The organism is Brasilonema angustatum (genome assembly GCF_059505445.1).
Window position 1 is genome coordinate 1 of sequence record NZ_JCACKO010000032.1, and the last position, 47,804, is coordinate 47,804.

Genomic DNA, 47,804 nt, shown 5'->3' on the forward strand with positions numbered 1-47,804 from the left:
ATTCACAATGCTTCTAGTACCGTTCCAGCCTCGTAAATTGGCAAAGGTATTGTTACTATAACCACATTCTGTACAATAAATATTCTTTTGCATAGTTGTAATTTGTTTGATTTAGTCAGGCATAGACACAAATTTTTCCTTGAAAGTAGGTAGGCGTAATTAATTCGTAGATAGCAGTAGTGCGAGCGTCTCGCTCGCGGGCTATCCGGTCCCGAAGTCGCTACAACGCGCTTAACCCGATGCCAGATACCTACGGAGGGAAACCCTCCTGCAGTACTGGCTCCGCAACGCGCAACTCTTGGCACTACATCTTATATTTAATTAAACCTACTTACTAACTAATTGATAGTTGCATTTCCACCTACTCTTCCCATGAACTTATTGTTATTACCAGTGACGTTCTGTACCACATTGTCATTACCGGATATAGTCTGATTAAAAGTGTTGACAGCCTTGGAAATAACTTCCTCGTCTGACTGCATCAAACGAGTTATCTGGGCAGCCAAGGTTTTATCTTCATCCAGCAACTTTTTGAGTTGCTTTTGAAATATATCCAAAGCATCCGTATCACTGGGAGAGTTAACTAACTCTTCTGCTGCCCCTTTTGCCATCGGCTTTGTTTCCACCTTTGGTTGCAGTAAAGCCCAGACTGATTTTGCCTTTGTCCATACATCTTCGCCTAACTTTTGAGAAGCTCCTTCCACTGCCTTATTACCCACAGTCATTAAAAATGGTAGGCAGGGTGCTAAAAATTTAACTAGTATTGCTATATCCATTGGTTTATATGGTTTTTCTTTAGTTTTTGTTTGAATAACTGGAATTTGCGCTTCAGAAAGGTCTTCTAGTTGAATTGCAAGCTTACCTTCCTCAAAGGCCCTTTGAAACACATCTTGATTATCTGAAGTTGGGTAGCCCAATCCATCGTAAAAACCAATTGCAAATTTGATCGCAGCCTTATCCCCAATCGGCTGATTCATCCCAATTGCATAATTAATGTATTCGCTAATTGCAATAGCTGGTTTAGCAGAATAACAGGCATTAAGCAGTACGCATTCTACATGATCTGCGTGCAACTTAAACAGTGATACTAGTCCGGATGCTGAGACGGGCTTGTTTTCTCCCCCGTCGTCGTCTTCTAACAGCAAGCTGCCATCTTCCAGCCCGTGTCCACAAAAGTGAACGATTTGGGGTTGTTCTTCTGCAATAGCGCGGCGGATATCAGTCGGGCGCACAGCAGTCCTGAGCGTAATCTTGAATAAATCCCGCTTTACACCACGTCGGATAGCTTCTTCAATTAAGCGAATTTCCTTATCCAAGCGCAATCCCTGGGGAATTGCTGCCAGAATCAGGATTGTTTTGACACACACACCGTTACTTATAGGCATAGAATAGGCATGGAAAAAGGGTTAGTTATGATGCAGAAGATATACTAATGAGTTATGAGCACATGATACTTCTTCAACAGAAATATTATGCATTCCAGAATATTTCTCCCACATTTGGCAGGTTAATTAGCAAAAGAAATAATATTTACGACAAGCAGTACCAAAAAACTGTAGAATTCAACATCGTTCCTCACTAAGGTTGGAAATTGGTTTCAAGGAGGCGATCCATAGCCTCGATGCGTTCTGCAACTGCTTGCAGTGATTTGAGTGCTCTGCCATCTTTGTCGCGTTCTAAAGATGCTCAAACAATGTCTACCGTCGCTTGCGGGAAAACCAATTAGCAGGAACACCAATCAATCCGTTGCAAAGCGCATCAACTTCCTTACATCATCGATTGGCAATCGTAACTCTTTGCTAATTGCTGCTTCCAATGCGCTAAGTTGTGTGACCGGAAATTCAAATTCTAGTTCTTTTAGGGCTTTGGAAGCTGTCTTGACTCTGACTCTAGAAACACCTTGATGCTTTTTGATTTGAACTGTGATTGATAGTACAAGTGTTGGGGACTGCTTTGCTGATAATGTCTCAACCTTCAACGGATTCGTTGATTGACGAGAGCGCAACAATATGCTATCAATCACAAATCCACTCCCCACCCAAAAAGTCAATCCAAGCAGTGGTAGGAGTAGCCAAAACTCTAATCCCAAAGAACGTAAAATTTTAAACCATCGGGATTGGAGCATAAATTAACTAAGTTCACTTTACAGATATTACGCGCACTAGGATAAAGAAAAAACAACAGCAGCGATCACCCTATGTTAATTTTACTGGTGGAAGATGACCCAGCCCAATTAGAACCACTGCGAGCTGCGCTGACTAAAGCAGGACATATTATTGATGCGATAGAAGATGGACAAACAGCCCAATGGCTCTTATCTCAAAAAGATTATGACTTGTTGATTTTAGACTGGATGCTTCCTAAAGTCAGTGGCGTTGACCTTTGTCGGGAATATCGACTAGCGCTTAAAACTGCCCCAGTACTAATACTAACTGCTAAGGATACGACATCAGATAAAGTTTATGGTTTAGATGCTGGAGCAGATGATTATCTGGTAAAACCAGTTGATATTGTCGAACTGCTAGCACGGGTGAGAGCTTTGAGAAGACGCTCCCCACTTTGGCAAGGAGACAAACTTACTTTGGCAGATTTAAATCTGGATTTGAATAACCTGACTATTGAGCGAAATCAATTCACAGCTCAATTATCTGGTCGAGAATTTCAACTGATGGAGTACTTGATGCGCCATCCTCGTCAAATTCTATCTCACAATCAAATAGAACAGGCTCTTTGGGGATGGGGCACAGAACCAGAAAGTAATGCTGTGACAACACTGGTGCGCCGACTGCGACAGCGTCTGCAAACGGTTGGAGCAAAAGATTGGCTAGAAAATGTTTATGCTATGGGTTATCGGCTTGATGCGCCCGAAAGATGAGATGGGGTACCTCTTGTTTGACTCTTGACTAATTATGTTTGTTCGTAGTCGTCGCAATTTGGCATACTTATTTACAATATCGATGGGGAGCATCCTCATTACATTTGCTGGTATAGCATATTACTTCGTTGTTCAACAGCAGCTTCAAGCTTTTGACGACAGACTTTATTCTGATAGCAAAGCTATTGCCAGAACTCCACTGTACAAGCTGTATAACAAACGAGCGCAGTTTGAGCGAAGAGATAATCCAATTTTTGGTGAGACACTACCACCAATTAATAATGACTTGGCGTATATTCGGTTGTACAAATTCAATGGGGAATTAGTTGATTCTACTGGTATGTCTGGTTCAAAAAAATTAACTGTTGCTCCTGGTTTTCAAACTATTCAAATCACTCAGAAGAATCGCAATGGAGTTTTTACTACCAAAGAATGGTTACGTGAACTAACCTTACCTGTTATACAAGAAAATATGTTAATTGGGTATATTCAAGTTGCTGTTTCTCTGACTCCTGTGCGTGAAAACTTGAATCGGGCAAGGTTATTTTTGACAATTGGTTTACCAGTAACTTTAGGCACGATAGGTATTACTGGTTGGTTTTTAGGGGGACTTGCAATGCAACCAACTCGTCGGGCATACGAACAACTACAACGCTTCACTGCTGATGCTTCCCATGAGTTACGCGCTCCCGTGGCTGCTATTTTAAGTAATGCACAAGTGGCTTTGATGCCTCCACAGGATGAATTAGAGCAGCGTTTTCGTCTAGAAAATATTACGGAGATTGCTAAATCAATGAGCAATCTCATTAATAATCTGTTGTTTCTTGCTCGTCAGGATGGACCGTTAGATAATGCAACATTGAAGAGTATAGACCTTGTTGGACTACTACAACCTATAGTCCAAGAGTATCAGCAACTAGCAGTTGCACAAAATCTCAATTTTACTTCTCACTTACCTGAGTCACCTGTTACCCTAAAAGCCGATTCAGATTTGTTAAAACAGGCGATTGTAAATTTACTTAGCAATGCTTTTAAGTACACCCTTGAGGATGGTACAGTAGCACTAAAACTCTTGATACAATCTCACAGAGCTATTATTCAGGTAGAAGATAATGGCATTGGCATTCCCGAAGAAGATTTACCCCATATCTTTGAACGGTTTTATCGCGTAGATACAGCGCGATCGCGTCAAACGGGTGGCTTTGGTTTAGGACTGGCGATCGCCCAACAAATTGTGCAGGCACACCGAGGACAGATTATTGCCAAGAGTCTTTTTGGGCAAGGTTCAACCTTTCAAATTGAACTACCTCAAAAGTAGAGCGGATAAGAAATTCAATTTTTTTTCCTACCTGGCAAGGACTGACATTTTTTTGTCATACTTGTCCATCACACTAAGAGATAACAAGAATATCACGGTTCTGTTATATGATGTCTAGTTTCTCATCCACAATGACTATAAAATCCCACCTCTAATCCTCCACGCTTGCGGTAAAAAGTGCTATAGGCGAAGTGGGGTTATTGAACACACTTAGATTCTTTCACAAAACTTAGCACCGCCAAACGTATGATTGCAAAGCGCTCTCGGTTATTTCCGACACTCATAGTTACCGTAGTTGCGAGTCTTGGTTTTGCTGGAGAGGTAGCAGCACACCACGGCTATGACACAACCTATGATGTCGGACATCCACGGACAATCACAGGGGTGATTAAAGCAGTGAGATATGCGAATCCTCACATTCGTATGCAGCTTCAAACAACTGGAAACTTAAGGCAAGTTTGGAGAATTGATTTGCCATCACCAACCCAAGCACAACGACGAGGATTAACCCGAAGCTTTCTGAAGGTAGGAGCAACTGCAACTGTGGTAGGATGGCCCGCTTATGATGGTTCCAACGAAATGGGCGCGTCGCAAATCACAATTGGTGGAAAGACTGTGCAGGTGAACTGAGCAAAACAGTACGAAACTTAACAAAAGCAGGGGAATCGAATTATGGATGATCAGCAACAGGCAGACAAAGCCATGCTCAAAAAAAGTTTTGTGCAGGCTGCACTGACTGCGGCAACAATTGCAACTTTTTTAGCTTCTGGAACTGAAAGTGCTAGCGCACACCACGGCTGGAGTGAGTACAACAACGAGCAAACACTCAATCTGACTGGAAAAATCCAGAATGTGAAGTACGATAATCCACACACCACAATAGAAGTGAAAACAGATGATAATAAAGTATGGCAAGCAGTCCTAGCACCACCTGCCCGATTGCAAAGACGTGGGTTAGCCCAAGGCTCTTTGCAGGTTGGACAGCGAGTGAGATTAGTAGGATACCCTCATCGCACTGAAACCAGTGAAATGAGAGCAGAGCGAATCACTATAGGTAAACAAACAGTAGAACTACGCTGATGAACCTTGCTGATACAAGCTGGTGGTTGTGGTTGGAAAACAGTGCCTTGTCCTCAACAATTCGCCAGTGGCTATGGCTTTACCCAATGATCGAAACAACACATATTCTTGGTTTAGCCATTGTCTTTGGCTCAATTGCTCTGTTCGATTTCAGGTTACTTGGTTTCTCCCGTCACCTGTTGGTAACAGATATGGCACGATACCTCTTGCCCTGGGCTTACCCAAGTTTTGCGGTTGTCGTGCTATCAGGTTTTCTCCTGTTTGCAGTAGATGCAACCGAAATAGCAGCAAATCCAGCTTTTCGTCTGAAGCTTCTGCTATTGTGTGCCACCGGGATGAATGCGGTTTTTTTTCATGGAGTGGCTTTGAAATCCGTTAAGTTTTGGAACCGGGGTGTGAAACCTCCAGTAGTGGTTAGGGCGATCGCCGTCATTTCCCTTGTGCTTTGGACTGGTGTGATTATTTGTGGTCGCCTCATTGCATACGTTTAACAGTTATCAGTTGTCAATTGTTTACTGTTTACTGATTTAAAAATCTGCGATTTATAGCTGTAAATACAAAGGTGACGAACACGAAATTTCCATCAATTCTTTTATTAAACACAAAAGCAAAATTATGGTTACAAACTGCGCTTGTAGCTGTTTTGGTCGGACTTCCCACGGCTTGCGTTGCACAACAGTCAAATCGTGCCAGAGAACTTACCCAGTCTCAAGCTGTCGTTGATGCTCAGGAGTCCAACCGCACTTTTGCAGATGTGCAAACTTTAGTAAATTTTGGTCCGCGAGTGGCTGGGACACCAGTCATGGAAAAGGCAAGCGCTTATCTGATTGATGAGTATCGCAAAGCTGGCTATGTGACTGAAGTCCAAACTTTTACTTATCCCAAATTTCAAGACTTAGGCTCAAATTTGACTGTTGATGGAGCGACAGTTGAGGGTAAAGCGCTCAATGGTACAGTTCCTGGAAAATTAAATGCGCCACTGGTAGCGGTTCCTAATGTTGGACGCGAAGCTGATTTTGCTGATGTCAATGTCAAGGGGGCTATTGCTATTCTCCGGCGCGGTGAAATTCGTTTTTCTGAAAAAGCGAAAAATGCCTTTGCTGCTGGGGCTGTTGGTTTGGTGATTGTCAACAATCAAGCAGGGGATGTGTACGGGACACTTGGTGAGGAGGTAAAAATTCCTGTCCTGGCGCTTTCTGGTAAGCAAGGAAATCCCTTAATTCAACGTGTGCAAAGCGTACCCCTGAATATCAGTTTGAATGTGAACGCCCAACGACGTGTTGTCACAGGGCGTAATATTATAGCACATCTTAAAGGTGTAACTGCGCCCAAAATTATTCTTGGTGGGCATTACGACTCAGTACCTGGTTCTCCAGGAGCAAACGATAATGCTTCAGGAACAGCAGTTGTCCTGGCTGTTGCCCGTAATCTTTCTAGTACGCCAACTGCTCGTCAAGCCTGGTTCATCGCCTTTGATGGTGAAGAAGACGGGCTGCACGGTTCGCGAGCTTTTGTTAATGGGGCTAACTCACAGTTTCTTTCTGGGCTGAAAGCTATGGTCAATTTCGATATGGTTGGCGTGAACGAGCAGTTAGGGATTGGTGGTACGTCATCTTTAACAAGATTTGCACGAAATGTTGATCCACAAGTGAAAACCTTTGGCTCTTTTGGCGGTAGCGATCACGCATCGTTTGCTAAAAAGGGTGTGCCAGTCATGTTCTTCTACCGGGGTCAGGAGCCGAACTACCACACACAAAATGATAAAAAGGTAGACCCAAAACTATTAAATGAAACAACTCAAGTAGCGCTGAATATTGTTAAGCGAATTGTTAACGCTAACTAGTTTTGTGGTTGAGGAAAACGGCGCTTGTCTCCAATGATTCTGTGTCAAACGATCCTCATTTATAGGAAATCTACAATGTCCTCTGTTTTTTCTTTGAAGAAATCTCTCACTAGTTTGTCTTTGGTATCTTTTGGAGCTGCAACGGCTATGTTGGGGGCACATTTTATGCCTACAAATCCAGTACTGTCTCAGCAACCAATCGCTCAATTGCCTTCTGCACCAATTGGCAACACAGATACTAACTTTGTTACTTCTGCGGTAGAAAGAACCGGAGCTGCTGTGGTGCGGATTGACTCTACGCGCACTTTAAGAAATCCATATACGAATGGTAGACGGGTGGCAAGAGGTACAGGTTCGGGGTTTATTATTAGGTCGAATGGTCTGATTCTGACAAATGCTCACGTTCTTGGTGGAGCAGATAGAGTGAGTGTAACTTTGAAAGACGGTCGTAGCTTCACAGGTCGAGTTTTAGGGCAAGATAGATCAACAGATGTGGCAGTAGTCCAAATACAGGCTAACAATCTTCCTGTGGTCAGTCTTGGTAATTCCGAGCAGTTGAAACCTGGAGAATGGGCGATCGCTATCGGTAACCCTCTAGGTTTAGACAACACTGTGACAGCCGGGATTATTAGTGGAACAGACCGTTCTAGCCGTGCCTTTGGTTCCCGAAATAGGGGAGTTGGATTTATCCAGACGGATGCTGCTATTAACCCTGGTAACTCAGGTGGACCACTGCTGAATCAACGAGGGCAAGTCATTGGTGTTAATACTGCTATTATTCAAGGTGCCCAAGGACTGGGATTTGCAATTCCGATTAACTTAGCGCAGCAAATTGCTAACCAATTGATTGCTCAGGCGGCGGCTTAATTGCTCCAGTTGTACAATGCAACTTGATGGAGTTTCAATCTGCTACATGAATCCTCGCTGATTCATTCTGTGAATAAGGGCGCTGCCTCTCCTTTGCGCCCTACCCTGCACCGAAGCCCTCCGGGGATGACCTATGCCCTGCGGGCACGCTTGATTTTTCTATATTTGTTATTCAATGGGACAATAGTTCTTTGCAATTGTATTTTGTAATTAATTTTAGATGACTACCCCTCTACAAGTTTTCGTCACTGGTGCAACCGGACGTACTGGTTCACTTGTTTGCCAAAAATTGCAACAACATCCCCAGCAGTTTACTCTTCGGGGATTTGCCCGTAAAAGTGAGAAAGTTCAGCAATTGTTTGGTACAAAGGATAACTTTTTCTTTGGCGATATCCGCGACCCAAAAACTCTCATAAAAGCGTTAGAAGGTTGTTCTAGCTTGGTTATTCTCACCAGTGCGACTCCGCAGATGAAAGGAATGCCACAACCGGGGATACGTCCTGAGTTTACCTTTCCTAACGATGAAATACCGCAAGTAATTGACTACCAGGGTCAGGTTAACCAAATTGATGCTGCAAAAGCATCTGGAGTGAATCATATTGTGCTGGTCGGTTCAATGGGTGGCACGAATGAAAATCATCCCCTTAACAGTCTTGGTAATGGCAACATCTTGATTTGGAAACGTAAGGCAGAACAGTATTTAATTGATTCTGGTATTGACTATACAATTATTCGCGCTGGGGGTCTATTAGACCAACCGGGAGGAAAACGAGAACTCCTGGTTGGTAAAAATGACAGCATGCTGATTAATCCACCAAATGGGATTCCCACTTCGATTCCGCGTGCAGATGTGGCAGAAGTGGTCGTGCAAGCTTTGTTGGAACCAAACGCTAGAAACAAGGCGTTTGACTTGATTTCTCAACCAGAAGACGCGCCTGGTACTGTAGTGACGACAGATTTTGTGGCTTTGTTTGCACAAACGACGCCTGGATTGTAGTAAGCACAGTTGTCGTCTTCTGCATCAATCGTAACGCGATTGATGCAGGTTTATGTAATTATTATGTTGTGTGAAAAATTCAATCATCCACTCAACGTATAGTCTGGAGACTTACTGGGGGCAGACTATAATTTGCTGACCGATTTTACCCCGTTCTATGGAACCGCGCTTACCGAATTAAAGCTGGGGCTAATCTTCTATTTTAAAAAGTATTTTTAATACAGCAACTAGCACACTGAGCAGTTACCGCTTCAACATGCAAAAGCCGAAGTCATTTTTTAATTAATTACGCCGCCACAAGCTGTATAATTTTCTCAGTGTTAGAGCAATCAGAAATCATTCAGAAACTATAGATAATTTTGTAGTGGGCATTGCCCACCATTGCCAGATTTGCTAGGCAATACCCACCGACAAATTTCATAAATCGGATAGAGGCGAACCAACTTTACAAATGTTTTATTTAAATATAGTTTGGAATTCAAGTATGTTGAATACTCGGTGTTCTTAGAGCTAAAACATTAAATTATGGAGGAGTAATAGTATCATGTCAAGCTCTAGGGATAGAGATAGTGGTTGGGGAAGGCTTAGTCATGGAGCTCCTTTGGCAGTGTTCGTTGCAGTTGTACTTTATATTATGTACATGCTACTGCCAGTCTTGGAGTTGATAGCCCTTGCCGCACTTGTCGCTCTGATTTTTCGTACTACTCTAAAATGGATTGAGAAAATTGTTCGAGTGCCTTGGATAGCAGTCACGATCCTGGTTGGGGTAGTCGTAGCTTTTGGGGTATTCATTAGTTTGGTGATGATTCCCAGCTTGTTTGAAGAAGCTCAGACTTTGAGTGAGGCGTTGCCTAACTATGTAAACTCTCTCAAACCATTGTCTGCTAGACTTCACACTCAATTCAGTTTTCTCCCCGATCTGTCTGGTGGTTTGGATCAATTAAAAGGTATACTCAACCAAGTCCTTTCTTTCATTCCGCTCCTACTCCGAAATACAGTAGAGGTATCTATTGAAACATTAGCGACAATAATTTTAGCCCTCTACATGGCTTATAACCCTAATTCTTTGATTCAAGGACTGTTGCGGCTAGCACCGCGCAGGGAACACGGTAGGATTAGAACAATACTCCAAGATATAGAGGTTAGGCTTGAGGGTTGGCTATTAGGTACAGGATTGGGAATGCTGATCATTGGCGTTGGAGCCACAATTGGACTTTCGATTCTCAAAATTCCCTTGGCTGTGTCTTTCGGTATTCTAGCTGGAATTATAGAGGTGATTCCTTACTTTGGCTCAATTGTTGGTACACTTCTGCCAGCGCTGGTAGCACTTACCATATCCCCAATTAAGGCGCTACTTGTCGTAATCTTCTTCTTGATTTTGAACCAAGTAGATGTTCACATTATCCAGCCAGTGATCATGGGAAACCGAGTAGGTCTACATCCAGTAGTAGTTATTGTAGCCTTTTTATGTTTTGGTAAACTGTTAGGATTTGTCGGTCTGATTGTAGCGGTTCCTGCTGCCGCAGTTTTGATGACTATTATAGACGATCTAGTTCCGAAAACTGTTGAACAAGAGCAATCAGAAGCTCAACAACCATAGGTGAGAAATTTCACTAGACAGCGACTCGATATGCTGTCTTTTGTGATTGCCTACGGCAGAGCTAAGCGCCAGAGGCGCACGCACTCGCGTTCGCTTAACGCCCAAGCAATTGTTCAAGCGCACCAGGGCAACTTGAATGTGCAAAGTGAATTAGGCAAAGGTAGCACTTTTACAATTCTATTGCCTTTTAATGTCACTCCGTTTGAAGGTGTTCGTTCTATTTATCAATTGAAATGGCTGTCTCGCCGTCCACGCAAATTCCAGTAAAATTTTTAAGTAAAATTTTATATTTTTCTTGTGTATATCATCTACCCACAGCACCAACGATATTTGCTAGTCTAAAACTAGTGGCAAAGCATCAAAAGAAAACTTTATTATTGAAAAGAATAACACGCATTATGACGACTTTTGAGACGAGAGTAACTCGAACCTATACACAAGACGATATACAGCAGATTCTCCATTTGGCGATCGCTCGTCAAGCTGACGATAACAACAAAGAATTTTCCTACGAGCAACTGCTAGAAATAGCTGGAGAATTGGAAATCTCCATAGACACACTTAAACAAGCAGAACAAGACTGGCTAGAACAACACGGAGAAATGCTACAACGACGAGCTTTCAACGCTCATCGTCAAGGTAGATTCAAAAAGCGTGTTGGTAAGTATGCAATTGTTAACGTCTTTTTGTTATCTCTGGATATACTTGGTGGTGGTGGTCTTTCCTGGTCACTATATATCTTACTCTGCTCTGTGTTTGCAGTAGGTCTTGATGCTTGGAATACTTTCCAAATCAAAGGCGAAGAATACGAACTTGCTTTCCAAAGATGGCGTCGCAAGCATCAGGTGACAAAATTCTTTAACACAGCCGTGAGTAAATGGCTCAAGGCGTGGCGCATTTAGTCACCAGTAAAAATTGCAGACATCACCCGTTATTCAAACAGTTATCAGTTATCAGTTATCAAGCAATTGATAACTGATAACTGATAACTGTTCCCTGTTCCCTATTCCCTGTTGCCTCCTTTACGACCGAATGCAAAAAAGCAGGTACCATCATTCCAAATACCTTGCTCTGTCACTAACGCTTCTAATTGAGCATCAAATTCAGCCTTGATTTCTTGTAGTTGCTCTGATGGAAGCTCGAACAGAGTGTTAGAGAATTTGGGGGCTGGATAGGAATTTATAGTCCACCTTTGCTTTGCCTCCTCTAAACTAATATAATTACCATACTGCTCGGTTTTAATATCAATCGCTTCAAAACCAGATCGCTCAAGCAGATTGTGACATTTTTCAGCTGTATCTGCAGTTGTACCTGTTGGCTCGCTCAATTCTCGCAAAACGCCATACTTTTCAAAAATCTTCTGCCAAATAACAACTCCAACTAAAGCTGCATCTGCAAGCGCATGAAAACCAACTAACCCATTAGGTTTGAGAAATTGCATCCATTGACGTAATGTGGCTTCCATATCTGTCATCAACGGAAATGCATTCGCGCACAAAATTCGCTCAAAACTGTTTGCTGGAAAATTTAGTGCTTCAGCATCCGCAAGCTGAAGTTCAACATTGCTTAAGCCTAACGCCTCAACCTTGCGCCTAGCAAGAGTTAGCATCTGGGTTGAAATATCGACACCGACGATTTTACCAGAGGACCCAACTCTTTGAGCAACTTCAATCGCAACATGACCTGTTCCAGTCGCAATATCCAAAACGTCATATCCAGGGCTAATTTGTGCGTATTCAACCAGACGATGAGCAATCCTCAAATGCCATTGACTTTCATCATAGTTGTGACTTCTGCGATTATACACATCCGCTATCTGCTGCTTGTAGTCATTTAACTTAAGTTGTTTAGCCATTAGAGGTTTGAAGTGAGACTGTTTTTTAGAACCTAGACTCATGATAAATGCTGTTTGGCAAGTGCGACACTTGAGTCATGCTGTAATACAATAGACCTGCCTCAAAAATCTACTTTTATTCTTCCTTGTGAGCTTTAGCGGATGAAGTCTCCTACAAAAGTCAATTTATTGGAACATAAAATCACAGATAGACACAAGTAAATTATCTGTATTTTTCTGCGTCTATCTGCGGATAAAAAGATCCAGATAGCTAGTTACATCTACCATACAATAGAACAACATTACTCAAAGTGAATCAAAAGAATCAAAGCTTTCCATTTCATTTACTTCTAGCAGTTTTCATTCTTTTTTTTGTTATCAAATTATTCGTTAATAAGCCTGTAATTCCTATTTTTGGTTTTCATGGCATTCTTCCTGCTAATACTCCTACTTCTCAATTGCAAAATATGCACTACCCGGAAAAAGATTTAGAGAAAATTTTAGAGCATTTCGTGAGTAATAACTACTGGTTTTTAACCACTCAAGAGTTATATGATTATTTTCTCAAAAAACAGAAAAAAGTACCAAAAGAGCATTCCAGTCAAAAACCAATAATGATTTCATTTGATGACGGATATAAAACAGTACACACGAACTTACTACCCATTTTGTCTAAGCTTGAAAATAAATACGGTAAAAAAATAAAAGTAGTCTTGTTTATCAACCCAGGCATTATGGAACGAAAAGAAAGTACCTCTACTCACTTAGACTGCCAGGAATTACGAGAAGGTTTGAAAAAAGGTTTTTATGATATTCAATCTCATGGCTTGAACCATAAAAACTTAATGACATTAACTCGTCGCGAGTTAGTTAAAGAACTTCAGCAAGCCCAGATTAAACTGAGACAATGTACCCAAGATTTAGATCCACAACAGCAAGTAGCATCTCATCTGGCTTATCCTTACGGAGCCTCTAATAAACAGGTGCGACACTATGCATCTAAATATTATTTATCAACGTATCTTTACAATGACAAAATACTTGATTACGACTGCAAGCAAAACTACTATGAAATTCCTCGTATTCCAGTTAATCGACAAATGACATTTCAACAAATGCTGGAAATAGCTGAAGGTTTTCAGCAAGACAAGAGTTTACAAAAATGTGAAGCGAAATAGACGGAATGAAACATTTTCCGTGAGGCTTAGGTATGGGATAAATAATGTATGACAGCTAAAACATAGGAGCTAGGATGAGATTTATATGGAGCAAAAGACTATTACTGTTACCAACCTAAAACGCGCCTACGCCTTAGATGCACTGCGTGGATTTGCAATTTTGGCAATGGTCTTATCAGGCACTATAAGGTATAAGATTTTGCCAGCTTGGATGTATCATGCTCAGGAGCCGCCACCTACCCATACATTTAATCCTAATCTGCCTGGGTTAACTTGGGTAGATACTGTATTTCCAATTTTCCTGTTTTGTCTGGGAACAGCTATTCCTTTGGCGTTGTCGAGTCGTCTTGCTAAAGGATTTACTACAAAACAAGTTGTTTTATATATTCTTAAAAGAGGATTTCTCTTAGGAATCTTTGCAATACTACTTCAACATCTTAGACCATATACAATAAACCCAAATCCAACTGAACAAATATGGTGGATAGCTTTATTGGGTTTTTTAATACTCTTTTTGATATTTGTTAGGTTATCTGTAAACCAACATTTTAGGCACTATATAAAATGGCTTCCCTTGAGTGCTTTAATCGCAGCAATTATCTTTATCTCTTTTCTTCAATATCCAGATGGACGTGGATTATCACTTTCCAGAAGTGATATTATCTTAATCGTTCTGACAAATATGGCGGTTTTTGGTTCGCTTGTTTGGTTAATTACCAGAAATAATTTGTTGCTACGTTTAGGATTATTAGGCTTATTGATTGCTTTACGGCTCTCGGCTACTGTTAAAGAAAGTTGGATTGCTATACTTTGGCACACTTCACCAGTCCCTTGGATTTTTCACTTTGAATATTTACAGTATTTGTTTATTGTTGTTCCTGGAACAATTATAGGAGATTTAATTCTCAACTGGCTGCAAACTCCTACTAAGAATGAGGGAGATGAAGAAGTGAAAATTTCTTGGAATAAGCTACGTTGTTTTGGCATTCTTCTGATGATGTTGAGTCTTTGTTTGGCACTACTCATTGGCTTACAGGCTAGGTGGTTATGGCAAACAACATCACTGAGTTTTGTTCTTTGTTCAATAAGTTGCTTTTTATTTGTCAATCCAGTAACTGACACAGAAAGATTGCTGAAATCATTTTACCAATGGGGAATTTATTGGTTGGCGCTTGGCTTGCTTTTTGAACCGTTTGAGAATGGGATAAAGAAAGACCCTTCAACGTTGAGTTACTACTTTGTCACCACGGCGATCGCACTTTTTCTCCTAATTACCTTCACCATACTCCTAGATATCTTCAAACAGCGAAAACTTCTGCAGTTGCTCATAGATAATGGACAAAATCCAATGATTGCCTATGTAGCATTTGCCAATCTTCTCTTGCCTATTTTGAGATTAACTCACATTGAACCGTTGATTCTAGAGTTTACAAATACCCCCTTGACAGGTTTTTTCAAAGGTGTCATTTATACGTTAGCGATCGCCTGTCTTGTGAGTCTTTTTACTAAGTTGAAGCTTTTTTGGAGAACTTAATAGTTGAATATACTGCTTTACACTCACTTTATTTGTTATTTTTTTTACTTTAAATCGGTTATTATAATTTCGGGTAACTCAAATCTTGCACCTCATCCATAGTAAGCCTTGAACTCAAGTTCGGAAATTTCTTTATTGGCGGACGAAAATTATGGTGCAAGATTTGAAGTAATAAATTAACAAACAACAGAAGCTTCAACGCTTCAAACTGTGCTACTAGGAGATGCATCAATGGCAATTATTTTAAGAGTGACGACAAATACGACTTTCAAGCAGGACTGGCAGCAACAATCATCAAATTTAGCACCACAAGACAAGTATTTCGCTCAAGCAGGTCAGCAACTTCGCGTTACGTCTATTGATCGTGATACTCAAAAATATGGTGGTGACAACTGGCTAGTCACTTTTGAGCAACCACTTCAGCCAAATCAAGGTACAGCTAAAACTACTTGGTACGTTTATGCACCTCATGTACAAGAATTATCAGGTGTTCCATTAAATTTAATCAGTTTAAGAACAAGGACAAGTACAACTTTCAAGCAAGACTGGCAGCAACAATCATCAAATTTAGCACAACAAGACAAGTATTTCGCTCAAGCAGGTCAGCAATTTCGCGTTTCATCTATTGATCGCAATGCTCAAAGATATGGTGGTGACCACTGGAAAGTCACATTCGTCCAACCACTTCAGCCCAATCAGGGACAAGCCAAGAGCACTTGGTACATTTATGCACCTGATGTACAATTATTCAGCAATGTATTAACCTCACCTTTGCTCAGAGTCAGAACAAGTACAACTTTCAAGCAAGACTGGCAGCAACAATCATCAAATTTAGCACCACAAGATAAGTACGCAGCCACAGCAGGTCAGCAATTGCGTATTTCATCTATTGATCGCAATGCTCAAAGATATGGTGGCGACCACTGGAAAGTCACATTCGTGCAGCCACTTCAACCCAATCAGGGACAAGCCAAGAGTACCTGGTACGTTTATGTGCCTGATGTCATATACGAATCGCCTGTCTCTCAGTCTGACACGGGGACAGCGCCTAATCATTTCAACATCATCCAGTATCTGCGGCAGCAAATACAGGGGAACACCTCTATTAAACCTGTAACAGAAATGAGTCTGCTTTCTCCCTCCTGGATTTATCTCATCTGCTTTCTGTGTACCTCTGCGGTTCGTTTGAAAAAATTTTGAAAAAGTCAAAGCCCTACGGGCAGGGTGTAATAGTGTAGGGGTGTAGGGGTGTAAGGGTGTAAGGGTGTCTACATCTGTGTGCATCTGCGGTTTTAAACTTTTGAAACTATAGTTATATGACTTTCACTGATTTCCATAGTAGTCATCATGAACTGCGTACACCCTATGCCTACGGCACGCCAAAGGCGAACGGGTTCGGCAGTTGCTACCCTTCGGGAAGCCGCCCTCCGGGCGTCTACAAGTCGGGAAACTCTAGCCAAGCACTGCCTCACCAGGACGGATGAAAAATTTATTTAATCTCTCCCTGCTCCCTGCTCCCTGCTTTTTCAAGTCAGGGTGGGCATTACAACGCCCACACTACTTGAGAGATTAGATTACCAACCAGCCACAGCTTGCGCTATGGCTTCATGTGCTTTTGCAAAAGACTGCTGGCGAACTTCATCACCTCCACTGAGGTTTTCCACATTGATGTATGTAATGTCTGTAATTCCAATAAACCCAAAAATCGCGCTGAGATAGGGTTCCTGATAATTGTAGGGTGCAGCGAAGCTTCCTGGAGAAAAGTCACCACCACGAGCCGTGATAATCAGGATCTTTTTACCTTCAACCAGCCCTTTAAAGCCACCTTGCTCGGTTACAGCGACGGTGCGACCAATGCGAACAATCTGGTCAATGTAAGCTTTAAACGTGGAGGGGACATTGAAATTATACATTGGCACACCGAAGACGTAGCGGTCAGCCGCAAAAAATTCATCAACTAAGGTGTTTGACAATTCAATTGCTTTAGCTAGCTCAGGTGTGTGAGTATCTGGTGGTGTAAAAGCAGCAGCGATCCACGGCTCGTCTACATGAGGAATTGTATTATGACCAATATCCCGGTAGGTGACTTTATCTCCGGGATGGGCATTTTTCCAAGCTGTGATAAACTCACCAGAAAACTTGCGGGAGAAAGAACGTTCTCCACGAGGACTAGAGTCAATATGTAAGATATGTGCCATTAATCAATTTCCAATAGCAAACAGTAGAATTGGGATTAGTTACTGGGTTGGTTGATTACGCAGAAACGCAACTACGAACCAGTCCTTATTTGTGGTTCAACTTTTTATCCGTACTAACTGTAAACTATGTAAAGTTAAAATGAGAAGTAGGCACTTAAAAGTAACTAGAGTTTGAGCTAATATGAGCGTAGCTAAATTGTTATCGACCTTACGAAATCTGTCTCGCGTAGAAAAATTACAGGTCATGCAGTTTTTAGTTCAAGAACTGGCAGATGAGGAAGAAGCATCGTTGCTGGAACCTGGAGCGACCTATCATGTGTGGTCTCCCTATAACTCTCATGATGCTGCCCAAAAGCTAGCCACCCTGCTGGAAGAAGACAGACAGGCAAGTGATGCTTAACGCTCAAAGGTTTCCCTTCATTGAAGGACGTGATGCGTTCGGTGATATTGACGCAGTGCCGCTATTACCTCTGACACTGACTTACCAAAATTCTGTTGTACAAGTTGCAGGGTTGCTAGACACTGGAGCCAGCATCAATGTCTTGCCATACAGCATAGGTATTCAGCTAGGAGCCGTTTGGGAAGAGCTAAATACCTCCGTACAGCTGGCTGGAAATCTAGCACCCGTTGAACCAAGAGGATTAGTTTTGTCAGCCCAAATCAGCACTTTTGCGCCTGTGCGATTGGTGTTTGCATGGAGCCTCACATGATGATGTGCCATTACTGTTGGGGCGTATGAATTTTTTCTTGGAATTTGATGTCTGCTTCTACCCTTCCCAAATGACATTTGAATTACGTCCAAAGCCGTAAGCTAGTAACGTGGGATAAAGCTCAATATCGTTCAGTGAAGACATTCTTTCGTTCCTATGCTCTGCATGGGAATGCCTTAAAGCGGGCTGCTGCCTCAAGTGATTCATCCCTTGCCAGAGGCAAAGAACAAGAAATCAGTGTAAATTTTCATAAAAATGCATAAGTCTGTGGGGTTGAGCACTAGTAAATAACATAGCTCAAAAAACATGAAGTACCAAGGCTATGCTTAACACTCCAATTGATACCAGCGGTGCATTTTTAGAAAATTCGTCTGGAGTTTTAACAACACCTAGAGCGGATTCATTCGATTCTAATAGTCTTCTCATGAATTTCCGCAACAACTCTAATTTAAAAGCACAATCTATTTCTCCTGACATATACAGTCTTTCTGACTATCTAGACATCACAAATGATGACAGTTCCAGCCTATATGCCTACACAAATGATGATTCGCTGAATTTGATTGCAGGTGATTTTGACTACAATTCTAATTCCTTTCAGTTCGATTCTTCTCGACAAGTCATTGATGACATAACGGGTCAAGTTCTTGCTAATAATAACAGTGGATTTGGTATTGATACTCAAATTCCACTTTCTTTTCTGGCAAATAATGGCGATACAACGCAGGCAAACTATTTTGCAACTACAACAAAGACAGATGAGTTGAGTGGACAAACGCTCTTAACGTCACAGTCTTTAACTGCACAATCAAATACATTTAGTAAAGTGTATGGCTACGGACTTGTGAATGCAGCGGCAGCCGTAGCAGGAGCAATTGGAAAGTCACCTTTTGCTGATGTTTCTAATGTAGGTGGATACAATTGGGGACTGGATAGGATTCAGGCACCAGAAGTGTGGGCAAAAGGTTATACGGGTAAGAATGTTGTTGTGGCTGTAGTTGATAGTGGAGTGGACTATACGCATACAGATTTAGATAACAATATTTGGAGGAATCGAGGCGAAATTCCTGGTAATGGTATTGATGATGATCGCAATGGATACGTTGATGATGTCATTGGATGGAATTTTGTAGGCAACAACAACAATCCGATGGATGATAACAGTCATGGAACTCATGTTGCTGGAATCATTGCTGCTGAAAACAATGGATTTGGGACAACAGGTGTTGCCTACCATTCTCAAATTATGCCAATCAAAGTACTAAATAATGAAGGCCAGGGTACTTCTAAGAGTATTGCACAGGGAATTATCTATGCAGCTAATAATGGGGCAGATGTGATTAATCTCAGCTTGGGTGGAAGTTACTCACCTGAAGATGCACTGGCTATCCAGTATGCAACGCAACGGGGTGCAATTGTTGTCATGGCCGCAGGGAATGATGGTACTGATAAACCCATATATCCAGCGGCATTAGCAACTGATTGGGGAATCGCAGTGGGTGCGATTGATCAATATAATTACGTACCTGATTTCTCAAATAAGGCAGGTTCCGACAATAAAATAGACTATGTGGTTGCTCCTGGTGTTGATATTTACTCGACAATTCCCAATAATAAGTATGGCCTTAAAGACGGCACTTCGATGGCGACACCTTATGTTTCAGGTGTCGCCGCATTGATGCTGAGTGCCAATCCGAATTTGACTCCTAATCAAGTGCGTCAAATTATTGCGCAATCCAGTTTAGCTTGATGAGATTTGGCAATTTTTTCATCTTTTGCCACTACTCCCTTCCTGTTGTGAAATGACCGAAAACCTTAGGGTGGACACTTTCCACGCTAGAGAATAGTACGGTACGTGTAGAGACGTTGCGTGCCACACGTGTAGAGACGTTGCATGCAACGTCTCTACATTGCTAGAGAAATCGGTATTTCCCAGTGCCAAAGGAGTTTTTTGCATGAGTTGACTCAGCCAGAACTAGAGAGAAGTATGAGTAACACGCCTGAAAAAATAGTGACTTTAAATTGAGGAGGTGAAAAAATTGAGAGTGACTGGCTTTGGATAAGTAAAACACTGTGGTATCTGCATCAAAATATTGGCAACTTGTCAAGTTAGATTCGACTGGCTCGCGTCGGGTGGAAACAATGATTGCTGCTAAGAGCTATTTCCAAAACCAATTTCCTGGATGGACGAATAACGTCCCTGATACAACGATTGTGCGCCAACTTTGGCAGCAAATGCGGCAGAATGAAGAAATGGCTGAGAGTTGTTTACGCTGCTATATCTCGCACCAAATCAATCAAGCTTGTCTGGGTTTGGCAGTTAAGTTTGGCAGTCGCCACGGTTTTACTTATCAAGATTTATTGCCTTTTGTTTTAGATGATCAGGGGTTGCTCTCATCAAACTCGCCTGAAAGTGTTCCCTATCGTTCTCTGGCGATGACCATTTTGCAAAGTTTCGACCCAGTAAAGGGAACGCTCAACACATGGGTAACACGTTATGTTCGGCAACATCCAGAACTAAAGCGGTTTTTGTTACAGCATGGTGTTTATATAATCAGCGATTGGGCATTGCTGAACGATACAACCTCGAAGCGATTACAGCAAATTCTGGCAGAGGTGTATCAGTTAACACAAATTGAAATTCAGCAAAATTGTGAACTTTTACAAAGCTTTCATGCAGTCTATCGTGAAGACCGCCTGCAACAGCGCATTACTGGGACGAAACAACCCTGTCAGCCACCAACGCCTCAGCAGTTAATTCGTATCGCTGATGATCTCAAAGTTCGCAGTATTCGCAGACTCACGCCTGAAGCAGTCTTGCGACAGTTAAATGCGATCGCATCCAAAATCCGGCAATCTCGGATTTCGGCACAAGGAGGAATGGTCAATGGCGTTTCTTTCGATCAAACAGAGATTCAACCGTTTGTAGATCGGGCAGAGGTCGTTCAAGATGATCAAGAAATAGTTGAATTTCTTAAATATTATCAAAATCAATTTATTCAATGTTTAGATCAGGCGATTTCTCAAGTGATTGGCGATTGGATTTCTCAGCTGCAACGCAAACGTTCATCGGTAAAGCAATTATTTATCAATGCCCTACATCTTTTCCATTGCCAAGGTCAATCTATGAGTCAAATCGCGCCGCAAATTGGATTAAAAAAACAATATGAAGTGACTCGTTTATTAAAACTTAACGATTTACGTGCTGATATCCGTCAGCGATTGCTCGTGATGTTGCGATCGCGCATTGTTGATTACGCCAAGATGTATACTGAGTCCGAACGTTTACAAAGCTTAGATCAACAGGTAGAAGTGATTCTAGATGAACAAATTACGGGCATCATCCAACAAGCAGAATCCGAGGCAAAAAATCCGGTTCGCAATCAATCCCTACCCAGTCTCTTGGCACGTCGCATTTGTCGTTATCTCGATTCAAGGATTCCTACATCATGATTGATCAACCTGCATCAATGCCAGATTTGACAGATTTACTCGATTGGCGATCGCTCAATGATTCGCAAACCGAGCTATCATCAGACCAATTACAAACAGCTGCGCGTCTGAGTCAATCAATTCATTTGCCAGATCAACGCTGGCAAGTTTATCTAGCTGCGTTGGCTGTGTTGGGATTTGAGCAATGGCTGAGCGATCGCGCCCCAGATTTGAGAATAAATAGCACAGATGCCTCAATTTGGCAACCAGCATATGCAAATTTGATAGCGGCGGTGTGTAACGTTCAAGTTGATTCCTTCAAACTCTGTATCGTAGCTTCTAGCAATCTGGATGAAAACCAAGTCAGCTTCCCAAGTGCAGTTTTTGACATCCCTGATTTTGCGGCTCATTTCTATGTACCAATCCAGGTGGAGGAAGAGGAACAACAGGTTGCAGTCTCTGGTTTTTTAAACTACGAACAGTACTGTCGATATCAAGCAGCCGCATCACTTCAACTTGAACAAGATTGGACGTATACACTACCTCTAACCTGGTTTAATTCTGATCCCAACGCGCTGCTGCTGAATCTGCGTTGCTTAGAACCAGATGCGATCGTTCTACCCACAACTTCATCTGCACAACAGGAGAGTGATACAGTACTGCGGCAAAAACTGACAACACTACAATCTCAACTTGTAACTAAGCCCGTTTGGGAATTGCTGACAGTCGAAGAAGGTAAGACATTGTTGCAAAAGCCTGAACTCGTTAACTGGGTGTACGAAGTTTCCGCTCCCCCGCGTTCTCAACCCCTGATCAACGTTGGTTTGTGGTTACGCAACCAGCTTGATACGGTGGCTGAGGAATTGGGATGGATGCTTATGCCATCGCTAACATTGTCTGGGCTGCGATCATTGGAAGAAGACTTTTATAAGATTCGCACAGCTTTGGAACAGCAAGGCGTTCATATTCCTGCAACAGCGCGAGGCGCTTACCGCGACTTGCGTTGGGAACAGGGAAGTTTGCGACTCTACGCGGTGACGTGGGTAGTATCGCAAGAATTAGATTCTCCGGAATGGATGTTACTGATTGCTTTAAGTCCACAACAGCCGACGCAGCTATCAATGCACCTCAAGCTGGAAATTAAAGATGAAACACAGCTACTCTTTGAACAGTCTCAGGAGAACACAAATCAGGATATACTCTATGCTCAAGTTATTGGTAATTGGGGCGAACGATTTTGGGTGACGGTGAGCGCTGATCATGCTGTTTTTGAAATTCCACCTTTTGGTTTTGAGTTGGAAATAACGCCTTGAATTGCTCAACTACTAACAACTAAGTTCTATATGAAATTTAATTCCCATTTTCTTCACCTGAAAGTTCAAAAAGTTGAGAAAATTTGCTTGTTTGCGTTGTCTTGGGGACAAGGACAAAATCTAAGTGTGCAAATCAATTATCCAACTGTGTTATCTTCGCTTTATGAGGAATGGCGGCGGGCATATCTCAACTTTTATCAGTCGGAACAAATGCGGGGACGCGCGATTAGTGGTGGAATTGCAACTATAAAAGTGGACTGGCACGCGGAACTTGTTAAAGCGGAAACAAAGTTTATGTTTGAGTTTCATCGCTGGTTACGCAGTGCCGAACTGTACGAAATTCGCGCACAGATTGCCAAACTAAGTCAAGAATTTGTCAAGGCGAATCCACAAACAACTGAGACTGTGCAACTTTTTCTCACCTGTGCACCGCTTGAGTTAGATCGTTTTCCTTGGGAAGCTTGGGAATTTGGCACAGAGTTTGCAACCACAGGAACAATTCGGATTATTCGCGCTCCTTTAAATATTGCCACAGAAAGCGGAAGCCAGTACACAAGACCACAACGGCGACGTGCGCGTATTCTGGCGATTTTGGGTGATGATACTGGGTTAAATTTTGAAGCAGATCGGCAGGCAGTGCGATCGCTTTCCCGCATTGCAGATATCCAGTTTGTTGGTTGGCAACCAAAGCAAACACCACAGCAAGCCATCCAACAAATTACTAAGGCAATAACAGACCAGCAAGGGTGGGATATACTATTTTTTGCCGGACACAGCAACGAAACTCAGATGACAGGGGGCGAGTTGGGAATTGCTCCTGGTGTGTCAATTTCTATCAGCGAAATCAAACCACAATTGATAGCTGCAAAAAAACTCGGTCTACAGGTTGCTATTTTCAACTCCTGTAGTGGACTGAGTCTTGCAGATGCGTTGATTGATATTGGTTTTAGTCAAGTTGTAGTGATGCGCGAACCGATCCACAATTGTGTGGCGCAGGAATTTTTGGTACGATTTCTGCAAGGGTTGGCGAAACACTTGGATGTGTACGAGTCGATGATGGCGGCGCGTCAATTTCTGCGGATGGAAAAGAGTCATACTTATCCCTCTGCTTCTTTGGTGCCTTCGTTGTTTTGCTATCCAGGCTCTGCCTTATTCCGTATAAACCGAGCAAAATTGCCAAAAAAATTATATGATTTATTACCAAAACCGATTGAGGCGATCGCACTATGCACCAGTATTGTCCTCAGTTGCATTCCCCCCGTTGCAGGGCAACTATTGAACGGGCGCACATTCGTTCAGTCAATTTACCGCGACGCAACCGTTCAAGTCCCGTCTGAGGAAGATCCCCCAGTTGCACTCGTGGAGATTGATACTGAATCGATTTATCATGGTCGCATTTCTCAACTCAATCCGATTAATCGCAGCTATTTAGCAAAGTTAATCGAACGCCTACAAAAATTAAATGCTTCCGTCGTTGGGTTAGATGTGGTGCTTGATACACCGCAAAAAGACCCCCCATCTGGAGATAAAGATTTAGCAAAAGCCATACAGCAAGCAGTTGACCAAAATACGTGGTTAATAATTGCTGGAATTTTGGAATCGAATCGTGAGTTGAGCATCAGTAAAGCGACTGCTATTGCAAGTCAAAATTGGACAGTGCAAGGATATATTGATGTGGTTGATCCCCACTTTGTTGAAATCCCGCTTCCAGATCAAGATTGTCGCCAAGCTTGCCCAATGGCTTATTTAATGTCACTTGTGCACACATCTCGCTCCTCAATCCTTGACTTACCAAGGCTCGATACAAGTAAGATCAGCTTACGCACCCAATTGCTGAGTGCAATTGAGCAGATAGCTCCCAAAATCCGCGATTTACCTCCTCCTTTAAACTGGTATCCGCCCTTTGGTTTACAACCTATAGTCGATTTCTCCCTTCCCCCTGATCGCGTTTATCAGCGAATTCCCGCTTGGAAATTGCTTGAAGATCCCGACACTAACAAATCTCCACTACTTTCGCAGGTTGTGCTGATTGCGGTGGGAAGCGACGAACGCTTGGGGATCGCACCTGGACAAGCGGATCGCTTTGATGCACCTATGGCGATGAGATATTGGACGCAACAATCTCGGCTGACAGGGGGTGAATCTTTGGCGTACATGACTCACCATTTTCTCCGGCGACACTTTGTGATTCCTATCCCTGATGTCTGGGTGATTGGCGTTGCAGTCATCCTTGGTAAAATCACCGTATTACTCCTCAAACGCCAGCAGTTTTTAATGAGTCCAACCCGTCGCTTACAAATTAGAGCTGCTGCGATAGGAGCAACAGCAGTTTATGGTGTGGTTGGGTTACAGCTTTATATTTGGGCTTCGGTTTTGCTCCCCTGGCTTTTACCATCGTTAGTGTTTTTGGCTTACGTTTTACCTGCTACAAGGAGAGAGAGAGATGTTTAATATTCAACAGGACTTACGCACTCAAAACCCGAAACCTCCTCGGAACCTCACCCTGCCCTGTCGGGCATCCCTCTCCTTAGCAAGGAGAGGGAAAGATTTTAGCGCAGCTAAAAGCGAGGGTGAGGTAAAAAGCGAGATCTGTGTACACGATAGCCTTAAAAACGAGAGAATCTTAAAAGCCCCCTTAAAAAGGGGGTTGGGGGATCTCTTCAGCGTAAGTCCGATTCAATTTAATCTTCAACACCGCAAGTTTTTGTTTATCTATGCAATTATCCCCTTATTCGTCAGTACCACTGCGATCAGCAACGCCCAGACTGCCCCAGCTGCGAAATCTCCTCAACCGGTTGTCCAGCAAGGATTTACAGCTAGGCTTAGCGCATTTTGGCAGCGGCGTCCCCGTCATCGTTTAGGCGCACGCAGTGGTATTTGCGCCATTTCACCTGGTTTGCTGGAAACATACGTTATTTGGCGCGATCGCCCGTTGTTTCTCTGGCAAGGTAGAGCTGCTCAGATTACCGTGCGCGATCGCGAAACTCAAACCGTATTGTGGACACAATCTCTCAACCCCACAGATAAAAAAATCGCCTACAACGGGAAAGAACCTCTGCAACCAGGTAAACTTTATCAATGGCAACTGTTAGGAGCTGAGTCCTCAAGTTCTGATCGTAAGCAATGGACAACATTTCAGATTATGCCTGCAGGCGATCGCGATAAAATTCAAGCAGATTTGCAAACCTTAGAGCAGAAACTACGAGCAACGAAAGCTTCCCAAGAAGATATTGCAGTGATAAAAGCAGATTACTTTACCAACTACAAAATTAAACAGGAGAATGATACAAACGAAGCTCCCAAAGCTTGGTCAGATGCTGTGCAAACCCTCTACGATGTTGAGAATCCGTCTCCGTCTTTTGTTGAGCAACGGCAAACATATGTCGCAAATTTGTGTACTCAGCAAACGACGACAACACAAGCAAATTAACCGGAGTACGCCTAGGACTTACAGTCCTAGGCTATAAGCTAAGTCCGTTAAATTGACTTCTTGCATCACTTTCAATTAGCCCATTTCGATCGCCTCGGAATCAATTCCGAGGCTCACAGCCCAAGTCTACTAAAGTAGACTGAAAAGCTCATGCAGTCATCTTTAGATGACTTTTCCTATGAGCCTGGGATTTAAATCCCAGGTGGACGAGAATGCAAGCTTGAGAATCGTGCAAGATTTCAGTTGCTATGAGGTGATTGTTGAGGCATATTTCTTAAACGCATCCAACAATTCCACTGATGGTAAGATTGCTTTTGTTGCCCAAGCGCTCGAAGCTACGCTCTATAGTCACCCAACGACTGCTGCATATGTGGAGCATAGCCAGAAATAGTCATGAATATAGTTTCCAGCAACACACCTACCATTACTACATATAGTTCCTGATGAATCAGAAACACACTTGGCTTCAATACTCCCTCCTATGCAGCCTTCTCCTGCTTACTAGCAAGGTTGCTCACGCTCAAATTACCCCAGATAACACCCTTGGGGCAGAAAGTTCGCGCCTCACACCCAACGTCCAAATCAAGGGTGCAGCAGCTGACAGCATCTCTGGCGGCGCTCAACGCGGAAGCAATCTTTTTCACAGTTTTAGTCAGTTCAATGTGGGTAATGGACAACGAGTATATTTTGTCAATCCTGTAGGAATACAAAATATTCTGACACGGGTGACAGGTAAGGAAGCCTCAAATATCCTGGGGACGTTGGGCGTTAACGGTAGCGCGAATTTGTTTTTGCTTAATCCTAATGGGATTTTGTTTGGTCCCAATGCGCGATTGGATGTAGGCGGATCGTTTGTGGGGACGAGTGCGAGTGCTTTTCGCTTTGGGGAGCAGGGTGAGTTTAGTGCTACGAATCCGGAAGCGCCGCCGTTGTTGATAGTGAATCCTTCGGCGTTGTTTTTTAATCAACTTAATCCGGGGGCGATCGCCAACGTTTCTAATGCAACTGCAGGAACAACACCCACTGGAGACAAAGCATTTGGGTTACGGGTTGCGGATGGACAAAACTTACTGTTGTTAGGTGGCACTGTAGAAAATGCTGGAGGATTGAATGCCTTTGGAGGACGAGTTGAAATTGGCGCAGTTGCAGGTGTCGGGACAGTTCAGCTGAATCTTGATAGTAGCTTGAGTTTTCCAAGCGATCTTCCACGAGCAGACGTATTTCTTACTAATAGATCTCTGATTGATGTCGCTGCTGGTGATGGTGGAAGTGTAACCATTAACGCACGAAATCTGGCTATTTCACAAGGCAGTGGAGTACAAGCGGGAATTCGCTCTGGGCTGGGAACTCCTGACAGTAAAGCAGGGGACATTGTCTTAAACACTTCAGAAGCGCTCCGAATCGAAGAAAGAAGTGTCGTTCAAAACAGCGTATTTCCAGAATTGTCTGGATTTTCTTCTGGAACAGGTAACAGTGGAGATATTCGTATTACAGCAGGATCGCTATCTATGCTGGATCGTTCTCAACTAAGTGCAAGCACATTCGGGCAAGGCAATGCAGGGAGTATAATCATTCAAGCAAGGGATCGCGTTTCCTTGGATAATAATGCTCGGCTGACAGCCAATACTTCTGCAAAGGGAAATGCTGGAAGCATCATAATTCAAGCAGGTAACCGCGTTTCCTTAGATAATGATGCATTTATTAGTAGTCTGGTTACTGACAAAGGCGTTGGTAACGGTGGTGATATCCGCATCTCTACAGGTTCCCTTACAATCGCTGGTGCTGCTCAACTGGATAGTAGCACCTTCGGTCAAGGCAATGCGGGCGATATAATTATTGATGCTCGCGACACTGTTTTATTTAGCGGGGTTAAAGGTAATTTAGCCAGTGGTATCTTAACCACTGTAGAAAGACAAGGAAATGGTAATGGTGGCGATATTCGTATAAGTGCTGACTCAGTAATAATTACGGATGGAGCAGATTTAAGTACTTACACTACAAAAAAAGGTAACGCAGGAAATATTGATATTGAAGCACGTAATCAAGTAACCTTATCTAATCGTTCTAGCTTGTCAAGCAATACATTTGCACAGGGGAGTGCAGGAAATATCTCAATTGATGTTGGCAACCAAGTGAACCTTGACAATATTTCCTATATATCGAGTGTAGTAGGAGAAAACGCGAGAGGTAATGGTGGGACAATCAGCATTAAAACCGGATCTTTATCTATGACTGCTTCCCAGTTACAAACTAGTACTTTTGGACGGGGAGATGCAGGGGATGTAATAATCAATGCCCTTGGTGATATATCCCTATCAGGATTTGTGCTTCAAGAGGGGTTGCCAGTTAGTAGTGCTATTTTTAGTGCAGTTGAAAATACTGGCATTGGAAATGCCGGAGATATTCGCATCAACTCTAAAACTTTTTCAATGGCAGATAATGCCACACTAAAAGCTAGTACACAAGGGCAAGGTAATTCAGGCAATATTTTTATCAATGCGAGCGATCGCGTTTCGTTGGATAGCAGGGCAATTATCTCGAATATTGTGGGAAATGTCCTTAATCCTGGACAGTTCGGCGATGGTAAAGGTGGAACTATCGGCATTGATACTGGTTCGCTATTGATGATAAATGGTGCCCAACTCCAAGCGAGTACTTTTGGACGAGGGGATGCAGGCGATATTATCATCAATGCTCGCGACAGTTTTCTTGCTTCTGGGTTTGGACAATTTGAAGATTTGACACGTCCCACAGCTGCTTACAGTATTTCTGCTGATAACAGTAACGGTAATGGCGGCAACATTCGCGTTAATACTGGTTCGCTATTTGTTGAAAATGGGGCACGATTCAGTGTTTCCACATCTGGTGAAGGTAGGGCTGGAAATATTGCTATTGATGCCCGTGATGCTGTTGTTGTAGATGGAGTTAGTAAAATTGGATATTTGAGTCAATTGTCTACAGCAACAGATGACGATGCAAAGGGAGTAGGGGGAACGATAACTGTTAATACAAATTCTTTTCGCGTTAGTAATGGCGGGTTGGTAACTGCCCAAACAACTTCTGCTTTTCAAGGTGGGGATGTGACGATTAACGCAAATAATTTTGCAGCTATCCAAGGTGGACGAATTATTACAACAGCGACTAACCAAGGACAAGCTGGTAGCATTACCCTCAACGCTGATAGTATTAACCTCTCAGGCAGAAATCAAAGAAGCGCTAGCGGACTATTTGCCAACACGACCTCAACAGCTTCCGGTCAAGGTGGCAATATCCAAGTGAATGTTAGGCAATTAAATGTGAGCGATTACGCCCAAATCTCTGTCAATAGTCAAGGCAGTGCAATTGCAGGTGATATTAACATTAACGCCAACACGGTACGACTGAGCGATCGCGCTAACATTGTCGCTGAAACAGCATCTCAAAATGGTGGCAACATCAGCATTAAGAACGCAAATCTACTTTTATTACGTCGAAATAGCCTGATTTCTGCCACTGCAGCACAAGGCGGTAACGGTGGTAACATCACAATGAATGCTCAATTCATCGTCGCAGTTCCCAAAGAAAACAGTGACATATTTGCCAACGCCTTTCAAGGACGCGGCGGCAACATCACCATCAACACTCAAGGACTGTTCGGCATCGTTCGGGCTTCCTTCCCCACCCCACAAAGCGACATCACCGCCAGTTCAGAACTCGGTGTCCAAGGACAAATCTTCATTACCCAGCCAGAAGTCGAACGCACCTCTGGACTGATCGAATTACCCACGCAAGTTGTTGACGCCACTACCCAAATTGCCCAAATCTGCCCCAGAAGCCCCAATGCAAAACCTTTAGGCGAATTTATCATCACCGGACGCGGTAGTTTACAACCAAATCCTCTAGAACCTTTGGCAGGTACACCTAACTTGAGTCCGTTGGCAACTTTGGACTCACAAAACTCTGCTAACGTACCGCAAACATCCCCATCAATAGCCGTAACGCCCACTGCGCCTGCAATTGTTGAAGCGCAAGGCTGGGTAAAAGATCGCGATGGCAACATTACATTAGTTGCTTTTGCGCCTCAAGCGACGCCGTCTAGTCGCCCTGCAGCAACGGTATGTCCTGTCTCTAAATAACAGTAAATAAGCTCGGCTCAACATGAAAAAATTCTCCCAGCTTTCGCGCTTGTTCTGGAGTTATCTTTTGTTGTCCATCTAAAATATCAGCAATCAAATTTTCTGCTCCTAAAATCACCTGCAAATCTTCTCTAGTTTTGTCAGATTGTTCTAAAAGGAACAAGAGCATAGAGGGAGGATTCATCTGCTCATCAGGCTGATAATATTCTTGTTCAAATTTTTCAATTAAAGTAATTAATAACTGATATAGTTCATTTTCTTCAGGAGTACGTTCCCGGTGCATTAAATTTTCTACAATGGCTAAAGCTTGTTTATTTTCTGCTTCAGTCCTGATAATTTTAGGAATATAAGTAATTAATAATTCTTTATATTTCTCGGAATTAAAAGTAAGGGTCATTTTTCCATTCTTCCTTATCGTATTCTGCATGAGTGAGGATATATTTAATATAAATTAATTGCCCTTCATAATCTATGCTCACGATCAATCGGTATTTATTCCCTTTTATATTGAAAACCGTAAAATTACCGACAGCTTCAGCTTTAGGAAAAACTTTTTGTACTTCGACTAAATTTGACCATTTAGCTTTACTACAAAGTTTATACCAGTTGCTAAGGGCTTCCTGACAATCTGCATGAATTTCTGCATATTCTCTTAAGGTTTTAAAACTGATGATGTGCATCTTCTCCAAGAAAATCTAATCAATATATAAATCTCTTTTTCTTTATAGCTTCAAAGAGAAATCCAGCAACTGGTTATTAATGGTTGGGTATCAGAAGTGGGCAAGAGCGTGTCCATCCAATGAGACAATAATTAGCGATGAGGAGTGCTTCCTATGAAATCTACTAAACGACGCTATAAGAAATTTATTCGTTTTGTTATCCCAATGGTGATAACTTGCTTATTGTGTATTACATCACCTATACTTGCTCAAACTCCAGTAACTTCCACGTTGATAGCCCAAAGCCAATCTGGATTAACTCTCGAACAGCAGGCGCGATCGCGCTATAGCGCCAATCAATTTACAGAGGCAGCAACGCTTTTTCAACAAGCCGCCCTTGCTTATAAAGCTGCTGGAAACCCCATCCGTCAAGCTCTCAGTCTTAGCAATTTATCGCTTTGCTATCAACAACTGGGACAGTGGAATGATGCTAGTAAAGCGATCGCCGACAGTCTTGCACTTTTAGAAGCAACTATACCAAATACCTCAGAGAAATCACTGGCGCTGGCGCAAGTCCTCGACATCCAAGGCGGGTTACTCCTGGCACGTGGACAAACCGAAGCCGCGCTGAAATCCTGGGAACGCGCCACACTTGTTTACACTCAGCTAGGCAAGCCTGACAAGGCACTGATCAGCCAAGTTAACCAGGCACAAGCTTTACAAAACTTAGGATTATATCGACGGGCGATCGCCTTACTCCAAACTGCCTTAAAGTTACCGCAGCGTTCGACGACGAATACTGAAACAATAACCAACGCTGTTCAACTCAAAACTCTAGAAAGTCAACTGCAAGGAATTTCTGCCTCCCCGGAAACTGCAACCGCGCTTCGTACTTTAGGAGATTCGCTGCGGGTGACTGGTAATTTGACTCAAGCACGCCTCGTTTTAGAGCGTAGTCTGGCGATGCTCCAGCAGGGAGCCGCCCAAAGGGCGATCGCCACCAAGTTGCAACTATCCGACATCATCACATTAACTCAACTCAGCCTCGGTAACACTGCCCGTGCTCAACTCAGCCTGGATAAAACTGACGAAACTCCAATTGATCCCCAAGCTGCCCAAGCTGCCTTGAAGTTCTATCAACAAGCAGCTTCTACGGTTTCTCCTCATTTACGGGTACAAGCACAAGTCAATCAATTCAGTTTACTCGTCGATAGCAATCAACAGTCTGCCGCTCAAACTTTCCTGCCACAGGTTCAACAACAAATCGAGGCATTACCTCCTAGTCGTACGGCAATTGAGGCACGGGTGAATCTTGCCCAGTCGATGATGCGGATGGAAAGTCAAAAAAAAGGAACATCTTCGTTGCTTGAAGCTCTTCTGACAAAGGCGGTACAACAAGCCAAAGATTTAGGAGATTCACACACCCTTGCCTACGCGCTGGGTAGCCTAGGCAATGTTTACGAAAAAATGCAGCAGTGGAGTCAGGCAGAAAAATTAACCTCACAAGCACTCCAGTTAGCGCAACAAAGTAACGCAGATGATAGCACTTATCTTTGGCAGTGGCAGTTGGGACGAGTGCTCAAGGCTCAAGGGAAAAACACAGGTGCGATCGCAGCTTATAAAGAAGCAGTCGCCACAATCAAATCTCTGCGAACAGATTTAGCGGCGGCGAGTCCAGATTTACAGTTTTCTTTCCGCTATGCTGTTGAGCCAATTCACCGTCAACTCGTCGGACTCTTGGTGAACTCGAATAAACCCGATGACTTGAAGGTGGCGCGGGATGTTATTGAAGCATTACAACTAGTCGAACTCGATAATTTCTTCCGGGAAGCATGTCTGAATGGAAATCCAGCACTGATTGATCAAGTGGATCAACGTGCAGCTGTGATTTACCCAATCCTTTTAGAAGACCAGCTTGCCATCATCACAAGTTTACCGCAATCCGCGAGCCAAAAGTCAACAAAGGAATCCCACAACTTACGCTACAAAAAAACCGATGTCAGCAGCAAAGAGGTGGAAAATCTCGTATCGACGCTACGCGGCGATTTGCAGCAAAACACAACCGGAGATTTGGCACTGCCGGAACTCCAAAAATTATATAATTGGCTTATCCGTCCGGTAGCCGCAGAACTTGCCGCGAGCAAAGTAGAAACCTTGGTTTTTGTTTTAGATGGTGCTTTGCGAAATATTCCGATGGCGGCGCTGCACGATGGTCAAAAGTTCCTTGTAGAACAATATAGTATTGCTTTGACACCTGGATTGCAACTTTTGTCGCCGCGATCGCTCAAACAAGAACAACTAGGTGCATTGGTTGCTGGACTTAATGCCGCACGTCCTCCAGCGTTTCCGTCACTACCTTATGTCGAGACTGAGGTAAATAAAATTAAATCCGAGATTCCAACCCAAATCCTGTTTAACCAAAAGTTTACAAATACCGCCTTTCAAAATAGGGTATCTGCTGTTTCGTCACCGATTGTTCATTTAGCAACACACGGTCAATTTGGCTCTACAGCAGATGATACTTTTATTCTTACTTGGGATGGCAAAATCAAAGTCAATCAACTCAGTAGCGTTCTCAAAACAGTCGAATTATCGCGGAAGAATTCGCTTGAACTCCTTGTGCTGAGTGCATGTGAAACAGCAGCGGGCGATACTCGTTCGGCGTTAGGATTAGCGGGGGTTGCAGTGCGTTCCGGCGCACGCAGTACCGTAGCAACATTGTGGCGCGTCAACGATGAAGCTTCAGCAACGCTCATCGGTCAATTTTATGATCAATTGGCGCACATTAGTAAAACAGGTATCTCAAAGGCAGAAGCCCTGCGTCGTGCCCAACTTGCAATTCTTAAAGATCGCAACTATCGACAACAACCCTATTACTGGGCGGCGTATGTGCTGATTGGTAACTGGACGTGAGAGATATATCCTACATTCCGCAGGTTTTGTTTTCTTCCCAAATATTTTTGGTACTTTGGAATCATTAGTCGTTATTGGATAAAGGATATCAGCGTTTTGTGTTGAGTTTTTATTTTCCGAAATTGTTGACAAAATTCTCAATTATTTGGGTTTGCCCAAAGTCTTTTGGTTCAAACGAGCGAAAATTCATTAAAGCGATCACTGACCTGCAGAATGTCGGATAGATAAAAACATATGATATTTACACTTATCATTGAGTCTGAGTCTTTAGTTAGAAAAAATTCACACAATTAATAAGACTGGAGACGGAAACAAAAATACTGTCTAACCAATAAACTTTTATTAGTAATAGAGGAATTGGTGATGTCAGAATATAACAACCCTGAATATAACGACCGTGAATATAACGACCGTGAATATAACGACCGTGAATATAACGACCGTGAACATAATAACCCTGAAGGAGTTGGCGAGTTTGCTGTTGATGCTGGTGTTGATACAGCAGCAAATAACGTTGCTAACAGGGTAATTGAAGGGATAGCCGAGCATATTCCAGGTGGTCGGGCAATTGAGCCTATGCTTGAAACTGAAGTTGATTTAATGCTTGATAACAGAATCAATGAGGAAGTTAATGAGCGTATAGAAGGTGTTGAAGACAGGTTTTCAAACCGTTAGTGATCTAGACGTAATCAATTTCTTGAAGCCGCACTATCATGATAGTCTAGGCATCGTGTTATCAGTAATAGAGGACTTTGTGATGTCAGAACATAATCACCATAAACATCATCACCATACAGATGGTAACCCTGAGGGAGCTGGTGAGTTTATAGTTGATGCTGGAATTGATACAGCAGCAAATAACATTGCTAATAGGATGATTGATGGCGTTCTGTCCCATATTCCAGGCGGTCGGGCAATTGAGCCTATGATTGAAACAGAAGCTGATTTAATGCTTGATAATGCAATCAATGAAAGAGTTAATCGGCGTATCGAAGGTATCGAAGAGGCGTTTGAAAACCCTCCCCATCATCGCCACCACCATCGTGAATCAGAATAATAAGACGGCTACAAAGTAGGGAAGTCACGCTCCATTCGCCCTAGCCATAGGCCGTAGTTCGTCCGTACTAATCTCCTGCATCCTGGTGTGGTTGTGGGGGATTTTAGTGTGTGGGGTTTTTGGTTTTTTGGGCTATAGCTTCTCTACGAGACGCTGCTTTGTATGCCTAACGGCACGTCTTACGGCGAACGCCCTCGCTTGCGTGCGCTTGCGCTTACGCGCTCTACGCTCCTTTGCAGATCGCCCTCGAAACACCCCAAATCCATCTACTGTTATTTCTGCTGACTCCCATCCGATAAGTATTTTAGCTACTTTTCTGCGCCTTTTTTTATTTAATACCTACCCTTGAAAGCTACTCCCTACTCCCTGCCCCGTTCCCTCAAATCGCTTTTAGTCTAAACTCCAATAAGGTAGTTACGCAACAAAAACTATGAAAGCAGAAGCACAAAACCATAGCCGACTAACTTGTGAAGTAGAAAACACACTAAAAGTCATTGGTGGACGCTGGAAGGTTTTGATTATTAGAGAATTAATGGATGGTGTGAAACGCTTTGGTGAATTACAGCGAGCTTTAGATGGAGTTACTCAAAAAATGCTAACTCAACAACTCAGGGAGATGGAGGAAGATGGGGTTATTGATCGCAAAGTTTACCCGCAAATTCCTCCAAAAGTAGAGTATTCTTTAACACCTTTAGGGGAAAGTCTTAAACCAATTCTCTATGCAATGCATGAGTGGGGCGTCAAGCATTTATCTGAAATAAATAATAAGAAGCAAAATATTTGAGCACTGGACTTGGTTAGTTAATTCCTAATAATGGTAAGGCACAAAAGACTAAAAAATTTATTCACTCCAATTGTAAATATTCAATTGCAGCCTCTAATCTTGACGGATATCCTTCAGCAAACTTTTCAAACCAAAGTCCTTCTGAGGAAAAGGGGTCTAATTTAGCTAGCCAATCTTCGGCTTGCTTTTTCAACTCCTCTAATTTTTTAGCCTGAAGTTGTTCTTGTTCTTGCTGTTTCTGCAATTTTTCCGCTAAATCTTTTTGCTCAAAATCAGCTTTGACGTCGGCTAATAGTTTATCTATCAAGAAATTTGATTTATCTTCCATTTTGCTGACTGGTTTGATTGAATTTGCTTTTTGCTGATGCTGTTGGGGTTTTTGTTGTTCATATTCAGCTTTCAGTTCAGCTAAAAGTTTATCAAGAGAATCCATGTTCTGAAATCCTCCGTAACTACTCCAAATTCAGTTTGCTCCTCAATTCCATGAAAATTCACCACAAATGCTTAATCATTAATAGCGTTGAGCAGTACTTCTGATAAACTCATGTCTTCCATATCTTCTATGGTGATGGTGTCGCAGATATCGAACTTTGCACCAGCCCCTTGCAGTTCATCATCTAATACTTTGAGAAAGCGAGTCGCTTGGGGATCTGTACCTACTTGAATAAAAGAAATACCAAGTTCCTCATCGCGATCCATCTGGCGAGAAGCTTCAATAATTACTTTCATCACCGCTTTACGATCATCTGGTTCACCATCAGTCACCACTAAAATAGTTTCACCATTTGGCTGAGTTTCACCTGCAGCTTTGCGTTGAAAATAGTTATCAGTTGCGTGTTTCAGCACACCTGCCAAATCAGTTGTACCAGAAGGATCATTTTCTTGGAAAATTTGCAATACCCTGCTTGATGTCACATTTTCATAGCGCTTGAAGCGTCCAGAAAACAGATAAACAGTGATACCATCAGGGTCAAGTTGCTCGCATTTACTCGCCAAGGCAAAAGTAGATTCTTGTGCAGCAACCCATCTGCTTCTACCACCTTTTTGGTCTTGGGTTGCCATACTGCCACTTTTGTCGATAATTAAAGTATAGTCACGATTATCTAGCATTTTTCAATTCTCCCTATTTGTTATCAGTCATCACTCATCAGTTATCACTCATCAGTTATCACTCATCAGTTATCACTCATCACTCATCAGTTATTAATAACGAACAAATGACAAAAAACTGATTAATCAGTCACCGCATTCATTAACACATCAGCAAGACTCATATCTTCCAAATCATCCAAGGTGATTGTGTCGCAGATGTCAAATTTAGCACCAATATCTTGCATTTGGTCATCCAAAGCTTTGAGAAACTTGGTTGCTTGAGGATCTGAGCCTATTTGAATCAAAGAAATTCCCAATTCTTCATCGCGTTCCATCTGACGCGATGCATTAATTATCACCTCAAAGACTGCTTTACGGTCATCTGGTTCACCATCGGTGATCACTAGAATTGTTTCGCCATTGGGCTTGGCTTGACCTGCTGCTTTGCGCTGAAAGTAGTGATTGGTTGCATCTTTGAGTACACCTGCTAAATTTGTCGTGCCACCAGGATCATTTTCTAGAAAAATTTGTGCTACTTTCGCTGAAGTGACATCATCGTAACGTTTCAATTTACCGGCAAATACATAAATTGTGATCCCGTCAGGGTCAAATTGCTCACATTTCCTTGCCAGTGCGAGTGTAGATTCTTGAGCCATTTCCCAGCGACTTCTACCTCCAACTTGGTCAGGAGTGGACATACTACCGCTCTTATCAATAATTAATGTGTAATCGCGATCGCTCATCATAATATCCTTTCGATTGTCAACCTTGCTACCTTGTTGTTCTAGTCTAGCTTTTGAATTGTAGTTTTAACAGTTATCAGTTTAGCCCCAGCTACAGGGCATACTTTAAAATAGCTATAGGAATTCGGTTTGATTTATGAACTGACTCGTGAATAGAGGGAACGCTTAACGCTTAGCACCAGAAGGGGGAACATCAAATGTACTTAGTTTCACAAAAATCAAATATGAGTACTATAAATAAAAAACACATTTGATACTTTAAAGAGAAAAAACTTTGTATCCTGATGTTAATAGGTTTTAACAATTTTTTTATAAGCTTGTGCAGGAAGATTTTAGACTCATAGTTGATTTAGTTTCAGTTTTTGCCGTTGCTGCTTGTGGCGGACTCTTGGCGGCGCTTTTAAGACAACCCGTTCTACTAGGGTATCTTATTGGTGGAATGGTCGTTGGGCCATCCGGACTGGGACTGATTAAAGAATTGATTCAAGTAGAAACGTTGGCTCAGTTTGGAGTCGCTTTTTTACTATTTGCCTTGGGTGTTGAGTTTTCCTTTACGGAACTCAAAAAAGTCCAAGCGATCGCCCTTGGGGGAGGAGGACTACAAATTGCCCTAACAATTCTCGTCACAGTTTTAGTCTGCGGGGCTACAGGGGCTTGGGCATATCTACCAGCTAAAGGCATATTTTTAGGGGCAATTTTGTCTTTGTCTTCCACAGCAGTTGTTCTCAAGTGTTTGATGGAACGTAATGAGACGGAAACACCCCACGGACAGGTGATGCTGGGAATTTTGGTCGTTCAAGATTTAGCATTAGGACTGATGATTGCAGTCTTACCTGCTCTTCACGAACCAGGAGAAAGGCTTGTTGTCGCAGTTTTGTTGGCACTGTTGCGAATTGGTTTATTTGCTGCTGGTGCAGTTATTGCAGGGATTTGGCTCATCCCTCCTTTGTTGCGACTGCTAGCCCGTACTGAAAGCCGAGAATTATTTTTATTAGGTGTCGTAGCACTGTGTTTGGGTATTGCCCTACTAACAGAGTCTTTGGGGCTTTCTATTGAAATGGGAGCGTTTGTCGCTGGCTTGATGATTTCGGAAGTGGAATACGCTGACCAAACCCTTACGTATGTTGAGCCATTGCGAGATATTTTTGCCAGTTTATTTTTTGCTTCCATTGGAATCTTAATCGACCCAGTGTTTTTGTGGAACAATCTGGAATTGATTCTGGGATTAGTGACACTGGTATTTATTGGTAAATGTTTAATTATTACGCCACTGGTAAAATTGTTCCGCTACCCGTTGAAAACAGCGTTAATCGCTGGATTAGGACTGGCTCAAATTGGAGAATTTTCCTTTGTTCTCGCCAGCGAAGGACAAGCCCTGGGGCTGGTTTCACGAAAAGTATATTTACTGATTTTGGGAACGACTGCAGTCACATTAGTGCTGACTCCTTTTGTGCTGCGTTTGGTTCCAATTATGTTTGACTGGTTGGAATCAATACCTTGGTTAAAGCCCTATTTAAGCGGGGAAGGTCAGCCGTTAGCAGTTGCTGAAGAACTGCCAATCAAAGACCATGTGGTTGTCTGCGGCTATGGGCGAGTGGGACGCAATTTGGTGAAGTTGCTTCAGCAGCACAATTTACCCATTGTGGTGATTGACCAGTCAGAAAGTCGAATTCAGCAGTTGCGCGAAGCTGGGGTGGCTTATATTTATGGTAATTGTGTGAGTTTTCACGTTTTAGAAACTGCTGGAGTCAACACAGCACGAGGAATGGCGATCGCACTTCCTGACCCCATGAGTACCCGTCTTTGCGTCAAACGCGCTTTGGAACTGTCTCCTGATCTAGATATCGTTGTTCGCGCCACAAACGACAAAAGTATTGAGGTACTTTATCAACTCGGGGCACGGGAAGTTGTGCAACCAGAGTTTGAGGCTAGTTTAGAAATGGTGACTTACATCTTAACTGATTTGGGCTTATCATCTACTGTGGTGCAACGAGAAATGCAGGAAATTCGCAGTCGTCATTATTTGGATCTGCGCCCTGAACAATCCGCGTCTGAGGTTTCTCGTGATTTACAACTAGCAACTCAAGACCTGAATAAACGTTGGTATTCTTTACCATTTGGTTCACCCCTAATCGGTATGACTTTAGAAGAAGCAGATATGCGCTACTTAACAGGCGTGAGTTTGATGGCAATTCGTCGTCAAGGAGGTGAGGAAATAGATTATCCTTCACTCCAGACGGACTTAGAAGAAGGCGATCGCCTTTTGGTTGTCGGTTCTGATGGTGAATTAGCGGCTTTGGATGAATTTGCAAAAGGTCAAGTCGCCGTTCCCGGAGAAAACAGCGCTTGTCAGTGGGTGACTCTCAGTACCGATAGCCCAGAGGTTGGGAAAACTTTAGCAGATTTGGATATCCGCAACAAATATGGGGTTATGGTGCAGGCAATGCGACGAGATGGCAAATTTATCCGCTTTCCCGATGGTAACAAGGATTTGCAAGTCCACGACCAAGTTTTATTGTGTGGAAATTTGCTTTCTCTAAATCAAGTTGTGCAATTGCTTGCCCCAGAAAGCAAAATACCGCTAGCTATCCCAATCGTGAAAGCAGGCGAAGCAGAAGCACTCAAAGAGTTTTTGCCTAGAGATAGTGTGTTGGATTAGTCATTAGTCATTAGTCATTAGTCATTACTCCCGAACCGCTATATTGTGGGTTAAGGGAGTGTGTGCAATCATTCATGAGCAAAGGACAAATGATATCATGTCCGGATAAACATTTATAAAAACGAGGAACTTAACGCGCCTCCAGTACCCTCTCCTTTATAAAGAGAGGGTTAGGGTGAGGTCAAGCAGGAATTATAAGTAATTAAGCGGACATGATATGACTATTCTTTCGTCTTAATATAAGCAATAGCCTGCTTCCAAACAGTCATCTGTTGACTGTTTTCATCCATAAGACACATACATTGAGAATCCTGCCATATAATTCTCCCAATCAATATGTCGCCAGTTAGCAGTTTGGTCTCAATTGTGACTGCTTGCTGTATCAAATTTTGTACTTGCCGAATGCTAGGCAGTGAGGTGTCAAGTCCCATAATTGTCATCAGTTATCAGTCATCAGTTATCAGTTATCAGTTTTGAAGTTGGGGTGTAAGGATATAAGGGTATAAGGGTGTAGGGAAGAAATCAATGCTTGCTATAACACCAAGGTGGTTCCGGGGCTTTCTTGTACAAAAATATCGTTTTTTCTTTTCCCTGACATCCCTACACCCCTACACCCTTAGCTTTGGTCAGTTATAACTAACAACTGACAAAAGACATTACACTAATGACGAAAAACTCAAATATAATTCATCGACTTTGACAATGGCAATAGAATTTACTAAGTATCACGGTCTGGGCAATGACTTCATATTGATTGACAATCGCTCGTCATCAGAGCCTGTCATCACTCCAGAGCAAGCGGTTAAGTTGTGCGATCGCCACTTTGGCATCGGTGCAGACGGTGTTATTTTTGCCTTACCTGGAGAAAACGGTACTGACTACACCATGCGAATTTTTAATTCTGATGGTTCAGAACCAGAAATGTGTGGTAACGGTATTCGCTGTCTCGGTGCTTTTTTAGCTGATTTGGAAGGCAACGCCAAAAAAAGCGACCAATATCGCATTCATACTCTAGGTGGTGTGATGACACCCCAACTCATGCCAGATGGTCAAGTTAGAGTGGATATGGGTATCCCCAGGCTACTTGCTGGTGAAATCCCTACGACTATCAACCCAGCTAACGAAAAAGTTGTCAATCAACCGCTAGAAGTCGCAGGCAAAACTTGGGATGTCACCTGTGTCAATATGGGAAATCCTCACTGCATCACTTTTGTAGAAGATGTCGCAACAATTCCTTTAGAAATTATTGGTCCTCAGTTTGAGCATCACCCAGCTTTCCCTCAACGAATCAATACTGAATTTATCCAAGTCGTGCGTCCTGACTACGTGAAAATGCGCGTATGGGAACGAGGTGCTGGTATAACTTTAGCTTGTGGAACTGGCGCGTGTGCGTCGCTAGTGGCGGGTGTGTTGACACAGAGATGCGATCGCAAGGCTACGGTCGAACTTCCAGGAGGACCATTGCTGATAGAATGGTCCCAAATCGACCAACGCCTTTATATGACAGGACCAGCAGAGCGGGTTTTTACTGGTAAAATTGACTAAAACTGGGGGTGTAGGGGTGTAGGGGTGTAAGGGGAATAAACAGCAGTTATAGCCCAGTACGGTGAGTTATATCATGTTCGCCTAATTAGTTATAATCTGGTGCATCTGTGCTAAAACCTGAAAACTCTTTCTCCGGTGCTCCCTACCCCCTGCTCCGTTGCAGCCTTAATGATAAGTCTTTAAACGGACACGATATTAGTGGTATTTAGTTTTGTAATACCAATTCTCTGTAAACTTGCACTTAATACTTACTCTTTCATTCTTGGCGTTCTTGGCGACGCCAGTCGCCTACGGAGGGAAACCCTCCTGCAGCGCTGGCTCGTCTTGTTGCTAATCGTCTAATAAACATTAAGTGCATCTATGGCTACGCCACGCAAGCTATCATGGAGAATCGGTATAAGATCCCCCAACGCTCGTTAAAAAGCTTGCTCAGTTCCCTCCTTTTTAAGGAGGGCGAGTTTCGGATCAATCCTTAACAGCAACCGTATTCCCCTATACCCCTACACCCCCATACCCCTACACCCCTAATTATTTAAAAACCAAAGCCTACAAAACCACCATCAACTGCAATACACTGTCCAGTAATGTAAGTGGCTGTTGGCATACACAGAAAGGCTACTAAACCTGCAACTTCCTCTGGTGTGCCAACTCGCCCCATTGGTGTACGCGATAAAACTGAGTTCAAGACATCTGAATTGCTCAAGAAAGATTCAGTTAAAGGAGTGAGAATAAACCAAGGAGCAACAGTATTTACACGAATTTGGTTTTCTGCCCATTCTACAGCCAAAGAACGAGTCAGTTGTACAAGCGCTGCTTTTGTCATTCCATAGGGTGCGCCCGTGCGAACTCCAGTTAACCCAGCAACAGAACCAATGTTCACGATGCTGCTGTTGTCTCCAGCTTTCAGCAAAGGATAAGCGAGTCGGCACATTTCAAATGTAGAGGTTAAGTTGGTTTGAAATATGCGCTCATATTCTTGTTGTGTATATTCCAGCGCTTTTTTGCGAATATTAGTGCCAACGTTGTTGACGAGGATATCTAATCCTCCTAAAGTTTGATTGACTTGTTCAATTATTGCCTGACGACCATCAGATGTGGCAATATCTGCAGCAATTCCATAAGCTTTCCATCCTTGCGATCGCCAGTTTTCAAGCTGCTGGTTTATTGCTTGTGCATCTCTAGCAACAATCATAATTTCAGCACCGAGAGACAAAAATTCTTGGGCGATCGCTCCTCCAATTCCTTTGGTTGCCCCAGTAATCAAAGCTTTTTTTCCTGTCAGTGTCCAGCGGTTATTGTTCATTGCTTTTTTTAAATATCGATTTGTTGTAAACAGATGATGCACTTTCAAACATTTCTTCCCAAACTTTATCAAAATCTTGTAAGAACTTTAGGGCATTGACCACAGAGAACATTTGTGAGCAACAAAAGAATATTCCTGGCAATAGTATCCATAAGCACCATAACCTTGATTTAGTAAAATTGCTAAAGAAGCCCTTAGTGATATTCATGAATTGCTCGCCGATTTCGCCTCCTCTCACCAAAGTTCCCCAGTTGCGTCCTCCTGCTCGTTTTGTCAGGAAGCAATCAATTTTGCTACAAATCGCCTTGGGGATTCTTAGTATTGGGTTAATTCCTACTCTAACCGCTCGTCCTAGCTTAAGTGCAGAGCGGTTGACTCTTTCCTATGGTGCTGTGTCTCGCTCTATTTCGATTGATTCTCTAGAAGCTTATGCCAGGACAGGTAAAGTAGATGATGATCTGGCTGCATATGTTGAGTATGCAGGTAAAGAGCAACTAAAGCAACTGCCGCAATTGTTGCTGACTCCCATTCCCCTAAATGCTGTACAGGTTTCGCAATTTCTTTATACGCCGATAGGCGAAAGAGTGTTGGCAGATTTCGGAGAAGTCGTACAGCAAGAATCTCACATTAACGGGTTCTATGCAATTCGAGGAGCACTGATTCTTGCAGCAGCCGACCCACAAAAGTTCACTTTATTAAATATACTACGCAGGTTTCCCTCAAGAACGATTTCGATAAACTTAGCTCGCGGTTTGCAAATAGCAGAGGCATTCCAAAATATAGTTAATCAGACTCAACAGGCGATCGCACTGATCAACAAGCAGTCGTTGGATACAGCAAATGCCTCTACCTCAGATAAGATTTCACTCACAGATCTGCCACGATCAGGAAAATATCGTTGGCAAAAGCGGACTATTACCCTCAACGATACATCTCGTAGTCGCACTTTTCCTGCTGACATTTATCTACCAGATGTATCTGGCTTTCGTCCAGTTATTGTCATCTCCCACGGACTTGGTTCTGATCGTACCAGTTATGCTTACCTTGCTCAAAACCTTGCTTCTTATGGGTTTGTCGTTGCTGTTCCAGAACATCCCGGTAGTGATGCCAAACAGTTGCAAGCTTTATTATCAGGTAGGGCGGCGGAAGTCACAGGTCCAAGAGAATTTATTGACCGCCCTTTGGATGTAAAGTATTTGTTGAATCAACTGACTAAGCTATCTCAAACCGACCCTGCATACAAAGGGCGCTTGAATTTGGAACAAGTCGGCGTAGTCGGTCAATCCTTTGGTGGTTACACAGCTTTGGCGTTAGCAGGAGCACCAATTAATTTTAAGCAACTAGAAAAAAACTGCCCAAGTTCACCAGATAAAGCTAATCTTTCACTGTTACTTCAGTGCTTGGCTGTGAGTTTACCACAATCTAGTACATATAACTTATCTGATTCACGAGTCAAAGCGGCGATCGCCATTAACCCGATTGACAGCAGTATTATGGGGCAAGACAGTATCAGCCAAATTAAAATTCCTATAATGATTATGGCTGGCAGTGCCGATACAATAGCTCCAGCATTTCCAGAACAAATTCAACCCTTCACCTGGTTAACCACCTTAAATAAATATTTAGTCTTAATTAATGGTGCTACCCACTTCTCAACAATTGGAGATTCAGAAAGTTCTGGTGTACCCGTTCCCGAACAAGTGATTGGTCCGAGTCCTGCATTAGCACAGCGATATGTCAGGGCTTTGAGTCTTCCCTTCTTTGAAACCTACCTTGCTAATCAACCAAGTTACCGTCGCTACTTAAGTGCCAATTACGTCAACGCTATCAGTCAAGAACCCTTACGACTGAGTTTGGTACAGTTTCTCACTTTGAAAAATTCTGCCTTAAGTCCAATCCAACAGCACTCTGCTGTTTTTAATTCACAATCCAGTAGCCCTCCTTCCCTGCCAGCCTACGGCACGAAGCGCCCCTAAGGGGCGCGGCGCAAACGCGCTTCACTCCTTATTTTCACCTCAGGCGGGTGGGAAAACTTATAAGTATAAGACGAAACATTAACCAGGTTCTTTTGTTAGATTTAATACAATTTATCCTGTCCCCTGCTCCCTGCTGCCCGCTCCCTGTTCCCTATTCCCTCTATTTATTGAAAGTTTTGCCTACACACAAAAAATACTAATTTTGTGCGGAAACAGACCTTTTCTATCTGTAGTTAGACTTTGACTGCTTGTCATTTAGACAGATTCACCCATTTGTATGAGGTAAACATGAGCGAATAAATGTACTTTGTAAGTAATAGACATTAAAAATATGGTTATAATTTTACTTAATAGGATTCATCGTGAATGTTAATATCAGTTCTCAATTGCTAAAACGAGTCTTTACTTGTTTACTCTCAATTAGTTTAGTCGCAGGCTGCGAATCAATGCAAGCGCAGCAAATAACTATACGAGAGAATAACGTTGTTTATGGTCAGAGTAATGGCGAATTAGCTGACCAAGGTTACACGCGCACTTACGATATTTATACGCCAAAGTCTTATTCTCCTAGTCGTCCTATGCCATTAGTTATGGTATTTCATGGAGATGAAGGCAGTGGACGCTCAATTAGTAATGTATCTCAATTTAATAAATTAGCAGACCAAAAAGGGTTTATTGTCGTTTATCCTGATGCCATTAACCAGAGATGGAGCATAAGAAAGAAGAAGGAAAGAAATATTGATGATGTTTCTTTTGTGAAGAATTTAATTAATCATATAGAAAAAGTTAGAAATATTGATAGCCGTAGAATATACGCTAGTGGCTTTTCTAGAGGTGGAATACTAACCCAAGCTTTGAGTTGTCAACTATCTGATAGAATAGCAGCTTTTGCTTCAGTCGCTGGTTCTTTGCCAAGCCGACTAAAACCAAAATGCCAACCAGAAATGCCTGTATCTATGTTAATGATTAATGGCACAAACGACCAATCTGTACATTATCAGGGTGATAAGAAAACTCAAAAAGGATCGCTCGTTTCTATTCCAGAAGCAATAGAATTTTGGCGTACTCACAACCAATGTCCTGAATATACTGCCAATAATGTATCATTTGTGGCTGGCAATCAGAGCGATCGCTCAAAACTTAAAACCTATTCCTACTCCGGTTGTAGCGCTGGTTCCGAGGTTGTAGAATTAGCTGTAGTCAACGGCGGACATCTCTGGTACGGTGGTAGTTCTACTGATAAAGATGTAAATGACTTCAATAAAGATTTGGGTTTAGACTCAACTCAGACGATTTGGGACTTCTTTGAGCGTCATACTTTACCTTTAGTTTGAAAGGGTGTAGGGGTGTAAGGGTATAGGGGTGTAAGGGTGTAAGGGTGTAGGGAAGAAGTAGAATGGTAGGTTGGGTAAAGCGTAAGCGAAACCCAACAGACGTTTGATATTGTTGGGTTTCACTCCGTTCAACCCAACCTACGACTTCTTTTAGAAGTCAATAATCTTGTTGTTCACAAATGATTTAGACTGCTATATCACAGAAATACAGGACTTACGCACTGAAAACCCGAAACCTCGATCCCCCCTAGCTTCAAAAGGGGGGAATCTTAAAAGCCCCCTTTTTAAGGGGGTTGGGGGATCTCTTGTGCGTAAGTCTTAAAATATCTCTACTTATTTTCCTGTCAATCTATCTAAAAAATCAATCTTCACACCCAGGTTGATTATCGCTCTTCCATCACGAGTTTTGATCTCTGCATTATTAAGACCAATTATGTAAGGTTGATTACCTATCACACCAATAATTGGTCCCCCGGAAGAACCACCAGTGGTATCACAGTCGTGTAACAACACATTGCCTTCTTCACCCACGATGCTACAACCTTGTTGCACGCTGGCTGTCCATCCCTTACCTGCGGTAAAAAATCGATACTTTTCTTTGTTTGTGTTAGGGAAATCGCCAGAATAACCAACGAAAATATATTTATTCCGGTTTTTGGTGAGAGTTGATGAGGGTAAAGATTTCCAACCAAGATATCCGTATTTTAAGCCGATAGGTTTATTGAGTTTCAAAAGCGCCCAGTCGTCAGTTTGATTCTCTAACTTAGTTTTAGTGAAATCAGTGCCATAAACGACATTTTGAACTTGGGCAATATCCGATTCATCCGCGACTTTGCCATTGATAAGATTTGGGAGAAACAAGATTTTTTGACTAGCTTGGTGTGTTTCAGGATCAATCACGCAGTGTGAATTGGTTAAAACGACATCTTCACTAATTAATGTACCTGTGCAATGATATTCCTCGCCTTTGGTGGTTAATCCCTGTACTCTACCAATTGCCGACCAAGGATATTGTCGGCTTAACATAGGAACTCGGTCATCCCAACCAATAACTCCTCGGCGTTTAAATTCTTGATCATCGGCTTTATCTGGTTTATTCGTCTGTTGCAAATTACCAGGTTGAAAGGCTTTACCGTTTCCTTTGATACTGAAGTTCTTCACATCTTGCAATTTAGTATATTTGGGTGGAGTTGTTTTTGCTGGTGTGGTTTGGGCGTTTGCATTCCACCAAGTGTTTAACGTAATTCCGCTGATAGTTGCTGCGATAAATAATGCAATTGATTGTTTGCTGATGAGTTTGTTTTTCATGGGTATTTATTGTTGTGTTGGTTTGATAGTTTTTGTATGTCGTCTCTTCCAAGCGAAGAAACCTCACCCGCCTTCGGCACCCTCTCCTTCAAGGAGAGGGTTTAGAG

At 42.6% G+C, this 47,804-nt stretch carries 44 protein-coding genes and 1 pseudogene; 33 read left to right on the forward strand and 12 right to left on the reverse strand.

Translation table 11 applies throughout. The features are described from left to right. Window positions 1-338 precede the first annotated feature (338 nt). The gene (locus AC5JM2_RS07965) at window positions 339-1,385 is read right to left on the reverse strand and encodes a CHAT domain-containing protein (RefSeq protein WP_495834357.1); all 1,047 of its coding nucleotides are present in this window, start codon (window positions 1,383-1,385) and stop codon (window positions 339-341) included. A 353-nt stretch (window positions 1,386-1,738) separates the two neighbouring features. After that, window positions 1,739-2,125, reverse strand: coding sequence for a hypothetical protein (locus AC5JM2_RS07970; RefSeq protein WP_495834358.1), 387 nt, complete (start codon window positions 2,123-2,125; stop codon window positions 1,739-1,741). Between the two features lie 72 nt (window positions 2,126-2,197). Here AC5JM2_RS07970 and rppA point away from each other — a divergent pair, with 72 nt between their 5' ends. The 11 genes from rppA (at window position 2,198) to AC5JM2_RS08025 (ending at window position 11,482) form a co-directional block, all read left to right on the forward strand. Continuing rightward, entirely contained in the window at window positions 2,198-2,875 is a 678-nt protein-coding gene (rppA, locus tag AC5JM2_RS07975) for a two-component system response regulator RppA (RefSeq protein WP_495834359.1), read from the forward strand. Between the two features lie 34 nt (window positions 2,876-2,909). After that, window positions 2,910-4,193, forward strand: coding sequence for a sensor histidine kinase (locus AC5JM2_RS07980; protein WP_495834360.1), 1,284 nt, complete (start codon window positions 2,910-2,912; stop codon window positions 4,191-4,193). A gap of 246 nt (window positions 4,194-4,439) precedes the next feature. Further along, window positions 4,440-4,823, forward strand: coding sequence for a DUF6152 family protein (locus tag AC5JM2_RS07985; protein WP_495834361.1), 384 nt, complete (start codon window positions 4,440-4,442; stop codon window positions 4,821-4,823). A 42-nt stretch (window positions 4,824-4,865) separates the two neighbouring features. Beyond that, a complete protein-coding gene (locus tag AC5JM2_RS07990) occupies window positions 4,866-5,273 on the forward strand; it encodes a DUF6152 family protein (protein ID WP_495834362.1) in 408 nt (135 codons plus the stop codon). Next, entirely contained in the window at window positions 5,273-5,764 is a 492-nt protein-coding gene (locus tag AC5JM2_RS07995) for a DUF6644 family protein (RefSeq protein ID WP_495834363.1), read from the forward strand. Before AC5JM2_RS07990 ends, AC5JM2_RS07995 begins: the two co-directional genes overlap by 1 nt. A 71-nt stretch (window positions 5,765-5,835) precedes the next feature. Further along, on the forward strand, window positions 5,836-7,116 hold the full coding sequence (locus tag AC5JM2_RS08000; protein WP_495834364.1) for a M28 family peptidase: 1,281 nt from the start codon (window positions 5,836-5,838) through the stop codon (window positions 7,114-7,116). A 75-nt stretch (window positions 7,117-7,191) separates the two neighbouring features. Next, window positions 7,192-7,983 carry a trypsin-like peptidase domain-containing protein gene (locus AC5JM2_RS08005; RefSeq protein ID WP_495834365.1) on the forward strand — a complete coding sequence of 264 codons (792 nt, stop codon included), beginning with the start codon at window positions 7,192-7,194 and terminating at the stop codon, window positions 7,981-7,983. A gap of 220 nt (window positions 7,984-8,203) precedes the next feature. Beyond that, window positions 8,204-8,980, forward strand: a complete 777-nt coding sequence (locus AC5JM2_RS08010; protein WP_495834366.1) for an SDR family oxidoreductase — start codon at window positions 8,204-8,206, stop codon at window positions 8,978-8,980. Between the two features lie 544 nt (window positions 8,981-9,524). Beyond that, the gene (locus AC5JM2_RS08015) at window positions 9,525-10,580 is read left to right on the forward strand and encodes an AI-2E family transporter (RefSeq protein WP_495834367.1); all 1,056 of its coding nucleotides are present in this window, start codon (window positions 9,525-9,527) and stop codon (window positions 10,578-10,580) included. Next, window positions 10,581-10,847, forward strand: a complete 267-nt coding sequence (locus tag AC5JM2_RS08020) for a hypothetical protein (protein ID WP_495834368.1) — start codon at window positions 10,581-10,583, stop codon at window positions 10,845-10,847. It abuts the gene before it with no gap. 131 nt (window positions 10,848-10,978) lie between these two features. Then, window positions 10,979-11,482 (forward strand): 2TM domain-containing protein, encoded by a 504-nt coding sequence (locus tag AC5JM2_RS08025; protein WP_495834369.1) that lies wholly within the window; start codon window positions 10,979-10,981, stop codon window positions 11,480-11,482. A 101-nt stretch (window positions 11,483-11,583) separates the two neighbouring features. On the opposite strand, the gene AC5JM2_RS08030 is transcribed toward AC5JM2_RS08025, so the two are convergent. After that, window positions 11,584-12,477 (reverse strand): class I SAM-dependent methyltransferase, encoded by an 894-nt coding sequence (locus AC5JM2_RS08030; protein ID WP_495834370.1) that lies wholly within the window; start codon window positions 12,475-12,477, stop codon window positions 11,584-11,586. A gap of 248 nt (window positions 12,478-12,725) precedes the next feature. Between AC5JM2_RS08030 and AC5JM2_RS08035 the strand changes: the two genes are divergently transcribed. The 4 genes from AC5JM2_RS08035 (at window position 12,726) to AC5JM2_RS08050 (ending at window position 16,623) form a co-directional block, all read left to right on the forward strand. Further along, window positions 12,726-13,592 (forward strand): polysaccharide deacetylase family protein, encoded by an 867-nt coding sequence (locus AC5JM2_RS08035; protein WP_495834371.1) that lies wholly within the window; start codon window positions 12,726-12,728, stop codon window positions 13,590-13,592. Window positions 13,593-13,677: 85 nt separating this feature from the next. Then, the gene (locus AC5JM2_RS08040; protein WP_495834372.1) at window positions 13,678-15,126 is read left to right on the forward strand and encodes a DUF5009 domain-containing protein; all 1,449 of its coding nucleotides are present in this window, start codon (window positions 13,678-13,680) and stop codon (window positions 15,124-15,126) included. Window positions 15,127-15,357: 231 nt separating this feature from the next. Continuing rightward, window positions 15,358-16,326: a hypothetical protein gene (locus tag AC5JM2_RS08045; protein ID WP_495834373.1), complete on the forward strand. Its 969-nt coding sequence runs from the start codon at window positions 15,358-15,360 to the stop codon at window positions 16,324-16,326. Window positions 16,327-16,473: 147 nt separating this feature from the next. Beyond that, window positions 16,474-16,623 carry a hypothetical protein gene (locus AC5JM2_RS08050; RefSeq protein ID WP_495834374.1) on the forward strand — a complete coding sequence of 50 codons (150 nt, stop codon included), beginning with the start codon at window positions 16,474-16,476 and terminating at the stop codon, window positions 16,621-16,623. A gap of 77 nt (window positions 16,624-16,700) precedes the next feature. Here the strand turns inward: AC5JM2_RS08050 and AC5JM2_RS08055 are convergent, their stop codons facing one another. Beyond that, window positions 16,701-17,324 carry an FMN-dependent NADH-azoreductase gene (locus AC5JM2_RS08055; RefSeq protein WP_495834375.1) on the reverse strand — a complete coding sequence of 208 codons (624 nt, stop codon included), beginning with the start codon at window positions 17,322-17,324 and terminating at the stop codon, window positions 16,701-16,703. Window positions 17,325-17,505: 181 nt separating this feature from the next. Between AC5JM2_RS08055 and AC5JM2_RS08060 the strand changes: the two genes are divergently transcribed. From AC5JM2_RS08060 to AC5JM2_RS08105, 10 genes and pseudogenes are all read left to right on the forward strand, one after another. Then, the gene (locus tag AC5JM2_RS08060; RefSeq protein WP_495834376.1) at window positions 17,506-17,724 is read left to right on the forward strand and encodes a hypothetical protein; all 219 of its coding nucleotides are present in this window, start codon (window positions 17,506-17,508) and stop codon (window positions 17,722-17,724) included. Beyond that, window positions 17,717-18,134: pseudogene (locus tag AC5JM2_RS08065) on the forward strand (pepsin/retropepsin-like aspartic protease family protein). Before AC5JM2_RS08060 ends, AC5JM2_RS08065 begins: the two are co-directional and overlap by 8 nt. Beyond that, on the forward strand, window positions 18,112-18,297 hold the full coding sequence (locus AC5JM2_RS08070; RefSeq protein ID WP_495834401.1) for a hypothetical protein: 186 nt from the start codon (window positions 18,112-18,114) through the stop codon (window positions 18,295-18,297). The pseudogene AC5JM2_RS08065 and the gene AC5JM2_RS08070 overlap by 23 nt, the downstream one beginning before the upstream one ends. Window positions 18,298-18,356: 59 nt before the next feature. Next, window positions 18,357-19,784, forward strand: a complete 1,428-nt coding sequence (locus tag AC5JM2_RS08075; protein ID WP_495834377.1) for a S8 family peptidase — start codon at window positions 18,357-18,359, stop codon at window positions 19,782-19,784. Between the two features lie 323 nt (window positions 19,785-20,107). Beyond that, window positions 20,108-21,487 (forward strand): hypothetical protein, encoded by a 1,380-nt coding sequence (locus AC5JM2_RS08080; protein WP_495834378.1) that lies wholly within the window; start codon window positions 20,108-20,110, stop codon window positions 21,485-21,487. Beyond that, complete coding sequence (locus tag AC5JM2_RS08085; protein WP_495834379.1) at window positions 21,484-22,779, forward strand: DUF1822 family protein; 1,296 nt, start codon at window positions 21,484-21,486, stop codon at window positions 22,777-22,779. Before AC5JM2_RS08080 ends, AC5JM2_RS08085 begins: the two co-directional genes overlap by 4 nt. A gap of 30 nt (window positions 22,780-22,809) precedes the next feature. After that, entirely contained in the window at window positions 22,810-25,230 is a 2,421-nt protein-coding gene (locus AC5JM2_RS08090; RefSeq protein ID WP_495834380.1) for a CHASE2 domain-containing protein, read from the forward strand. Next, window positions 25,223-26,209: a hypothetical protein gene (locus AC5JM2_RS08095; protein ID WP_495834381.1), complete on the forward strand. Its 987-nt coding sequence runs from the start codon at window positions 25,223-25,225 to the stop codon at window positions 26,207-26,209. The genes AC5JM2_RS08090 and AC5JM2_RS08095 overlap by 8 nt, the downstream gene beginning before the upstream one ends. 178 nt (window positions 26,210-26,387) lie before the next feature. Continuing rightward, complete coding sequence (locus tag AC5JM2_RS08100) at window positions 26,388-26,600, forward strand: hypothetical protein (protein WP_495834382.1); 213 nt, start codon at window positions 26,388-26,390, stop codon at window positions 26,598-26,600. Window positions 26,601-26,652: 52 nt separating this feature from the next. Continuing rightward, window positions 26,653-30,324: a two-partner secretion domain-containing protein gene (locus AC5JM2_RS08105; protein ID WP_495834383.1), complete on the forward strand. Its 3,672-nt coding sequence runs from the start codon at window positions 26,653-26,655 to the stop codon at window positions 30,322-30,324. On the opposite strand, the gene AC5JM2_RS08110 is transcribed toward AC5JM2_RS08105, so the two are convergent. Together AC5JM2_RS08110 and AC5JM2_RS08115 are read right to left on the reverse strand one after the other, a co-directional pair. After that, entirely contained in the window at window positions 30,317-30,721 is a 405-nt protein-coding gene (locus AC5JM2_RS08110) for a helix-turn-helix domain-containing protein (protein WP_495834384.1), read from the reverse strand. The two genes, AC5JM2_RS08105 and AC5JM2_RS08110, sit on opposite strands and share 8 nt — an antisense overlap. After that, on the reverse strand, window positions 30,705-31,004 hold the full coding sequence (locus tag AC5JM2_RS08115) for a type II toxin-antitoxin system HigB family toxin (RefSeq protein ID WP_495834385.1): 300 nt from the start codon (window positions 31,002-31,004) through the stop codon (window positions 30,705-30,707). The genes AC5JM2_RS08110 and AC5JM2_RS08115 overlap by 17 nt, the downstream gene beginning before the upstream one ends. Window positions 31,005-31,157: 153 nt before the next feature. On the opposite strand from AC5JM2_RS08115, the gene AC5JM2_RS08120 reads away from it, so the two are divergent. From AC5JM2_RS08120 to AC5JM2_RS08135, 4 genes are all read left to right on the forward strand, one after another. After that, on the forward strand, window positions 31,158-33,896 hold the full coding sequence (locus AC5JM2_RS08120; RefSeq protein WP_495834386.1) for a CHAT domain-containing protein: 2,739 nt from the start codon (window positions 31,158-31,160) through the stop codon (window positions 33,894-33,896). A 363-nt stretch (window positions 33,897-34,259) separates the two neighbouring features. After that, window positions 34,260-34,571 carry a hypothetical protein gene (locus AC5JM2_RS08125; protein WP_495834387.1) on the forward strand — a complete coding sequence of 104 codons (312 nt, stop codon included), beginning with the start codon at window positions 34,260-34,262 and terminating at the stop codon, window positions 34,569-34,571. 82 nt (window positions 34,572-34,653) lie between these two features. Beyond that, window positions 34,654-34,953 carry a hypothetical protein gene (locus AC5JM2_RS08130; protein WP_495834388.1) on the forward strand — a complete coding sequence of 100 codons (300 nt, stop codon included), beginning with the start codon at window positions 34,654-34,656 and terminating at the stop codon, window positions 34,951-34,953. A gap of 430 nt (window positions 34,954-35,383) precedes the next feature. After that, on the forward strand, window positions 35,384-35,737 hold the full coding sequence (locus AC5JM2_RS08135; RefSeq protein ID WP_495834389.1) for a winged helix-turn-helix transcriptional regulator: 354 nt from the start codon (window positions 35,384-35,386) through the stop codon (window positions 35,735-35,737). 61 nt (window positions 35,738-35,798) lie between these two features. Here the strand turns inward: AC5JM2_RS08135 and AC5JM2_RS08140 are convergent, their stop codons facing one another. The 3 genes from AC5JM2_RS08140 to AC5JM2_RS08150 all read right to left on the reverse strand — a co-directional run bounded on the left by AC5JM2_RS08140 (window position 35,799) and on the right by AC5JM2_RS08150 (window position 37,575). Continuing rightward, window positions 35,799-36,170 (reverse strand): salt stress protein, Slr1339 family, encoded by a 372-nt coding sequence (locus tag AC5JM2_RS08140; RefSeq protein WP_495834390.1) that lies wholly within the window; start codon window positions 36,168-36,170, stop codon window positions 35,799-35,801. Between the two features lie 71 nt (window positions 36,171-36,241). Then, window positions 36,242-36,847, reverse strand: coding sequence for a vWA domain-containing protein (locus AC5JM2_RS08145; protein ID WP_495834391.1), 606 nt, complete (start codon window positions 36,845-36,847; stop codon window positions 36,242-36,244). A 122-nt stretch (window positions 36,848-36,969) separates the two neighbouring features. Next, window positions 36,970-37,575: a vWA domain-containing protein gene (locus AC5JM2_RS08150; RefSeq protein ID WP_210613446.1), complete on the reverse strand. Its 606-nt coding sequence runs from the start codon at window positions 37,573-37,575 to the stop codon at window positions 36,970-36,972. Between the two features lie 316 nt (window positions 37,576-37,891). On the opposite strand from AC5JM2_RS08150, the gene AC5JM2_RS08155 reads away from it, so the two are divergent. After that, a complete protein-coding gene (locus AC5JM2_RS08155) occupies window positions 37,892-40,231 on the forward strand; it encodes a monovalent cation:proton antiporter family protein (protein ID WP_495834392.1) in 2,340 nt (779 codons plus the stop codon). Window positions 40,232-40,452: 221 nt separating this feature from the next. Here AC5JM2_RS08155 and AC5JM2_RS08160 read toward each other — a convergent pair whose 3' ends face one another. Then, a complete protein-coding gene (locus tag AC5JM2_RS08160; RefSeq protein ID WP_495834393.1) occupies window positions 40,453-40,671 on the reverse strand; it encodes an Hfq-related RNA-binding protein in 219 nt (72 codons plus the stop codon). A 262-nt stretch (window positions 40,672-40,933) separates the two neighbouring features. On the opposite strand from AC5JM2_RS08160, the gene dapF reads away from it, so the two are divergent. Next, a complete protein-coding gene (gene dapF / locus AC5JM2_RS08165; RefSeq protein ID WP_495834394.1) occupies window positions 40,934-41,776 on the forward strand; it encodes a diaminopimelate epimerase in 843 nt (280 codons plus the stop codon). A gap of 532 nt (window positions 41,777-42,308) precedes the next feature. Here dapF and AC5JM2_RS08170 read toward each other — a convergent pair. Continuing rightward, entirely contained in the window at window positions 42,309-43,079 is a 771-nt protein-coding gene (locus AC5JM2_RS08170) for an SDR family oxidoreductase (protein ID WP_495834395.1), read from the reverse strand. 206 nt (window positions 43,080-43,285) lie between these two features. Here AC5JM2_RS08170 and AC5JM2_RS08175 point away from each other — a divergent pair, with 206 nt between their 5' ends. Continuing rightward, on the forward strand, window positions 43,286-45,055 hold the full coding sequence (locus AC5JM2_RS08175; protein WP_495834396.1) for an alpha/beta hydrolase: 1,770 nt from the start codon (window positions 43,286-43,288) through the stop codon (window positions 45,053-45,055). Window positions 45,056-45,417: 362 nt separating this feature from the next. Next, window positions 45,418-46,389: an extracellular catalytic domain type 1 short-chain-length polyhydroxyalkanoate depolymerase gene (locus AC5JM2_RS08180; protein ID WP_495834397.1), complete on the forward strand. Its 972-nt coding sequence runs from the start codon at window positions 45,418-45,420 to the stop codon at window positions 46,387-46,389. Window positions 46,390-46,722: 333 nt separating this feature from the next. Here AC5JM2_RS08180 and AC5JM2_RS08185 read toward each other — a convergent pair whose 3' ends face one another. Then, on the reverse strand, window positions 46,723-47,697 hold the full coding sequence (locus AC5JM2_RS08185; protein ID WP_495834398.1) for a trypsin-like serine peptidase: 975 nt from the start codon (window positions 47,695-47,697) through the stop codon (window positions 46,723-46,725). Window positions 47,698-47,804 lie beyond the last annotated feature (107 nt).

Coding starts and splice junctions, on each gene's coding strand:
- AC5JM2_RS08075 (WP_495834377.1), top strand. CDS start 18,357: ATGCTTAACACTCCAATTGATACCAGCGGTGCATTTTTAGAAAATTCG.
- AC5JM2_RS08050 (WP_495834374.1), top strand. CDS start 16,474: ATGAACTGCGTACACCCTATGCCTACGGCACGCCAAAGGCGAACGGGT.
- rppA (WP_495834359.1), top strand. CDS start 2,198: ATGTTAATTTTACTGGTGGAAGATGACCCAGCCCAATTAGAACCACTG.
- AC5JM2_RS08060 (WP_495834376.1), top strand. CDS start 17,506: ATGAGCGTAGCTAAATTGTTATCGACCTTACGAAATCTGTCTCGCGTA.
- AC5JM2_RS08170 (WP_495834395.1), bottom strand. CDS start 43,079: ATGAACAATAACCGCTGGACACTGACAGGAAAAAAAGCTTTGATTACT.
- AC5JM2_RS07985 (WP_495834361.1), top strand. CDS start 4,440: ATGATTGCAAAGCGCTCTCGGTTATTTCCGACACTCATAGTTACCGTA.
- AC5JM2_RS08140 (WP_495834390.1), bottom strand. CDS start 36,170: ATGGATTCTCTTGATAAACTTTTAGCTGAACTGAAAGCTGAATATGAA.
- AC5JM2_RS08130 (WP_495834388.1), top strand. CDS start 34,654: ATGTCAGAACATAATCACCATAAACATCATCACCATACAGATGGTAAC.
- AC5JM2_RS08185 (WP_495834398.1), bottom strand. CDS start 47,697: ATGAAAAACAAACTCATCAGCAAACAATCAATTGCATTATTTATCGCA.
- AC5JM2_RS08145 (WP_495834391.1), bottom strand. CDS start 36,847: ATGCTAGATAATCGTGACTATACTTTAATTATCGACAAAAGTGGCAGT.
- AC5JM2_RS08120 (WP_495834386.1), top strand. CDS start 31,158: ATGAAATCTACTAAACGACGCTATAAGAAATTTATTCGTTTTGTTATC.
- AC5JM2_RS08090 (WP_495834380.1), top strand. CDS start 22,810: ATGAAATTTAATTCCCATTTTCTTCACCTGAAAGTTCAAAAAGTTGAG.
- AC5JM2_RS08175 (WP_495834396.1), top strand. CDS start 43,286: ATGAATTGCTCGCCGATTTCGCCTCCTCTCACCAAAGTTCCCCAGTTG.
- AC5JM2_RS08100 (WP_495834382.1), top strand. CDS start 26,388: ATGAGCCTGGGATTTAAATCCCAGGTGGACGAGAATGCAAGCTTGAGA.
- AC5JM2_RS07965 (WP_495834357.1), bottom strand. CDS start 1,385: ATGCCTATAAGTAACGGTGTGTGTGTCAAAACAATCCTGATTCTGGCA.
- AC5JM2_RS08040 (WP_495834372.1), top strand. CDS start 13,678: ATGGAGCAAAAGACTATTACTGTTACCAACCTAAAACGCGCCTACGCC.
- AC5JM2_RS08030 (WP_495834370.1), bottom strand. CDS start 12,477: ATGAGTCTAGGTTCTAAAAAACAGTCTCACTTCAAACCTCTAATGGCT.
- AC5JM2_RS08115 (WP_495834385.1), bottom strand. CDS start 31,004: ATGCACATCATCAGTTTTAAAACCTTAAGAGAATATGCAGAAATTCAT.
- AC5JM2_RS08045 (WP_495834373.1), top strand. CDS start 15,358: ATGGCAATTATTTTAAGAGTGACGACAAATACGACTTTCAAGCAGGAC.
- AC5JM2_RS08015 (WP_495834367.1), top strand. CDS start 9,525: ATGTCAAGCTCTAGGGATAGAGATAGTGGTTGGGGAAGGCTTAGTCAT.
- AC5JM2_RS08110 (WP_495834384.1), bottom strand. CDS start 30,721: ATGACCCTTACTTTTAATTCCGAGAAATATAAAGAATTATTAATTACT.
- AC5JM2_RS08010 (WP_495834366.1), top strand. CDS start 8,204: ATGACTACCCCTCTACAAGTTTTCGTCACTGGTGCAACCGGACGTACT.
- AC5JM2_RS07990 (WP_495834362.1), top strand. CDS start 4,866: ATGGATGATCAGCAACAGGCAGACAAAGCCATGCTCAAAAAAAGTTTT.
- AC5JM2_RS08005 (WP_495834365.1), top strand. CDS start 7,192: ATGTCCTCTGTTTTTTCTTTGAAGAAATCTCTCACTAGTTTGTCTTTG.
- AC5JM2_RS08150 (WP_210613446.1), bottom strand. CDS start 37,575: ATGATGAGCGATCGCGATTACACATTAATTATTGATAAGAGCGGTAGT.
- dapF (WP_495834394.1), top strand. CDS start 40,934: ATGGCAATAGAATTTACTAAGTATCACGGTCTGGGCAATGACTTCATA.
- AC5JM2_RS07970 (WP_495834358.1), bottom strand. CDS start 2,125: ATGCTCCAATCCCGATGGTTTAAAATTTTACGTTCTTTGGGATTAGAG.
- AC5JM2_RS08160 (WP_495834393.1), bottom strand. CDS start 40,671: ATGACAATTATGGGACTTGACACCTCACTGCCTAGCATTCGGCAAGTA.
- AC5JM2_RS08105 (WP_495834383.1), top strand. CDS start 26,653: ATGAATCAGAAACACACTTGGCTTCAATACTCCCTCCTATGCAGCCTT.
- AC5JM2_RS08085 (WP_495834379.1), top strand. CDS start 21,484: ATGATTGATCAACCTGCATCAATGCCAGATTTGACAGATTTACTCGAT.
- AC5JM2_RS08125 (WP_495834387.1), top strand. CDS start 34,260: ATGTCAGAATATAACAACCCTGAATATAACGACCGTGAATATAACGAC.
- AC5JM2_RS08025 (WP_495834369.1), top strand. CDS start 10,979: ATGACGACTTTTGAGACGAGAGTAACTCGAACCTATACACAAGACGAT.
- AC5JM2_RS08095 (WP_495834381.1), top strand. CDS start 25,223: ATGTTTAATATTCAACAGGACTTACGCACTCAAAACCCGAAACCTCCT.
- AC5JM2_RS07995 (WP_495834363.1), top strand. CDS start 5,273: ATGAACCTTGCTGATACAAGCTGGTGGTTGTGGTTGGAAAACAGTGCC.
- AC5JM2_RS08135 (WP_495834389.1), top strand. CDS start 35,384: ATGAAAGCAGAAGCACAAAACCATAGCCGACTAACTTGTGAAGTAGAA.
- AC5JM2_RS08055 (WP_495834375.1), bottom strand. CDS start 17,324: ATGGCACATATCTTACATATTGACTCTAGTCCTCGTGGAGAACGTTCT.
- AC5JM2_RS07980 (WP_495834360.1), top strand. CDS start 2,910: ATGTTTGTTCGTAGTCGTCGCAATTTGGCATACTTATTTACAATATCG.